Raw genomic sequence first — 42972 nt, forward strand, 5'->3', positions numbered from 1 at the left:
CTCCTGATAGATCATTTAATCGTGCTTGCAAGAGCGTCTCGACATCCGTCATCCGTGCGACACGTTCGACGATCTCCTGCATTTCCGGTCGCCCAGTCTGTTTATTTTCGAGCGCAAAGGCGATGTCTTCGCCAACCGATAAACCAACGAACTGCGCATCTGGATCCTGTAACACCGTTCCAATATGCAGCGAACGATCAAATAACGATAACTCCCGGGCATCCTGCCCTTTGATCAGGACCTGTCCTTCCCACGTTCCAGGGTATGAGAACGGAATCAACCCATTGATGCACTGGGCGAGCGTACTTTTTCCTGAACCCGACGGTCCAACGATTAAGATGCGTTCGCCTGCTTGAATCGTTAATTGAATCTGCCGGAGTGTCGGTTCTGACTGACTCCGATATGTAAATGAAAAATCCTGAAATTCGATTACGTTTGTCATATCCTTCTCCCCCCAAGCTAAATGAGCTATGATCCTGCCGTCTCTTCGCACAGGATCATAGCTCATTCGGTCAAGCTTCGCGTTTCAAGCTGCCTGCTTTACTTCTTGTTTTCGCATAGGTGACGAGCAACAACGTTCCAATGACACCGACTGTCAAGATGTTCGATGTCGCAGCGACAGCCCCTTGGACGAAGACTTTGTTCGCTGGCTCCGAGTAAATTAAGATATCGAGTACCGGGGCGATGAGGATCCAACCGATCGCTTGCACGATGGCTTGTGTCGCATTGAATAAGACGATTTTACGTGTCGTCAATCCACCTTCTTCTAAGCGAATCCGGTTAGCGATCAATCCGATGCCAAAACCGACGAACCCGGATACGATGACCCAACTCCACCACGGGGAACCATATAAAATCGCATCTTTTAATCCATGACCGATTAAACCAATCAAACCGGCTGTGACTGGTCCGAACAAAACTGCCATGAATGCGAGAAATGCATAGGATGTCTCGATTGACGTGTTCGGTACGCCTGTCGGAATCACAGCGAATCGACTTAAAATGATGAATACTGCTGCTCCAATCCCGGTTGCGACGATCTGTTTTGTCGTAAATCCTTTCATGTTCGATCTCCTCCTTTAATATGTTGTACGTTAACACTCCAATCATTTCCGATTCCAACCTCAAATGCATGCGCAAACGAACCTTGATTCAAGGCAAGAGCAATCTGATCCAGCGAGTTGATGTAGACGACGCCTGAACCAACCGGCACATCGGCGAACGAATGACCAAAGAGCAGTGTTTGTTCGTAAACAATCCGTTCTCGGTACGAAATCGTTACCTTGACGTGGCTACCGATGTCGAGACCCGCCTGACGGACGAGAGCGACCGGAATATTCGTCCAGACATTTCCGAAGCGAACATCGAGAATCTCGACGATACCGGTAACACCGGTATCCGACGACAAGGCAAGTGTCCGGTCGAGCAAGACGATGTCCGAAGCAGGTAAAACGGGTCCTACTTCCTCGAAGGTGATGACATGGCTCGATAACCGAGCACCCGTGAAGGCAAAGATATCTCGTCCGTGAAACGTATACGATTCACCCATTCGAGGTAAGCGATGCCGTCGATCATCGAGTTGCCTCACTTCAGCAATGTATCCGGCTTGCCAAAGATGCGTCAACGTTCCGTTATCTGGTGTGATGATGTATTGATTCGCATGCGTCCGCGCGACGACACTCTTTCGACTCGATCCGACACCTGGATCAACGACAGAAACGAACACCGTTTGCTCCGTCCAGTACGGTACCGTCTGCAGTAACCGATAGGACGCTTCCCAAATGTGGAAGGGCGGAATGTCGTGCGTCAAATCAAAAATCCGAATCTCTGGATTGATGCTATGCGCAACCCCATACATCGCACTCACTGCCCCGTCACTCACGCCAAAGTCTGATTGCAATACCAATGCTTCTGCCATCTCGTCATCCTCCTCCTGCGGGAACGTCTCCACAAAAAAGACACCACGCCCTTATCTCTCAGGACGTGATGTCTGATCACGTGGTACCACCTTCGTTCATGGCTCAACTCACGTTCAGCCACCTCTAGGAGTACGAGACTCCCTGGAATGCTAACGGTATCCGTCCTACCGGTCGGTTCTACTGATGAACACGGTTCACGTTCTTCCGACTGCTCCGGGACCATCTTCAAATGACGAAATCGTCTCATTTCCAGCAACAGAGACTCTCTATCGATTTCTGATCACTTTACTCTTCCCGTCTACGCATGCAGATTTAGTTGTCTGAAAATTTAAATTAATAGTACAACCGTTTCATTCCTGACGCAAGGTTTTTTACTCAGAAATTTTTAAATTCGTCGTCCGGATCGTTCCCCATGGTGACACATCCGCACGGACTTCCAGTGCTTTTGCTTTTTCATATTGTTTTCCGCTTCCCTGTTCGACATAATACTGCGTCAATTGTGGAATCGACACGTACTGGTCATAATAGTCGCCGGCGACACTTCCAAAGAATCGTTCATTCGAAATCCGGTCGATTTGAGCATAACCAGAAGCATCTGTCTTGAAGCTGACATAAACACGCCCATTTTGAATCGTCGGACCTGGTTTTAAATCCGGATACTGAAGCATCACATATTCACCGTAAACGGGATCAAACGGATCAAACGGTTCTGCCCGAAAACGGTACGATGTTCCGAACCAGGAGGTTGCAAAAAAGCTGACAATCAACAGACCGACGACGCACGTCTGCAATACGGGCATGAGATAGCGTTTCATGACGCCACACCTCCTCTACGGCGTAACCACCATAAGATACCGGATAATAGGAAGATGAGTAGCGCACCGATGAGGAAAAATAAGGACATGTTCAACCGATCCCACGCATAGATGACGTATATCGCGATTTGAACGAGAATGAAATAGAGAAAGGCTGGCCAGACGATTGCATGACGGCGTTCTTGATACAACAAATAGACTAGCGCCGATATTTCAAAAAGGATGGCGAGTAGAATGGCCTGTTCATCGAGCCACAGGACTCCGACGAATCCAAGCGGAACGATAAACAATAAGGAGCGACGTTTTTGATAGAGGAAAATTCCTAATCCGATGGATACGAAAGCTAGCAGAATCGCTTCTGTCATAGATGGTAATGCGGCATTTGATTCCGCACGTACAGACAGATAGACGATCGAACTGATGGCAGCAACGACCAGATAGACCATTTCGACGATCCGACGATTGGACTTCTCACGAACAAGCCAGAGAACTGGAACGAGTAAAAATAGCGTCCAGACCGGCCACAGGAATCCGTCATATGATACAAGGAGAAACAAGGAGAGACCACTGAAGAAGAGAAACAGCCAGCTAAACAAAAGCGATGGCAGACGTTGGCTGAAGTAAAACCAACTGAACGACAGCACGACCATCAGACCGAACGATATCCAGTCGAGATAACTCGCCTGTTCTTGACCAAAACCACCGAGACTCGTGAAGATCGTCCATCCGGAAAGGAAGGCGACGACACCGTATGTTTCATGACGCCAAAGCACATAATGCGCTAACGCGGCGACAAACACACACCATCCGAGTAATGATCCTTCCATCGGCAAGTGGAAACTTTGAACAACGACGAGAATCGAGGCGCCAAACGCTAGGATTCCACCGATTCGGAAGACAATCGGATGCAACATACTCCGACGTTCCGAAAGATCCGCCATGACGTAACAGCTCCACATGAGTGCTACGACAAGTCCGATTTTCCATCCGACCGGCATGACTTGCCAGTTAGCGGCTAAAAAGCTGAACACAGCCAATACGACGAACGTACCCCCTACAATCAACAAGAGCGGTAGACGTTGCTTTTCCTTACGATTGTTCTCATAATCGACGATTCGTTTGACGGTTGCTTCGTCCAAAAGCCCCGCTTCACTCCACTCTCTCATCTTGCGTAACTGCTTCATCGCACCCACCTCCTTCGAAGTGTTTAGATATTTATTAAATTCCCGATTTAGTACCATCTCAAGCCCGGATTCACAAGGATTCCAAGCTATTTGTTCAGTTCGTCACAGAATGGTGACAGACGAAAAAAGCAAGGAAGACTAGCTTCCTTGCTTTGTATAATCGATGGCTTAAACACGGAAACGGGCAACGAGCACCTGTAATTCTTCCGCCATATCGGATAATGCTTTGGCTGATTGCGAAATCTCTTCCATCGCACTCAACTGTTCTTCTGTCGTCGCTGCGACTTGTTTCGACGCCGATGAATTCTCTTGCGCGATATGTGCGATTTCGGTTGCAGAGGCAGAAACCTCTTGAACGTTCGCTGCGATTTCCTCGACAGTTGCCGTCACATCTTCAATCCGCGGTGTCATCTCTTGCGTCCGTTCGAGAATCTTCTGGAATCGTTCTGCTGATGCTTCTGTCGTCGATAAACCGGCTTTCGTCTGTCCCGATACTTCTTTCATCATCGTGACTGACTGATCTGTCTCCTGCTTGATGTTTTGAATCAGTTGCGCAATCTGCTTCGTTGAATCCTGTGACTGCTCTGCTAGTTTACGCACTTCACTTGCGACGACGGCGAACCCTTTTCCGTTTTCGCCTGCCCGTGCTGCTTCAATCGCCGCGTTCAGTGCTAACAAGTTCGTTTGTTCGGCAATGCCATTGATGACATCGACGATTTTTCCGATCTCATTTGAACGATGTGCGAGTGAACTGATGACACCACCAAAGTTTTGAACAGAGGCATCGATTTCTTTCATCTGCTGGACGTTCTGCAGTACAGCAACTGTTCCGTTCTCAGCTTCTGTAGCCGTTGAACGTGATAGCTCTGAGACGTCCGTTGAGCTCTCAGCAATTCGCATGATGCCCGCTGTAATCGACTGGAGCGAAACGGCATTCGCATCGAGTTGACGTTTCGATTGATCCGCCCCTGCTGCGACCTGTTGAATCGATCCCGCGATCTGTTCCGATGCGGATGTCGTCTGAGCTGAGTTCGCCATTAATTCCTGCGACGAACCGGCCACTTGTGTGATTGACTGATCGAGATTAATGATGATCGAGCGGAGTGAGTCGACCATGACGTTAAAGCTTTGTGCGACCTGTCCAACCTCATCGTTTGATTCAACGATGACGGGTTCCGTCAAATCACCAGATTGAATCCGTTCTGCTCCACGTGTCAAATGACCGAGTGGGCGAAGAATCGAGCGAAGGATGAAGTAGATGAAGACGGCTGCGACGAGTAACATTCCGCCGATGACTGCGAGCGTTGTCCACAGAATACTCGACGTCGCATCGGTGATTTCATGATCGTACAGGGTTCCGGCAACCTTCCACTTCGTTAAATCGTTCGTCATGAAGTCCATCTGTTTACCTTCATTTTCGAATTCATACGAAAATTGTCCGGCTGGGTCATCGTAGAGTGGCGCAACCCAGTTCCCTGTTGCCTTTTCACCTGGTTTTAGCGTCGGGTGCGTAACGAACTTCTTATTCGAATCGAGAATCGTCACATAACCCTCTTTACCAATTTTAATCTTTTTCGCGATTTCCGCGATGCGGTCGACATCGACATCAATCGCCACGACACCTCTTCCGTTTCCGGTCGTTTGTGACAATGTCACCATCATCTTGTTCGAGGCAGCATCGACGTATGGATCGGTGATGACGACTTTTCCACCGGCTGCTTCAGCCGATTGGTACCACGAGCGCTCACGTGGGTCATAATCCTCGGGCATGACTTGTTCCGGGAAAATGTTCATATCCCCTTCTGTCGTCGCGAAATAGATGTTCGCCGCTTGCGGATGCATGTCGAGATATTCCGTCATTTTTTCCTTCAACGCTGCATTTTGTTTTCCTTTTTGATAGAGCGTCCCGTCAATTCGGTCCGCAAAAAAGGCGACATCGCGTCGCATCGGATCAATGATATTCTGAATCTCATCGTTCATTCGATCGACTCCACCATGTGCCGATTGTAGAATTTGCTCCGTCATGGATTGTTTCGCCTGATTGTAGGCAACAAATCCGATCACGAGCGCTGGGATTACTAATAGGAGAATCGATGTCAAAATTAATTTTTGTTTGATACTCATCGTTCGTTTGATCTTTTGTTCCATGTGTCACTCCATTCTCGAGTGCAAGGACTCGCTATTCTACCTTCTTTATCGGAAGAATAACGAAAAATGTTCATAGAGAAATCGATAATCGTTCATTGATTCACATGAAAAAAAGACGACTCTCATGGAGTCGTCTTCCTTGGTAACGCTTCCTCTTATGCTTCTTGATCGCCCTTCCAGTTAATCATGCCGCCTTCGACGTTGACGATGTCGTATCCATATTGCTCGAGGAAACGACCGACGTTTTCGCTTCGCGCGCCCGCTTTACAGATTAAGTAGTAGGTTTCACCTTCTTGCAGCTCCGTATAGCGTTCACCGATTTCAGACATCGGAAGGAAGCGGACGTTCGGAATATGTCCTGCATCGTATTCATCCTGCTCCCGGACGTCAACGACGTGTAACGCCTCGCCTGCCTCTAATCGCTCTTGTAACTCGTCTACATGAATCGTTTTCATTTCGTATGACCTCCTGTATGGTTCTGCCGTAAGTGTAGCAAATTCATCATCAAAACAAAACGAAACCGTTTGATACGAAGTGATGAAAAAGCGGACCCGTTTGCGGATCCGCCCATCTCATTATTCTCCTGATGCTCGACGCGTCGATTGACGTGTCTCCTTATGCATTCCCCGTGCATAATAGACAGCAATCAAAATCGCGTACCACAGTGGTCCAACGACCAGAGCGATGCGTGTACTTGCGTCAAATGCCATCAAGACGATGACACCAGCAAGTGCCGCAAGGGCGATATAGTTGGCAACCGGGAAGAACGGAACAGCAAATTCTGCTGAACCATGTACCTTCCGCGCCCGCATTTGTGCGATCAGAATCATTGCCCACGTCCAGACGGCACCGAACGTTGCGATACTCGTAACGATTGCAAAAACATCTTCCGGTAAGAAGTAGTTCAAAGCGACACCGACGAGCAACGCGACACCTGAAAGAATCGTCGCCAGTGCTGGAACACCGTTTTTCGAGATTTTCGAGAAACGACGTGGTGCTTCACTGTTCTCGGATAAGTTCATCATCATCCGGGCTGTTGAGAAGATACCCGAGTTACATGACGAAAGTGCTGCCGTTAAGACAACGAAGTTGATGATGCCGGCTGCTGCCGGAATACCAAGTGAATCAAATAATAATACGAACGGACTACTATTGTTCGCACCGACTTGATCCCACGGATAAATCGATAAAATGACGAAGAGCGCTCCGATATAGAATACCAAGATCCGAAGGAAGACGTTATTGACGGCTTTTCGAATCGTTTTCTTCGGATTCTTCGCTTCCCCTGCTGTGACCCCAATCACTTCAATTCCTAAGAACGCAAACATGACCATCTGCATGGCAAGGAGTACTCCACCGAATCCGTTCGGTAAGAATCCACCATGTGACCACAGGTTCGAAATCCCAACCGGTGTGCCGCCGTTTCCAAGACCAATGACAATCGTCAAGGTCCCTAAGATGATCATGGCGACGATCGCGACGATTTTAATCAACGCAAACCAAAATTCGAATTCACCATAAAATTTAACAGCAATGAAGTTGATGCTCGTCATCAAGACAAGTGCTGCTAGTGCCCATACCCACCCCTGAGAATCCGGGAACCATACTTTCATGTAAATACCGACTGCTGTGATTTCCGCCATACACGTAAAAATCCAGAGTAACCAATAATTCCAACCTGTTAAAAAGCCAGCTAATGGACTGACATACTTCCGGGCATACTCCGCAAAACTACCAGCCACCGGCTCCCGCACTGCAAGCTCCCCAAGTGCTCGCATGATAATGAAAATGATGACACCACCAATCAGATAACCAAGTAAGATCCCTGGTCCTGCTAATTGGATCGCTTTTGCTGACCCTAGGAAGAGTCCGACACCGATTGCCGCCCCCAGCGACATCAGTGTAATATGACGTTCTTCCAGTCCCCGATTCAACTCTGTCTGTTGTTTCATTTTTACGACGTCCTTCCCGTCTCTGTTTGTTTCTTAGCAGTTCCCCGTACCGCTACGTTGTCAGTATAAAGAAGATGTGTCGATTTTGTAAACGTTTTCAATGTATATTTCTTACCAAATCCACATACTCGGAATATTCTGATTACGTTAGCAGTATAAAAAAAGGAACCTCCTGCTACTAAGTAGTATACAGGACAGCTCCTTTCGGAAAGTTACAATTGTTATTCAACTTTAGCAAGTGGTACATCCGGTGACTCCGACTTACTCGTCAATCGGAAGATTCCATTTAGCAATAATGCCGTTAGTGACCCTGCGACGATCGGGCTATCCGTCAAGACACGGATTTGTGACGGGAGACCGGCTACGATCTCAGGATTCATACTGATTCCTAGACCAATTCCGAGGGCAAGTGCCACCGTGATGACGTGTTCATTCTTCGAGAAATCGACCCGCGACAGAATACGAATCCCGCTCGCTGCGACCGTTCCGAACATGATCAACATCGCCCCACCTAGGACAGGTTTTGGAATCAACGTCGTGAACGTCGCCACTTTTGGTAAGAAGCCGAGCAAGATTAAAAATCCGCCCGCAAACAGAATGACTTTACGTGTCTTCACGCCAGTCAACTGAACGAGACCGACGTTTTGGCTATAGGTCGTATACGGGAAACTATTAAAGATACCGCCAACGATCGTCGCGACACCCTCTGCCCGGTAGCCACGTGCTAGGTCTTTATCCGTCAAACGGCGATCCGTGATCTCACCAAGTGTCAAGAACACACCTGTCGATTCGACCATCGAGACGAGACCAACGAGCGTCATCGTCAAGATCGCCGTCGCATTGAATGTCGGAACACCGAAGTAGAATGGCGTCACCATTTGGAACCATGACGCTTCCGCCACCGGACTGAAGTCGATCATCCCCATGCCAAACGCAACCAGTGTACTGATCATCACAGCAATCAAGACGGCTGCTGCTTTTGAAAAGACCGTGCCGTAGCGATTCAAGATTAAAATCAAGACGATCGTTAGTCCGGCGAGTCCAAGATAACGTGCGTCACCAAAGTCCTTCACCCCTTGTCCGCCCCCGATATCGTTGATTGCAGCCGGAATCAAGGAAATTCCAATGATCGTCACGACAGAACCAAGGACGACTGGCGGGAACAGGACTGCAATCTTACTAAACCAGCCTGAGATGACGAGAATGATCAAACCACTCGCAATTAAAGCACCATAAATCGCCGTAATCCCTTGAAGACTACCAATCGCGATCATCGGACCGACTGCGGTGAAGGTACAACCAAGGACGACAGGAAGACCGACGCCTGTATATTTCGTGACGAGCACTTGTAGTAAGGTCGCTACGCCACACATGAAGAGATCAATCGCCACTAAATAAGCAAGTTCTTCTCCCGACAATCCGATCGCACTACCAACGATCAGCGGAACTACAGCTGCTCCTGTGTACATCGCGAGCACATGCTGAAGTCCGAGACTAGCGGCTTTGAAGTTCGATAGTCTCATACGGTCACCGAGTCAACGAACGTCGCTTTTCCATCCTTCAACGACTTCACGCGAGCGAGTGACTCGACGCGGAACCCGGCTTCGATTAACTTTTGACGTCCCGGTTGGAACGACTTTTCAATGACGATTCCAAAACCAGCAACTTCCGCACCTGCCTGCTCAACAAGGCGAGCGAGACCAAATGCTGCTTCCCCGTTCGCGAGGAAATCGTCGATGATCAGAACTCGTTCACCCGGTTGTAGGTATTTTTCCGCAACCGTAATCGTACTCGTTTGTTGTTTCGTAAACGAGAAGACTTCAGCTGAAATCGTTCCTTCATTCAAGGTGACGGATTTCGTCTTACGGGCATAGACCATTGGTACCCCTAAACGGAGCGCCGTCATCATTGCCGGGGCAATACCACCTGCTTCGATCGTCAAAATCCGCGTGATACCGGCATCTTGGAAGCGATCCATGAACTCATAGGCGATTTCCCACATCAAGGTCGGATCGACCTGATGGTTTAAAAAGGCATCCACTTTCAATACTTGATCCGATAATACGATTCCCTCTTGATTAATCATGTCGTGTAGACGTTTCATACATGCATTCTCCTCTTTAAAAACGAAAAAACGTACAGCCGCTACCCGGGGGCAGCCACTGTACGCCAAAAAAGAGAGCAGTAACTCACCACCCGTAGTCGGACCGTTACGGCGATCCGGTAGAGACTCGTGGGCCAATTCCCACTATTATACGAGCGTTGCTATACGTTTACGTTTCGTGATTTTCGTGATGTGTACCATTGTACGGGGTTTGGCGAAAAAGTAAAGACTTTTTCACACCGTGCTTAGGCTTGGCGTTCTTCGACCGCTTGTGCTGCCGTGATGATCGCGAGTTTGTAGACATCCTCTTCGTTACAACCGCGTGAAAGATCGTTGACCGGTTTGTTCAACCCTTGAAGGATTGGACCGATTGCTTCGAATCCACCAAGACGTTGTGCGATTTTGTAGCCAATGTTTCCAGCTTCAAGACTTGGGAAGATGAAGACGTTCGCTTGACCTGCGACATCTGATTCTGGTGCTTTTGATTTCGCGACGCTTGGAACGAATGCAGCATCGAATTGAAGTTCCCCGTCGATCGCAAGCTCTGGTGCACGTTCTTTAGCAATGCGTGTTGCTTCAACGACACGCTCTGTCTCTGGTGATTTTGCTGAACCTTTTGTCGAGAAGCTGAGCAATGCTACTTTCGGATCGATACCGAATGTTTTTGCTGTTTTCGCAGATGCGATTGCGTTCTCTGCTAGGTCGTTCGCATCTGGTGCGATGTTGATCGCGCAGTCTGCGAAGACGTATTGCTCATCGTCACGTACCATGATGAAGACGCCTGATGTTTTTTTATAGCCTTCTTGCATTTTGATGATTTGAAGTGCTGGACGAACCGTATCACCTGTTGCGTGCATGGCACCCGATACAAGACCTTCTGCTTGTCCTGTATGAACGAGCATCGTACCGAACGTGTTCACGTCTTTTAAGATGACAGCACGTGCTTGCTCTTCTGTTGCTTTCCCTTTACGACGCTCAACGAACGATGCGACGAGCTCATCAATTCCAGCGTAAGAAGCAGGGTCAATCGTATCAAGTCCCGTGACATCGATTCCGTTTGCTGCTGCTGTTTCTTCGATTTGTACACGTGGTCCGATGACGACCGGTGTGACGAGACCGTCTTTCTTCAAACGGACAGCTGCGCCAAGAACACGCGCGTCAATTCCTTCTGGGAAGACGATTTTCGGTTGGTGCGCTTTAATCTTTTGTTCTAACATATCGAATAATTGCATGAGTTTCTCTCCTTTTTAGGTAAACACGACGTCGTCGATTTGATCCATTTTCTTTTCCATCGTTTATTATACACAGTTCTCAATCGTTGTTAAAACAATTTGCAAAAAAGTTATCTAACAAAAGCACTGAAGCCATATTCACCGACTATTACAGTCATTTTCAAGAATGGTACAGAGACTATTTCCAAGCAACGTAATCTCCACTCCCCCTTTTACCCACTCTCTGCTTTTTTCATGTGTTACGATCTCATGGACAAAGACCTTTTCGGGCGAAGCGTTTCAACAGAATGTGATAAGATAGGATATGGAAAAAGACAATTTATTTCAGACTCAGGAGGTCATCCCATGCAACATCAAACATCTGAACCGACTGCTACGCAACAAGCCGCTGAAACACTCGACGGCTGGTATACATTACATGATTTCCGCCGGATCGATTGGTCACGCTTGAAACAAGTCGACGCGACAGAACGCGCGCGCATGATTGAAGAGTTCCAAGCCTTCCTCTCAGAGCTTTCTGGTGTCGAAGCGACAAAAGACGGAAGCCATGCACTTTACACGATCATCGGTCAAAAAGCCGATCTCGTCTTGATGGTTCTTCGTCCAACGATGGAACAAATCCAAGACGTCGAAGTCAAAATGCAAAAACTCGATCTCTATGATTACTTGATCCCGACGTATTCTTACGTTTCTGTCGTCGAACTCGGTACGTACCGTGGTTCAGGCGAAGGAAACCCATACGAGAACTCTTACGTGCGTGATCGTCTCTATCCAATCTTGCCGCAAGCGAAGCACATCTGCTTCTACCCGATGAGCAAGTCGCGTCGCGATGGCGACAACTGGTACACGCTCTCAATGGAGAAACGTAAAGAGCTCATGTATCGTCACGGTATGATCGGTCGGAGTTATGCTGGGAAAATTCAGCAAATCATCGGTGGATCAACTGGATTTGACGATTGGGAATGGGGCGTCACGCTCTTCTCAGACGACATTCTCCAGTTCAAGAAAATCGTCTATGAAATGCGTTTTGACGAAGTCAGCGCGAAGTACGGTGAGTTTGGTGAGTTCTTCATCGGGAACCGTCTCGAAAGTGAACAATTAAGTACTCATTTTGCACTTTAATGTGTTGAATGACGTTTGATTGAAATATCTCATGGGAATATACTCCTTGCGGCTACAAAACAGGCTATAAAATAGTAGGTTGATTACGTAAGGAGGAATTACCATGGGGAATGCTATGAACCGATCGACACGATCGCGTGAATTGCAATTCGCTGTGCTTTCAAAAGAGCTGAAACCGGTTGCAGATCGTGTACTGGATCGCTATGAGCAAGCATTATCGAAGCTAAACAAAACACAAACGACAAAACGATGAACTCGTTTTGATACTTACGCCTACTCCATCGCGAGTAGGCGTTTTTCATACAAAAAAAGACCGTTCTTCTCCATGACGGAAGAAAAACGGTCAATCCTCATAGTCCTTTGTAGGCACCAATTGCGACAAAGATCCATGCTGCGATGAACAAGACGCCACCGATTGGTGTGATGGCACCCAGTTTCGTTACATTCGTCAATGCCATGACGTACAGACTACCCGAGAAGAAGACGATTCCAGCAAGCATCAGCCATGCAGCTAATGACCATTGCGGGATCGATGCTTTTAATAAGAGTCCCCCGAGTGCTAGGATACCGAGCGAGTGTACCATCTGGTAAAGTACGCCTGTCTGCCAGTTCGCGAGCATCCGTTCCGTCAACATATCTTTTAAGGCATGTGCACCGAATGCACCTAGTGCGACCGATAACATCATCGAGATCGCGCCAATCATAATGAAAACTTTCATGCTTATTCTCCCCCTAACCGTCGTGCTGGTAAATTCCATTCATAATAATACGATAGCATACGTAAAACAGTGATGAGTCCGAGCAATGTGAACAAATGTAGAGGATTCGTCAATTGGAAACGATCAATCACAAGTGCTGCCATGACGGCCCACATCGCATAAATCTCTTTATGCAAGACGAGTGGTTTCCGACCAGCGAGTAAATCGCGAATCACTCCACCACCAACACCAGTCAGTACAGCAGCTGAAATCGTCGCTGACAACGGCAGTCCTTTTGCTGTCGCCATCAAGGCACCTTGAATCGCAAACGCAGACAACCCGAGCGCATCCGCAAGGACGCCCCAACGTGTCCAGTGCGGCAAGAACAACTGGGGTAACATGAAGATCAACAACGCAACGAGAATCGCGACTAAAAAGAGACCACCTTGTGACCAGAGAGCAGATACCGGTACACCAATCAGTAAATTACGAATGGCACCACCGCCGAATGCTGTGATCAAAGCAAGTAACCAGACACCGAATAAATCATATTTTTCTTCCATCGCGACGATTGCTCCACTCATCGCAAAAGCGACCGTGCCGATGATATTCAATAAGTCCCAGGACATTCGCACATTTCACCTTTCTACAAAGAAATTCCAATACTTACTATACTCTCTTTTTAGTTTCCGTAAAGCATTAATTTTCTGTCACCGTTTCGACCGTTTGCGAGTGACGTTTTTAGGTAAAGTAACCTATACTGAAACAAACTGTACAGGAAGCTAGGTGACCGTATGAAACGTTGGGCGCTTTATCGCATCGTCGTCATCGTGACGATGTTCGCACGTTACATCTTTACGATCTATCGATTCACCCGGAAAAACCGGCCAGGTACGAACAACGAAGAGTTTGAGCGCATCATGATCCGGATTGCGCGTGACTATAAGAAAAAAGCATTACGGTTAGAAGGATTATTGATCAAGCTCGGTCAGTTCTTATCGATTCGAGCCGATCTGTTTCCGCCATCCGTTTTGATGGAACTGACCGAACTGGTCGATAAAGTTCCTTCAAGTAAACTTGGAGAGTCACGTAAGATCATCGAAGAGGATTGGGGTATGCCGATTGAAGAGATCATCTCGGACATCAGTCCCCGTCCTGTCGCTTCTGCCTCGATTGGTGAGGTGTACAGCGGAACCTTAAAATCAAACGGTAAAAAAGTTGCGATCAAAGTTCAGCGACCGAACATCGAACAAATCATCAAAACCGATTTCCGTGCCATGCGCATCGTCATTGCCATGTTACGCCGGACTTCATTAAACAAATCGACTGATTTACAAAGTCTGTATCGCCAAATGGTCTTCGTCATCGGTGATGAATTGAATTACCGAACTGAATTAAAAAACGGTCTCTACTTTAAAAAAATGTATGAGACGAATCCTGTCATCTATATTCCGAGTTATTATGAAGAACATTGTACGAATCGTGTGCTCGTCATGGAATGGATTGACGGGACACGTATCACCGATCTCGATTATTTAGCGGAACATCAGATTGATCGTGACGAACTAGCGCGTAATCTCTTCTTGAACGCTGGTGAGCAATTACTGTTCGGCGGGAAATTTCACGCCGACCCACACCCGGGCAACGTCCTCGTCCAGTCCGACGGCAAAATCGTCTTGCTTGATTTTGGGATGATTGGAGCGACGACGCCTGATGACATGCGAGCGATTCAACGAATCCTCCAATCCTTCGTCACATTAGATTATGATGCGATCGTCGATGGTCTCGAAGATTTACGATTCCTGTTGCCGAATGCGAATAAGCAAAATATCCGACAAGCAATTGAAAAAGCGGTCACGTTCTATCTCGAGAGTGATATGGAAAACGTCGACACGAAACTGATTGAGAAAGTCTTGTCCGATATCGAATTGCTCGTCCGAAACGAACCGATCCAGCTCCCTGCCGAGTTTGCGTTCTTCGGTCGTGCTGCCTCGACGATTCTTGGGATTCTTCAGATTCTTTCACCGCAAATCAACCTGCTCGAGTTAGCCAAACCAATGGTTCGGCGTTGGCTCGATGATGAAGGAAAAAACCAAAATCGTTATCTTCAAATCGCTGGATCGTACGGTGCGCGATTGCTCGCCTTCCCGCGTCTTGTCAACGACGCTCTCAGCGAACCGACGCGTTGGCGGATCATGGAGCAACAAAAGTTCTCTCGTGTCGCGAACATCGAGTCACTCAAAATCCGACAGTGGACGAGTTCACTCGTCGGAATCATCAGTCTTCCCTTTAGCTATCTCGGCTATTATTTTACGCAGTACGACGTCATGGGCATTTCCTTGACGATCGCCGTCATCGCTTTATGGAATGGTCGACGGATCGGACGACAAATTGTCCGGATCGCCGATGAACCGTTCCGTTAAATAGAACGACAATATGCGTCCACTTCGGTGGACGTTTTTTTATTTCAGAATAATTCCTCTTCGCGCTTCGAGGTTTTTCCTCGCGTCTCGCGGGGTACAGCTTCAAGTAGAGAGATAACAGTAAGGAGAGGTGAAACACTTGATTGATATTTTAATTGCCATCGTTCCTGCATTAATGTGGGGATCGTTGCCGCTCGTCGTCTCGAAAATCGGAGGTTCAACGGCGCAACAAATTATCGGTACGACTCTGGGTGCGTTGCTTTTCGCGATCGTCACTTTCTTTTTTGTCAGCCCAGAGATGTCGACGACTGCTTGGGTTGCGGGATTCTTTTCTGGTGCCTTCTGGGCGCTCGGTCAAAAAAATCAATTTGCCGCATTCCGTCAAATGGGTGTATCAAAGACGATGCCAATCTCAACAGGGATGCAACTCGTCGGAACATCGTTATTTGGTGTTCTCGCTTTTGGAGAGTGGTCAACGACAACTGCGTTGATTCTCGGAATCAGTGCCCTTGTATTGATCATTGCCGGAGCAGCTTTCACATCTTACAAGGAAGATAAGAGTAAACAAGATGAGAATATCGGAAAAGGACTGACTCTCCTCCTCATCTCTACTGTCGGATATGTTGGCTACGTCGTCATTGCCCGTTGGTTCGATATCAACGGTTGGGAAGCTGTCTTACCACAAGCTGTCGGGATGGTCGTGAGTGCCATTCTTCTTTCTTTACGAGAAGGAGATCTCTTCACGAAAAAAACAGCCGGCAATACTATCGGTGGACTCATGTGGGCTGTCGGGAACGTCGCTTTACTGTTTGCCACAGCAAAAGTCGGGGTCGCAACGAGCTTCTCCTTATCTCAAACAGGGGTCGTCATCTCAACGATTGGTGGCGTACTCTTACTAAAAGAAACGAAGACAAAGAAAGAAATGACATTCGTCATCATCGGTTGTATTTTAGTCGTTGCTGGCGGGATCATGATTGGATTTACGAAACAATAATGAAGGAGTGAAGCATCATGTATGAAAGTTTAAAGGGAAAAGTAGCCATCGTAACAGGTGGATCAATGGGAATCGGTGAAGCCATCGTTCGCCGTTATGCAGAGGAAGGTATGCGTGTCGTCATCAACTATCGCAGTCATCCGGAAGAAGCGAAGAAAATCGCTGAATCGATTAAAAAACATGGTGGCGAAGCCATCACGATTCAAGGAGATGTCTCGAAAGAAGACGATATGATCAACCTTGTCAAAGAGACTGTCGCTCACTTTGGTCAGTTGGATGTTTTCGTCAACAACGCAGGGATTGAAATGCCGTCAGCCTCCCATGAGATGTCACTCGAAGACTGGCAAAAAGTCATTGACGTCAACTTAACAGGTGCATTCCTCGGTGCGCGTGAAGCTCTGAAGTACTTCGTCGAACACGATGTTAAAGGTAGCATCATCAACATGTCGAGTGTTCATGAAATCATTCCATGGCCAACGTTCGTCCACTACGCTGCAAGTAAAGGTGGCGTTAAATTAATGACACAAACCCTTGCGATGGAATATGCACCAAAAGGAATTCGGGTCAATGCGATTGGACCTGGTGCGATTAATACACCGATCAACGCTGAAAAATTCGAAGATCCGGAACAACGAAAAGAAGTCGAGAGTATGATTCCAATGGGCAATATCGGAAAACCTGAGGAAATTTCAGCCGTTGCCGCATGGCTTGCGTCGGACGAAGCAAGTTATGTCACTGGTATCACACTCTTTGCGGACGGCGGGATGACACTTTACCCGTCTTTCCAGGCAGGACGCGGTTAACCTATTTTGAATAGACAAGGAGAGAACCGCTCATGGCCACTTTTTTCTCATTGATCCGTCGCGGCAATAAGTCAGCACTTGCTGCTGCAATCGTCAACACGATCATTGCTATCATCAAGTTCGTCGCTTATATCTTGACTGGGAACGTTGCAATGTTTGCTGAAATGATGCATACGATCGGTGACGCGGCGAATCAATTTTTCGTCTATATCGGTTCTGCTCTAAGTAAAAAAGCACCAACGAAGCGATTCCCGAACGGATTCGGTCGCCTTGTTAACCTCGTGTTACTTGCTGCAATCATCGTCGTTGCGTTGCTTGCGTATGAGACGATTCGTGAAGGAATCTTGCATATCACACATGGTCCTGGCGAAGAGACGACTGGGCTTTGGATCATTTTGACGGCACTTGGAATTGGTGTTGTCCTCGAAGTCGGCGTCTTTTATAAAGCGATGATCGAGATTGCTCATGAAACCGGGCTTAAGTCTAGAGGGCTGACACTAGTTGGTCAAAGCTTCACCCATCTTGGGCAGGCAAAACCAGCTACACGTCTTGTCTTCATGGAAGATCTTGTTGCGACTCTCGGTGGTATCATCGCGATCATTGCCGTTCTGATTTCGCATTACACGTCGTTTTATCAAGCAGAGGGCATTGCATCGATTTTGATTGGTCTGATGATGTTCTACGTCGTCTATAATGTCTTTATTCAAAATGCTGCCGGTGCGCTCGGTGAGATTGATGAAGTACTGACTGCTAAAATCGGTGAAATCCTATTACGTGATGAAGCGGTTCGTGATATTGAAAAGCTTGAAGTCATTAAGGAAGGGGATCACTTCCATGTCGAGACAGAGATTGAAGTGGATCCTAACTTAACGATTGCCCAAGCGGACGACATCAAGGACCGGCTTGAACTTCAAATCCGAATTCTTAAAGGGATCACCGATGTCACGATTTCCTTTGATGAAGATGATAAAGTACAGCAGTATCAATCCCCCTCACCACCTGTAGAGTAAACAAAAAGCCATCGATTCCGATGGCTTTTTGTGTGCATTCATTAGCGTGCAGCGCGGACAAATCCGGCTTCTTCTGCTTCTTTTTCCGTACAAAACTGTTGCTCTGGCTTCACTTCATCGTAGGACTGACCTCCCGGTACATGGTAGATTTTTTTACCCGACCGATTGATGTTGCCTTTGATTTCGCAGGATTTCGTTTCTGTAATCGCTTGAGCGTCGAAGCCACGATTCGTGACGTAGCCATCGTGCTCCCAAATCTTTTTCTTCGCCTGCTTGGCTCCCTGTTCGATCTGTTCGAACATATCGACATAACGTGTGTCCGGCTCATAGACGAACGCTACACGTGCGAGTCCTTTTCGAAGTAACTCCTGATTCAACATCTTATCGCCGTACCAGACGTATGCGAGTAATCTTCCGTATCGATCGGTCCGGGAATGATCACGCTCCAACCGAATGGCTGTCCCGCTCGGTAAGGTCTCTTTCGTAAACGCTGAAGCTTCCGTTCCATACGGTTGAACCGGTGTATCCGGTTTGACGGTTTCTGGTGTATCGACAAGGAGTAGACGAACGTCCTCCGTTTTCCCATCCGCCAACTTCACTTTTAACGTATCCCCATCGATGACGCGTTCGACCGTCGCCTTCGTGATTTTTTCGTCGTCCGGTTGTTTGATGCCAAGCAAATCGGTTTCTTCTGGTGCACAACCGATGAGAACGAATAAAAAAAGTAGACTCATCATTGCATATCGTCTCACTTCTGTTTCGCTCCTTTCCATGAAAATACGGATTCGGTCAAAGCCCGAACCCGCATACGCTATCTTGTTTATTCGTTAGTCTGCTGAAAGAACCGTTTCAACTTCATTTCGGTTAGTATAAAGTTGATAGAACGCTTCCGCTACATTTTTCGGATCAAGTGCCGTTCCACGCTTCACTTCCCCGGCAATCGTGACAGTTCCGACGTAGACACCGTCTTCCTTCAACGTATCATGTAACATATGCGTCACTTGGCGAACGCCTGCCTTCCCGATTGAAAGCCCTGGTAACGATTTGATCGCTTGCATCGCAGCGCCGCCTCCAGTAATCAGGATAGCGCCGTCTTTCCGTTCCTGCATCGACGGAGCAACGAGTTGTGCGGCATGCAGTGCACCGAGTACGTCGATTTCGAACTCTTTCGTAATCTGTTCTGCCGAAACTTCGAGGACAGACGCTTGATGTAAAATCGAAGCATTGTAGACTAAGACATCGACTTGTCCGTATTGCTCCTCTGTCCATTCGATGAGTGATGCGATATCGGCTTTTCGAGAAGCATCACATTCCACTCCAACCGCTTCCACGCCCGCTTCTTTTAGTTCCGTGATGACGGCTGCGAGTGTTTCTTGCGTCCGCGCCGCACAAACGACTTGAAAGCCTTCTTTTCCGAATCGTTTACTGATTTCATATCCGTTTCCTGGCCCTGCTCCGATGACGATTACTGTTTTCATGACGTATCTCCCCTTCTCATTTCAACTGTGATGGTTATTCCCTGAATCGCGTCTTTTCATTCAAAAATCGAGCAATGAAGTGCCTTTTTCTTCTTTCTCCTGCGAAACACCCATGAAACGCGCTAACATCGGATCGACTGTTGGTATTGCCTGAGGTGTTGACGTAGGTAGCGATATCGTTGAACTTGATGTCGCCTCAGATTCAAGTAATAGTTCACAGTACGTTTTCATTGCTGCAATCTGCTCTTTCTGCGCGGCTCCTGTCGTTTGCTCAATGCGTTGCATCGCTTGACGCATCTTTTCGATGATGTGTTGTTCCGTAATCATCTTGTATTCCTCCTTATGGTAGATTGAGGGTATGAACTTGAAAAGGATGTGTTTTCCATGATTCGTACCGCTTTAGTTGGTTTTGGTATTGCCGGTGAACATTTACATGCTCCTTATTTACACGCACCTGATTATCAGTTAGTCGCTGTTCAGTCGAGTCGTCCGGAAGCAGTCGCTGCTTATGACGCGACGCTACCTGTTTATTCGACACTTGAAGCCCTGCTCGCTAAAGAACAAATCGATTTAGTCGTCATCGCGACAGCAAATGAGCTACATTATCCACTTGCGCGCCTCGCTTTGCTATCGGGCTGTGATGTACTCGTCGAGAAACCGTTCACTGTCACGCTTGAAGAAGCCGAAACGTTGACGGAACTAGCACGTGTACACGATCGGTTACTGACAGTTTATCATAATCGTCGGTATACGAAGGACTTTCGAACGCTGATGACCTTACTCGAATCCGGACGTCTCGGCACGCTCCAAACGTTCGAAGCGCATTATGATCGCTATCGTCCAGACGTTGAGGATCGTTGGCGCGAACAGGACGTACCCGGTGCTGGTCTCTTGTACGATCTTGGATCACACTTGATCGATCAAGCACTCGTCGCCTTCAATGCAGTACCAGATCGCGTCTTTTGTGATCAAACGATCCAACGGCAAGGTGGGATCGTTGATGACTATACACATTTGATTTTAGCATTCGGCACGCGACGCGCTATTTTGCACATCGGTTCCATCGTTCCGGCTGTTGGTCCTTCGCTAATGGTACACGGGACAAAGGCTAGCTATTTCGTCGATGAAGTCGATACGAAACGAGCGACGTATCAATTGGCTGAAGCAAACGGTCCCCTTGAAGACTTTCCTTTTGTCTCCGGGCAATTTGGGGATTATTATACAGATCTCGCCCCAGCCATTCGACAGCGAACAACACCACCTGTTTCTCCGAAACAGGCTGAACTCGTCATGAAAATCATTGATCGTGCTCAAAAGAGTGCAAAATCGGGTACATGGATAGAAGTAGACTAACTATCCATTCAGACGAACAGGGGGAAGACAAGATGTTTTCAAGTACGGAACGGACAGCTTGGTTAGAAGAGATGGGACAAGAACTTTTAGACGTGCTCGTCATCGGGGGCGGTATCACGGGAGCCGGTATTTTGCTTGACGCACAAAGTCGAGGCATGCGGACAGGATTGATCGAGATGCAGGACTTCGCCGAAGGGACATCGAGCCGATCGACGAAACTCGTCCATGGTGGATTGCGTTATCTGAAGCAGTTCGAAATCAAACTTGTTGCCGAAGTCGGAAAAGAACGTGCCATCGTGTATGAGAACGCCCCACACGTGACGACGCCGGAGTGGATGATGCTTCCACTCGTCGAAGGCGGGACGTTCGGCAGCTTCTCGACATCGATTGGCTTACGCGTCTATGACCAGCTCGCAGGCGTCAAACGCAATGAACGCCGGACGATGCTCAGCAAAGAAGAAACATTACGTTACGAGCCACTATTACGTTCGGAACACTTAGTCGGTGGTGGTCGTTATGTCGAATATAAAACGGATGATGCCCGATTGACAGTCGAAGTCTTAAAGGCAGCCGTTGGTTACGGTGGACGTGCCGTCAACTATACGAAGGCTGAATCGCTCGTCTACCACAATGGAAAAGTTGTTGGTGTCGAAGTCCGTGACGTCTTAAGTGACAAAACGTATACGATTCGGGCAAAGAAAATCATCAATGCAACTGGTCCGTGGGTCGACGAACTACGAGAAAAAGATGGTTCGAAAGCTGGGAAATCACTCCACCTGACGAAAGGCATTCATCTCGTCATCGATCAAGCGCATTTCCCACTACAACAGGCCGTTTATTTCGACGTTCCAGATGGTCGGATGATCTTTGCGATTCCACGCGAAGGGAAAACGTATGTCGGAACGACTGACACGAACTATAAAGGAGATATTCTTGAGCCGGGTGTCACTGTGGAGGATCAGGACTATATCCTAGAGGCTACGAATCAAATGTTCAACGTCGAGTTACGACCTGAACACGTCGAATCGACATGGTCCGGACTGCGCCCACTCATTCATGAAGATGGAAAGGACCCGAGTGAACTGTCCCGAAAAGATGAAATCTTCGTCTCGAAATCTGGGCTGATGTCAATCGCTGGTGGGAAGTTGACCGGGTACCGGAAGATGGCAGAACGAATCATCGATATGGTCGCAGACCAATTCAAGACAGAAGAAAACCGGATTTACCTCGCTTCCCGTACGCACGATATCTTGCTTGGTGGTGGTCATCCACAAGGAAGTAAAGGATTTGCCCGCTACTTGAAGGAACAACAACCAAAAGGAGAAGCACTCGGATTGTCACCGAATGAGGCGACATGGCTCATCCAACGTTACGGTACGAATGTCGAACGTGTCTACGAGTTGATTCGGACACGTGGCGACGAGGCAGCTCGTTATCAATTACCGTTACACTGGTTCGGCGCCCTTCTATATGGATTAGAAGCTGAACTCGTCATGCAACCCGGCGACTTCTTGAATCGTCGTGCCTCGGCCGTCTTCTTTGATTTCCCTCACGCTGAACAGTACGCAGATGGTGTTCTCGCCTTGATGCGTAGCGAACTCGGCTGGTCGGCAGAAGATGAAGCCAAAGCCAATGAAAGTATTCGTCGTGAATTTGATGCGGTCCGCGTCAAAGGACCTGTTCCACTTTCATAACATCAGAAGACCCGATCGCCTTCAGGCGACCGGGTCTTTTTGTGTGTTACTGTTCTTCTTTTGAAGCAGCGAGTTCAGCCGCTGGCATATTTCCGGGATGCAGGTTCGAACTCTTACGCGCAAAGGCGAAGTAGAGTACTAAACCGATTGCGAGCCAGATCACGAACGCGATCCATGTTTCGAGTTTCAAGTTGAACATCAAGAAGAGACAAGAAGCAATCGCTGCGATTGGCACATATGGCATACCAGGACATTTGAACGCACGCGGGAGATCCGGCTGTGTCTTGCGAAGAACCAAGACAGCGACGGAAATCAAGACGAATGCTGCCAGTGTACCCATGTTGACGAGATTCGCAATGACATCGAGCGGAACGAATCCAGCAACGAGTGAACTACCTAATCCAATCATCCACGTCGCCTTGAATGGTGTTTGGTACTTCGGATGCACTTCAGAGAACACTTTCGGGAACATTCCGTCACGCGAGATGGCGAATGCAAGGCGCACCATTCCGTAAGTCATGACGAGAATGACCGTTGTGATCCCGAGAATTGCACCAAGATCGATGAATCCGGCAACCCAGTTTTGCCCCGCCATTTGGATGGCGAGTGAGACCGGATGATCGACACCAGCAAATTGTTGGTAAGGTACGATCCCTGTCATGATGGCTGCAACGATGACGTATAAAATCGTACAGACAGCAAGTGAACCGATGATCCCGCGTGGTAAGTTCTTTTGTGGGTCGCGGACTTCTTCTGCTGCTGATGTAACAGCATCAAAACCGATGTACGCGAAGAAGACGATCGCGGCACCCGAGAAGACGCCTCCCCAACCGAATGGCGTAAATGGTGCCCAGTTCGTAGGTTCAACGTAGCCAACACCTACGACGATGAAGAGAACAACAACTGCTAATTTGATGACGACCATGATGTTGTTGACACGTTTTGTTTCCTTGATCCCCATCGACAACAATGCCGTAATGGCAAAGAGGATCAAGAACGCTGGAAGGTTGAAGAATGTCTTCGCTCCTTCGATTGCTCCAGGAGCCGCTGAGAGCGCCGTCGGTATATGAATATTGAAGCCTGCGAGCAAGGACTGGAAGTATCCAGACCATCCGGCTGCAACAGCACTCGAGGCGAGTCCATATTCGAGGATCAAGTTCCAACCGATGATCCAAGCGAAGATCTCTCCCATCGTTGCATACGTGTACGTATAGACGGATCCACTGACCGGAATCGTTGATGCGAATTCAGCGTAAGCAAGAGCAGCTAGACCACAGGCGATGGCAGATAGAATGAATGATACGATAAGTCCTGGTCCTGCAGTCAATGCTCCTGTTCCCGTCAAAACGAAGATTCCGGTTCCGATGATGGCGCCAATTCCTAAAAACGTTAAATCCATCGCGCCAAGATTTCGAGCAAGTCCACTGTTTCGTTTACTTGCAGCAATCATAGCGGAAACATCTTTTTTCCGCGTCAAGCTCATGATGTACTTCCCCCTATGTCTCTTTTGATTTGTCCTACGGAGCGAGTCGTCCGTAAGAACTTAATCAAAAATTTACGAAGTTTTCTGATAAATTGATATAGGTCATTATACCTATTTCTATTTTGTTGAACGCTTTCATTCGTTAAACAAAAAAATCTGTACAAAAAAGATGGATATGTAACACATGTTACACATCCATCTAACAAGCCTCAGTTTATTAGGTTTTTAAATTGTTTTTCGGGTCTTCATCCACTCTAAAAACACTTGGTAATCCAGCTTTGTTCGTGTCACGTAGGCTTCTGACCAACGCTCGATTTGCTCTAAAAAAGCGGTGTCCGAAACACCAATAGCTTGGATGATTTCAACATCCGCATGATGTGTCAAAATTTTTTCTTTAATCCCGGCGTCCTGATCTGCCCGCGCATGGATTTTCGCGGTAATTTGACCTTGAATACACAACACGTTCTCAAGGTCTTCCTGACTTTTGATATGCTTTGCTTTTAGTTTTTTCTTATATGGTGAGCGCTCACGTACATAATATTCCTTTTTCCCAATCGTCAGGTAGCCAAGATATGGATCCTCATATGCCTGCATCGCTTTTTGGGACGTGATGACCCGTCGTCCTTGATGAACTGTTTCTGCTTCCGGGCGATAAACGGGCAGGAATAACGAAGGGACGGACGTTTGCGCTTGTTTCATCTCAAGAATCAAATCTTCTTCTCCGCCTTCGCCCTCAATCAGAATGTAATAGCGCTCAAGACCAATCGATGCCGTTCCACTGTCTAGCTTCCGCACGATATCCTTAATCGTATAGAACGATTCGTCACGACGATCCTCGGCATCAATCGTCTCGATATAGGAGGACCAAGCAGACTCGATTGCTGATCGTGTCGCGTCATCTACCGCTGCCATATCCGGTAATGTACAAAAACGTCTCACGCCATCCACCAGTTCCGTCCGCTCCCCCATTAATTCCTCACGTTTCTTTTCTGCTTTTTTGATCAACTTCTTGATTGGTCCTTTCGTATTATCCCGCGTAAAACAGACATCACTCGGATCTTTTCCGAGAGCGTACTTTTTTAAATCGTGTAAGTATTCCAGGACATAATTTCGAATCGCAGGAGTCGGATCGTATCCTGCCTCTTCAGCGAACAACCGGACGGAGACCGCCATGCGAATCAAATCGTATAGATAAGATCCTAAGTACCCTTCATCAAAGTCATTGACGTCGTAGATGATATCTCCCTTCGCATTGCCATGGACACCGAAATTCTCAAAATGAAGATCTCCCTGAATCCACGTCGGTTTATCAAGAGGTGTATCAAAACCAAGGGGGATTCGCGTCACGTCATAATAAAACAGATGCGAACTCCCACGGAAAAAGCGAAACGGACTCAAGCTCATCTTGTCGTACTTTTCCTGACGTGCTTGCTCATCGAGCTGACGGATTTCGTGATCGTAGAAATCAAGCACCTTCGCAATCGTCATTTGTCGAATCTCTTCATATACAGGTCGAAACATTCGATTCTCTCCCTTCCATTTGAAAAAAAGAGCAGTCAAAACGAAATCGTTTGACTGCTCCTTACATGTTACTCGAAATGTTTTTTATATTCCCCATATCCTGCCGAATCAAGCTCTTCAAGCGGAATAAATCGTAATGCTGCTGAGTTGATACAATAGCGAAGACCACCAAGTTCTGTCGGACCATCATCGAAGATATGACCGAGGTGACTATCCGCATTCGCAGAACGCACTTCCGTCCGCGTCATCCCGTGACTCGTATCGAGTTCGACTTCCATCTTGTCTTCTGAGATGGGTTTAGCGAAGCTCGGCCAACCACAGTTTGACTGGAACTTATCTTTTGATGTGAAGAGTGGTGTACCATCGACGATATCGACGTACAGTCCTGGACGTTCTTCATCCCAGTATTCGTTACGGAAAGCGGGTTCTGTCCCGTTCTCTTGTGTGACTTTATACTGAATTGGTGTCAGACGCTCTTTCAATTCTTTTTCCTTACCGTGGTCCTTCCACGCTTCTTTGATGAATTTCGCGCGACCTGAGCCGACACTATACATCTGATAACGGAACGGATTCTTTTTATAATAATCTTGGTGATATTCTTCGGCTGGCCAAAACGGCTTTTCTGGACGAATCTCTACCGCGACCGGACGCGAGAAGCGTCCTGATGCGTCAAGCGCTGCTTTCGAACGTTCAGCTGCTTCACGCTGTGCTTCATCGACATAAAAGATAGCCGGTTGGTACGATTCACCACGGTCATTGAATTGACCTCCACCATCTGTCGGGTCGATTTGACGCCAGAAGATCTCGAGTAATTCTTCGTACGTAATGACGGACGGATCGTACGTGACTTCAACCGCCTCCAAGTGACCTGTCGTTTCCGAACAGACCTCTTTATAAGTCGGGTTCTCTGTATGACCACCGGTATATCCTGAAATGACCTGCTCTACCCCATCATATTTATGGAATGGCTTGACCATGCACCAGAAACAACCACCTGCAAATATTGCTTTTGCCATCTATCTTCCCCTCCTCTGTATGTGTCTATTTTACCGCGTTCGGAGAATGGACTCGACTTTCCTGCTCATTCAATCCTCTGGGTTCGCTTTTAGACGACGCATGACGAAGTAAATCGCTGCAAAGACAAGAAGAAGTCCTCCAAGCGAATACCAGATGTTATTCAAACGATAGATCATTTGGTACAAGGCAAGCGTCACAAGCAATAATGCGATCGGTAAGAAGGCACGCTTAAAGTGGTACCAGTAATTCACGAAGATCGCCTCCTGTTTTTCTTTCATCTTACTTGAAGCGACATCTAAAAAGCCACCTTCATTTGAAGGTGGCTCAATGATTAAGATTGACGTGGATGTTCTGGGAAGTCCATCTCGTCATAACGAACGATTGACGTCCGGTTTTTGAATTTATGTCCTAACCAGAAGGCAAGGAATAATGGAATACCAACATACGTTGCGGCAATTCCGACCCAATCAATTTGATCAGCGAGGAATGCGGCATAGTTTTGACCGACGATGACGAGGAAACAAAGACCGAATGCGAACAGCGGACCGAACGGGAACGCTGGTGCAACATATGGTAAGTCTTTCAACGAGTGACCTTGTGCAACGAATCCTTTACGGAAGCGATAGTGACTGATCGCAATCCCGAGCCATGCGATGAATCCTGTCATCCCGGAAGCATTGAGTAACCACAGGTAGACTTGTCCACCAAACATCGACGTCAAGAAACAGAGCGCACCGACTGCACCTGTTGCAAGCAAGGCGTTACGAGGTACACCGTTTTTCGAGACTTTTGCGAACAACTTCGGTGCATCCCCTTGACGCGCCAGTGTGTACAGCATCCGTGTCGAAGCATACATACCTGAGTTTCCGGCAGATAAAACAGACGTCAAGATGACGGCGTTCATGAGTGCTGCTGAGAACGCAAGACCTGCTTTTTCAAAGACGAGCGTAAACGGACTGACGGCTACGTCCGTAATGTCATTCGAAACCAAGTTCGGACTTGTATACGGAATGAGCATTCCGATGACGAAAATCGCGAAGACGTAGAAAAGCAAGATGCGCCAGAAGACTTGTTTGACTGCTTTTGGAACATTCTTTTTCGGATCTTCCGATTCACCCGCGGCAATCCCGACCAGTTCTGTACCTTGGAAACTGAATCCGGCAACGAGAATGATACCGATGACGGCAGGAATCCCACCGACGAACGGCGCATCGCCAAGAGCAAAGTTTTTAAAGCCAACCGGTGGCTCCGATGTAAAGACACCGAAAATCATCGCAACACCGACGACTAAGAAGACGATAACGGTAACGACTTTAATCATGGCGAACCAATACTCCGCTTCTCCGAATCCTTTAACGGAGAAGTAGTTCAAGCCAATCATGAGTAAGAGGAACAAAGCACTGAAATAAAATCCAGGAACGTCCGGGAACCAATACGTCATAACAATTTGTGCTGCGACGAGTTCGACTGCGATCGTGACTGCCCAGTTGTACCAGTAGTTCCAGCCAAGTGCAAAGCCGAATGATGGATCGACGAATTTCGTTCCATATGTCGAGAAGGATCCAGCGACAGGCATGTACGCCGCCATTTCACCAAGACTTGTCATGAGGAAGTAGACCATCAGACCAACGATTGCATACGATAGGAGCGCCCCACCTGGTCCTGCTGCTGCGACGGAAGCACCGGACGCAATGAAGAGTCCTGTTCCGATTGCCCCACCGATGGCGATCATCGACATATGACGGGCTTGTAATCCACGTTTTAATCCTTCTGCTGTCGAATCTGTTGTTTGTTTTACATCTAGATTGTTCATTTCGTTCGCTTCTCTCTGTTTAGATTTTTTGAGAGGACACTTTTTGAATGAAAAAAACAAAAAGCGTCCTCATCTTCCAGATGGAAGATGAGAACGCAACATAATAAAATGGATGCGCCTCATTCTACCGTCGTGAAAGATAGCTCTCCACAAGTAAGTGATACCCGACTTGTGACAGTATTAGACCTATTCGATCTAATCCCAATCGATCATCTTCAAAGCGATGATTGATTTCGGCAATTCTTCCTTTCAGGTCACTTCATCTGTCGCTTGACGACATCCGTAACCGTACTCTTAAGAACTGCAACCTCCATCCCACTGGTTGAGTGAGAACTGAATTAAGTTAGTTATTACTACGCCATATTACACAAAACGCCACGAAATTGTCAATTGCCTTTTTCGAATCTGGGGTAGTCGATGGTAAAAATCCGATATGTTTAGTACACTAAATGGTAGAAGTCCACTGAGAGAAAGGATGCTGCTTGCATGCCACAGGAACGTGATTTGCTAACTTATCGACTCGAGGAACAAATGCGTGTCATTCTTCGTACCCTGCGACGTGAACTTAACCGGCTATTTGAAGGAACGGCGACCCGGAGTGAATTTTTCATCTTACGAAGCCTTTCAGAAAATGGTCCTCAGCGCCCGACGCTTCTCGCGGAACAATTTGAGCTCGCGACGAGTCAAGTCACTGCTTTAACGGATAAGCTGTATAAACAAGGATACGTCACACGGACACGTTCGACGGAAGATCGTCGTTCGATCGTCCTCGCTTTGACGGAGGACGGGGAACGTGCATTTCGAGATCTCGAAATCGTTCGGAAAAACTATTTACAAGATCGCTTCGGTACATTGACGGAAGAAGAGCTCGAAACGATGATTCGTGTCTTTGATAAAATTTTACAGACGATGGATGAGGATACTCTTACTTCATCTTCTTAAAAACGGTAGATTTTCTACCGTTTTTTCTATTTTGTCTAAAGATTTCTCTATGTCTAACCGTTATCTACTTGAGTATACTGGAAGTATATATATGGAAATCTGTTAGCTGGGGGAGTTGGGAGGATTTGTTGGCCATCATGAATCAATTCATCATTAACTTTTGTCTACTGTTCACAACGATTACTCTCTTGTTCTTACCGTTTCGGAATCAACCGCGTATTTCATTGAACTCCAAATGGAGCATTCGACTTATACTCGGAGCAGTCTCTGGTCTGATTGCGGTTTTATTGATGTTTAACGGGATTCAAATCGACGTCGCCCGTGTTGATTTACGTATCGTTCCTGTCGCAATCGCCATGCTGATCGGTGGTTTCCCAAGCGCCATCGTTGCTGGTGCAATGATCATCGGGACACGTTACTTTTTAACACCAGTTGATCAAATGGAAGGATTTTATTTATCGACGTTGATCATCGTCTTGTTCATCACGACGATTGGGATCATTCGTCGATTCATCCATGTCTCGATGCGTCATTTTCAGCTTATGGTGTTGGTCGGTATTCTCTATTCGTTACCCGCCATCTACATCCTGACGAACAGCTGGTCGACATTCTTTAAAATCTCGATTGCGTACGTCTTCTTTAATTTATTAGCTGGCTTTGTCGCTTATCGATTACTGACGGAATTACGCCGTCACTTCGAAAACATCCAGTATCAGCAGAAACTCGCCATGACGGATGCTTTGACAGGGCTCGCCAATCGTCGTCGTCTGGATGACTCGCTTTCGCTTGTCGGTTCGACCGACCAAGGCTATTCGCTTGTACTCATCGATATCGATTTCTTCAAGCATGTCAATGATACATATGGTCATGATGCGGGCGATGATGTGTTACGCCAACTCGGCATGACTCTCGCTTCCTTAACGCGTCCAGACGACCTCGTCGGACGGTACGGTGGTGAAGAATTTTTAATCATCTTACCAAGTACTTCAGCGAAAGAAGCGCAAAAAATAGCAGAACTAGCTCGGCTGACGGTCGCACGTAACCTGTTCCCGACAGCAGATGTACCTGATCTGCAAATCACGATCTCACTTGGGATTTCCCATTCCAGTGGTTCGCATACGTCACTTGAAGCATTACAACAGGCAGATAAAGCGTTGTATTACTCAAAAGAAAGCGGACGGAATCGTAGTACGATCTATACGAAAGAACTTGCATTCCGACAGGCTTAAACTGATTGGACACTTCCGTAGGGGAGTGTCTTTTCTTTTACGTCTTCATTCCGTCTCTTTAGGAAAACCGATGCTTTCAACCGTTCCAAAGACAATCATCCGACTTAATTGTTCTGCCATGTATTCTGATGAATACGGTCGACCGTTTCGTAACCACGAAATCAACAATCCCAACTGTCCACCAATGACATAGTTTAATAATAAGTCCCGATCGACGAACGTAGCTTCTTCTGTGATTTGCGGTCGAAACACAATTCGATAATTCTCTTTCAATGTATCGAGAAAACGAGAGATGAACGTTTTGATCGGTCCTTGAACGAGCATCGTCTGATAGAATAATTCATTTTCTTCGATATGAATGAACAAACGAGCAAAATAGCGACTCACCTGCTCGACTGTCGGAAAGACAGTTCCTGTACCCGTGATCCGAATCGCTTGTTCAAGTGCCTTCATTTGCTCCTCAACGATTTGGTCGAGCAAATCATACTTATCCGTATAGTGTGCGTAGAAGGTTGAACGATTCACACCGGCTCCATCCGTCAGCATTTTGACAGTAATACTTGAAAAGCTGTGCGTCTTCAGTAAACGAAATAATTCCATTGTAATACGGTCACGTGACCGTTTTGGTCGGGGATCACGGCTCTCATTCATCCATATTTCACTCCTTTTTCATCATCTTTTCATTAATGAATCCGTTATCATCTATTTTTCCAACATTTTGTCGGAAATTGTCGGTTGTTTGTTAGCTAACGATCCATATAATTAACTATATTAATTACTCCTCCCCCCAGAGGAGTACTTTTTTTGAATCGATTGTACACAAGAAAGGATGCTAACACACCCATGAGTATGAAAAAATTATTGATCATCAATATCGTGACACTCATCGTTTTAATCGGTGGTGGTGTTGTCGGATACTACTATTACGATCAAGCAACGAGCTATGTCAAAACAGACAATGCGAAAATCGACGGTAAGATGATAACGGTTGCGAGCCCAAGCGCTGGTAAATTAACAGACTGGTCTGCGAAAACAGGCGAATCACTCGCCAGTGGGGCAACAGTCGGACACGTCATGACGGCACAAGCCGGCCAAAAACCGACGGACCTCTCGGTTTCAATGCCCTCAAAAGCAACGATCGTTCAGTCGATGGCGACAAAGAACGGCTTCGTCGCAGCAGGTACACCTCTCGCCTATGGTTTTGACTTAAACGACCTTTGGGTCACAGCGAACATCGAAGAAACAGAAATCGATGAAATCAAAGTCGGACAAACAGTGGATGTCTATGTCGACAGCTATCCGGACACGACACTTTCTGGTGAAGTCGAGCAAATCGGTATGACGACGGCTTCGACGTTCTCCATGATGCCTTCTTCAAACGGAAACGCGAACTACACGAAAGTCGCACAAGTCATTCCAGTTAAAGTATCACTCTCGCAAGAAAAATCACTCGACATTCGACCTGGTATGAATGTGACCGTCCGCATTCATAAGGATTAAGGAGGGACGTTCATGTCTACTACCTTCTTGTTCGGATACAGTGCGTTCACGATTCTGATCATCATCGGTGTCAACTGGGTTGCCCGTCGAAGTCGCCCATCCGACATGGCACTGGCGACGGACGGACCAACGCTTGAGGAATCCCTCGAGGCGGAACCGACGATGTCCGTGACACCTCCGATCGCAACACCTCAAAAACAAGTTTCAACTGAAAACGTTAGTATTCCGAAAGTATTGACGGTTTTACTGATTGGTATGTTTATTGCTATTTTGAACCAAACGTTGATTAATGTCGCGTTGCCGGTTCTGATCAATGACTTCAACGTTTCAACATCTACTGCTCAGTGGTTGACGACGGGCTTCATGCTCGTCAACGGAATCTTAATTCCGATCAGTGCCTTTTTGATGCGCAGTTATACGTTCCGCCAATTGTTCCTCGCTTCGATGACACTCTTTTTCTTCGGATCAATCATTTGTTCGATGGCGATGAACTTCCCGGTCATGATGATTGGGCGTGTCGTTCAGGCAGCAGGTGCTGGGATCTTGATGCCGCTTGGATCAAACGTCTTCATGACGTTGTTCCCACCTCATAAGCGTGGAGCCGCCATGGGGATGCTCGGGATCGCGATGATTCTCGCTCCAGCTGTCGGACCAACAATCACGGGATATGTCATCCAAAACTATGACTGGCACGTCATGTTTTATGCGATGTCGTTCTTTGGATTAGTGACGTTGTTACTCGGTGCAGCCTGGTTCCGTCTGACGCAGCCACTCTCAAAACCATCTTTTGATGCACTTGGTGTCTTATTCAGTACGATCGGATTCGGGAGTCTCCTTTATGGTTTCAGTGAAGCTGGGAATGATGGCTGGGATAGCCCGATCGTCATCAGCACGATCGTCATCGGTTTAATCGGGATTGCGGCTTTTGCAATGCGTGAACTTTCGATGGAAGATCCAATGCTGAACATTCGTGTGTTGAAGGTTCCGGAATTTTCTTTCACGCTCTTCATCAACGTCATCGTCACGATGGCCTTGTTCGGCGGGATGTTACTTCTACCGATTTACCTTCAAAGTATCCGCGGATTTTCACCGGTTGACTCCGGTCTTCTCCTTTTACCAGGTTCATTGATCATGGGGATCACTGGTCCGATTGCCGGTCGTTTATTTGACCGCTTCGGGATCCGCCCACTCGCCATCTTCGGTTTGACGTTGATGACGTACGGGACATGGGAATTGACGCAATTGAACATGGATACGTCGTATTATTCCATCATGGGTATCTATATGCTTCGATCATTCGGTATGGCATTCATCATGATGCCGATCATGACTGCCGGTATGAACGCTTTACCGATGAAGATGATCCCGCACGGAAACGCGACCCAAAACACACTTCGTCAAGTCGCCGGCTCCATCGGAACGGCAATTCTCGTCACTGTCATGACCCGTCAAACGACGGCTCACTTGGCAGACGATGCGAATCAGTTCACGACGCTCGACCCGACGCTTTCGCAACATTTAAACGATCTTGGTCAACAGCTTGGTAGCTCACAAGCTGCTTCGACGAGTTGGTTTACGATGCTGACGAAACAAGCGACGATCCAAGGGATCACCGATGCGTTCTGGATTGCGACCGTCTTATCTGCGCTTGCACTGATTCTGTCCTTCTTCTTGCACGGAAAAAAAGAACCGAATCTGGATTGATTGACGACAGACCAGTTGATGTCCTATCAGCTGGTCTTTTCTTATACTTTACGAAAAGTTCTTCTTTGCACTTCAGCCTTAAAATCGATACACTAGGGACAATGAGTTTCATATCTAAAGGAGATGCTTTATGGTTGCCTTTCTGCAATTTTATGCGTTCATCTTTGCTTGTTGTTTTGCTTGGCAAGTTGGTCGACCATCCCCTTGGTCACAAAAGATCGTTCGTGCCTTTTTAACAAGTGTCAACGGGCTCTTCGTATTCGCACGTGCCTCGATTTCAATCTTTTTATTAGTTGGACCACTATTACTCGTCACTTATCTTGTCTTCCCACGGTTAATCGCTTTTGAAAATGGTTTAGCGATGGTGATCAGCGTGCTCGTCATCGGACTGGTTGATCGTCTCGTCAGTCTCGTCGTCCTGCCACTCATGCGTTCCTTTTTCTTAAAACGTCAACGCGTCATGCCACAATCGGTGGAAATGGTGCTTTATACGATGGCAATGGCTGTCTTACTCTTCATTCAGCTTCATGCTGTTCCTGGCGTTCAAATTCATGTAGCGTTAACGATTTTCCTTGGTTTTACGATTTATTTCGCTCATTATCTATTTGCCCTATATCGGATTCGCCTCATGAAAAAGAAGCTAACGACCGTTGCTCAAGATCAAGACGAGGAACGAAAAGCCTCTTAAATACGAAAACGAAAGATGATTTCCTCTCGGGAATCGTCTTTTTGTTTTCTGATAAATAACGTTGACAATGATAATCGTTATCATTTATAGTGAAAAAGTACTCAGTGAGGAGATGAAACGGATGCATGCCCAACAAGTGATTGAAACACGCCGGTCGATCCGGTCCTATACGGAACAACCGGTTCCGGTCGAATTGGTAGAAGTATTACTCGACACGGCGATTTATGCCCCGAATCATAAATTACGAGAGCCTTGGCGCTTTGTTCTTGCAATTGAAGACGGACAAACACGGTATGTCGATGCCTTAATGGAGTTACTGACGGCGCGTGGTCAATTCGAGACGAAAACGTCTGAACAACGTCAACAGGCTGAACAAAAATTACGGGAAGTCCCAGTTTATTTAACGGTACTTTGTCAGGTACAAGGGACACCGGATCAACAGCTAGAGGATACTCTCGCAACGGCTGCGATGATTCAAAATCTGCAGTTGGTAGCAACAGAACGAGGTCTTGGGTGTTGCTGGAAGAGCGGAAAACACTGGTTCACACCAGAGTATGCCTCACTCGTTGAGGCTTCTGAAAACGAACGCGTTCTCGGCGTCATTCAAATCGGCTGGCCTGCCATCGTTCCACCTGTCAAACCTAGAACGTCCGCAAAGGACAAGTTGACGCACTTTTAAGAGGTGCGCATTCTGCGAGCTACCCCTGCTCGCGCCAATCAAGCCCCAATTCAAAAATAAAAACGTTCCGATGACGTCTCTCTCCCCAAACGGAGACGCAATCGGAACGTTTTTCTGTTAGAGAAACCCTTCATGATTGACAGGTGATTTAGCTTGAATCTAAGATTATGAAGGTGAAACAAATAACCGCTTACAGAAAGCGGGTCGAAAGAAGGGGTCCCCTTGCACGCGGATCAACGAAAAAAATTAACGGTCCTCATGATCAACATGTTCATTGCGGTCGGGAGCTTCGGGATCATCATTCCGATTCTACCCGCTTACTTAGCATCGATTGGACAGGGTGGAACGGCGGCTGGATTAATGATCGCCATCTTTGCCGGAGCACAACTCGTCATGTCACCGATTGCCGGAAAATGGGCGGACCAATACGGTCGTCGCAAAATGATCATCTATGGATTGATCGGCTTGACGCTCTCGATGTTCGTCTTCTACTTCTCCAATTCCGTCACGGTCCTCTACATCTCGCGCGCAATCGGTGGTGCCGGTGCTGCACTTCTGATTCCAGCAATTTTTGCTTACGTCGCGGACATCACGACGATGGATCAGCGCGCAAAAGGAAACAGTTACGTCTCAGCTGCGATGTCACTCGGAATCGTCATCGGTCCTGGAATTGGTGGATTCCTTGCCGAATACGACTTAAAATTGCCACTACTCGTCTCAGCGATCGTCTCAGGGGCAGCCGTCTTGTTCAGCGTCCTGTTACTTCAAGAAAGCGAAAAACACGATGCGACAGCGATGGCACCAGACGAAGGGTCGATGCTTCGAAAACTCGGTACGTCGTTTAAGAAACCGTACTTCGTACCGCTCGTCATTACACTGGTCATGAGTTTCGGTCTCATGGCATACGAATCAGTACTCGGTCTATTCGTCGATGACCAATTCGGTGCTTCACCGAAAGACATCGCGATCATGGTGACGTCGACCGGTATCATCAGCGTCATTGCTCAAATCTTCATCGTCGATAAGTTGTCACGTAGTCTCGGAGAAGGAAAGGTCTTGAACCTATTCCTGTTCATCGCGGCGCTCGGCTTCCTGTTGTCATTATTGACATCAAGTTACGGTGGATTCTTTGCGATCACCCTCGTCATCTTCCTCGCGACGTCAATTTTACGTCCCGTCTTGAATACGATGATTTCAAAGCTCGCTGGTAATGAGCAAGGCTTTGCTATGGGAATGAACAACGCCTACATGAGCATCGGGAACGTGCTCGGACCGACGCTTGCGGGTGTCCTATATGACGTCAATATTCTCTATCCGTTTGCACTCGGTCTGATTTTCCTCGTCGTGACGTTCATCGGATCGTTCATCTGGCAGAAACGTCAATCGCGTTTAATTAAAAAAGTCGAACAAACTTCTTAACGTCAAAAAAGCAATGCGTTTCCGATTTTTTATTCGGAAGCGCATTGCTTTTTCATTCATTCATTCATTGCTTTTAAGTCACCTGTTCCAAAGTCAGCATCAAAGGCACGACACCAAATGACGACACGGCTATGTTTCGTCAAATCGATGTCTTTTGGAATCATATAGTTCTGATTTCCTTGATTCCCTTTTAAGGCACCGAGACGAATTCCATCTGCTGTATCTTCACCGGGTTCGACCAAATACACAAATAGATCCGGACCGTTCGTCGTTTGAAAATCTTCAAAACGTAGATACAATGCACCGTCTACAGTTAGCGTCTTGATGTTCCCTGATGTTTTGTAATTTTTTTCACCGTTCATGAATGTACCTGATAATTCAGCTTTTGTTTCTTCAGGAGAAGGTGATGACGCTTCGGGTGTGTTTTCCTTCTCTTTTTGTTCTACTGTCGAAGAACCTGATGGCAGTCCTTCATCGACTGATTCATTCAAAAAAAGAGGTGATGCGAGCCACCAAACTAAAGCCAGTACGCAAACAATGACGATTCCGACGATAATTTTCGATCCTGTTCGCACCGTCTCCACTCCATTCCTCCATTGAGAGAAAGCATGACTTTCGTTTAACCGTATTGTTTTTGATGTTCCCGTTTTAATGCCAAATACTCTTCATCCGCCCGGATCAAATCCCATTTTTCTTGGAAGATGGCCGCAGATTTTGCTTTTTCTTCGTCGATCTCGCGCGTGTGTAATTCTTTGGTCTCTTTATCTTTATATTTACGCCCACCCTTATAGTTCGCGTAACGTCGTGCGCGCGTATGTCCCATCTGAATGAACTTCCGCGCCATATCCATGCCGACGAAGTCTCCGTCTTCTTTATAAGCTAAATACATCTCATAAATTTTCTCAGACGATTCCTTCGCGATGTCCGGCGTCTTAAAACGCCAATGCGGCAAAATCTCACTTTTATAAGGTTCGACGAGTAAGACCCCTTGCTCCCCACGTCCAACCCGGTACTTTTCCGGCTCCTTACGAAAATCCGTCGTCTTGAAATCGAGATCGTAATCAAACGCCATCCCGGTCACGCTCCCTTCTACTTCGAAACGTTCCCTTCCCGTCCGTTCATCAATCCTCGATCCGGTAGAGTCCTTGCGTATAAATCGTCGCTAGGACATGCGCAATCTCTTCGATCGTCGCTGTCGCCTCTTCACGGACGACTTCGAATAAGTACATCTCATTCGCAAAGAACCAACCACGGGCGACGAGTTTCGAGTCGACATCCTGCCGCGCAAGTCCTGTCTCCTGCGCATACTGGATATCCTGACTGATCCGATCAATGAAGCGTTCCCGAATCGCTTTCCATTTCGCACGGACGATGTAAGAAACACCGATTGCTTGTTCGACGATGCGTAGTATCGCTCGTTCCTCTTCTGCGAGACGTAAGAAATCCGTCGCTTGCGTCACGATACGTTCCTTTGCCTCTAGCGGCGTCGTCGGTTCGAATGTTCGTTCCGCAATCGTGTGGAAACGGCTCATGACATCTTCCATCAGGACGACGAGCAACTCATCTTTCCCTTCAAAATGGACATAAGCGGTTCCGTAACCGACGCCAGCTTGTTTAATGATTTGTGAAATCGTTGCCGTTTGAAACCCTTGCTCTAAGAAGACGTCACGTGCCGCACTCAACAGTTTTTCGCGTGTTCGCACCGTACGCAGATGACGTTTATCGATTTTTTCTGGTTGAGAAGATGACATGTCCTTCACTCCTTTTGTTTTCTCTATTCGATAATATTGACACAATGTCAATTTGTTTGCTACGCTTTTGTCAAAATTGATTGAGCATTCATTTGAGGAGGATGACGTATGACACTGCAAGCAAAACGGAGCGATGCTGTTGCTCGGGATGAGCAAGATACACTCGCCGCCTATCGTGATGAGTTTTATCTGCAACCGGGTAGTATCTATATGGACGGAAACTCGCTCGGTTTATTATCGAAGCGTGCCGAGAAGACGTTGCTCGAGTCGCTATCAGACTGGAAAGAACTCGGAATCGACGGCTGGATGAAGGGACGTCATCCTTGGTTCGAATTATCGGAACGTCTCGCTGCTCTCAACGCTCCGCTCGTCGGCGCACAAGCGGAAGAAGTCATGGTCACTGGTTCGACTACCGTCAATCTCCATCAACTCGTCGCGACATTCTTCCAACCAACAGAAGGACGAGATAAGATTTTAGCGGATGCGCTGACGTTCCCGTCGGATATCTATGCCCTCCAAAGCCAACTTCGCTTACGTGGCCTGGATCCGGAGACACACCTCATCCAAGTACCGAGTCGGGATGGTCGCTTTTTAGAAGAAGATGATATCATCGCCGCGATGACGGATGATATCGCGTTGATCGTCTTGCCGGCGGTGCTTTATCGAAGTGGACAAATTCTCGATATGGAGCGTTTGACGAAGGCGGCACACGACCGTGGCATCCTGATTGGTTTTGATGGTTGTCATTCCGTCGGAGCCGTTCCCCACGCATTCCATGACTGGGGTGTCGACTTTGCCTACTGGTGTAATTACAAACACTTGAACGGTGGTCCTGGAACCGTCGGTGGATTATTCGTCCACGAACGTCATTTTGGAACGTTGCCTGGTCTGACGGGCTGGTTCGGTTCGCGGAAGGATAAGCAGTTCGATATGGATCATACGATGACACCGGCGGCGCATGCCGGGGCCTTCCAGATCGGAACACCACATGTCTTAAGTCTCGCTCCACAAATCGGTGCATTAGAGATGTTCGATGAGATTGGTATCGAAGCCGTCCGGACGAAGTCACTCGCGCTGACACAGTACATGATGGAACTCGTCGATCAGGAACTCACGCCGTACGGTTTCGTCATCGGAAATCCGGTCGACGATAAACGACGTGGAGCGCATCTCAGTCTCGAGCACCCGGAAGCGGCACGGATCTGTAAAGCACTCAAGGAAAATCGAATCATCCCCGATTTCCGGGCACCGAACATCGTTCGTCTAGCACCCGTCGCGCTCTACAATACGTTTACCGATGTCTATGACGTCGTCGCGACACTCAAACGAATCATGAAAGATAAAGAATACGAACGTTTCGCGAATGAACGCGAAGTCGTTGCTTAAGGAGTACACTATGGAACAACCTACTGAACTACGGCGTGAACTCAAGACACGCCAACTCACGATGATTGCGATGGGCTGTGCGATCGGTACCGGTCTTTTCCTCGGAAGTGGGCTTGCAATCGGGCTTGCTGGTCCGAGCGTTCTGATCAGTTATGCGGTCGGCGCCTTCATCGTCCTACTTTTAATGGGCTGTCTGGCTGAAATGACAGTCGCCCATCCGACATCCGGCTCGTTCGGGACGATTGCAGAGCGTTATATTAGTCCCTACGCTGGTTTCCTCGTCCGCTATTCGTACTGGATTGCAAACGTCCTAGCGATTGGTGTTGAAGTCAGTGCGATTGCGATCTATATGAAATACTGGTTCCCGGACGTTCCCGGATTCGTCTGGATTCTCGTATTCGCTGCCGCGTTGATTTACATCAACGCAACGACAGTCAACACGTTCGCGACCTTCGAATACTGGTTCTCGGTCATTAAGATCAGTGCCATCTTGCTATTCATCCTGCTTGGTGCCTACTTGGTCATCGGTAGTCCAAGTCCTGAGATTGGTCCACAAAACTTCACGAATGATGGTGGTTTCATGCCATTCGGTTTCTCGGGTCTCTGGATTGCGATCTTCATCTCTCTGTTCAGCTTCCTCGGAACGGAATTGATTGCCGTAACCGCTGGTGAAGCGAAGGACCCGGACGTTGCCGTACCGAAAGCATTAAAAGCAACGGTCTTCCGTCTTTCGACGTTTTATGTCATCACGATTGCTTTGATGTTGATGATCGTCCCGTGGCAACAAGCAGGCGGTGTCGATCAAAGTCCCTTCGTTAAAGTAATGGAGATGCTATCGATTCCGTATGCAGGCGGCATCATGAACTTCATCATCCTGACGGCAGCACTGTCTGCGATGAACAGTCAACTGTATGCTTCGACACGGATGATGTATTCGTTATCGAAGGCAACATATGCGCCGAAAGTGTTTGGTCGTTTAAACCATAGAGGCGTGCCACTCTTCGCACTCGCCGTATCAACGATCGGGATTTTCCTTGCTGCGATCATCAGCAGTCAGTCGAGCGTCTCTTATCCGTTTATGATGGGGATTTCGATGTTCGGGGCAATTTTCACGTGGTTCATGATTTTCATCTCCCACCTCTACTTCCGTAAAGCGTGGGAACGCGAAGGCGGACGGACGTTACCGGTCCGGATGATGGGCTATCCGTATCTGACAGCTCTCGGTGCGTTGCTATTATTCGCACTCGTCCTGACGACGTGGTTCACGGATTTCCAAATCGTCTTGAAGTTTGGTGTACCGTGGTTAGTGTTCTTATCTATCGCCTATTTCTTCTGGAAACGGGCGCATCCGGAACAACCACAGACCGCTGAAAAACGAAAACTGAATTAACTCGATAAAGGGGATGAATGGGAATGACAAAGACAGATCCTACGTCTATTGAAGCATCGATTCAAACGGATTTTAAGAAAGATATGTCCTACGGGAATTATTTGCAACTAGATCCATTGCTTACGAGTCAACATCGCTTATCTGGGCATCATGACGAGATGCTGTTCATCATCATTCATCAAACGAGCGAACTCTGGATGAAGCTGATCCTGCATGAGATGCGTGCGGCGACTCAAGCGGTCGCAAACGATGATCTCGAATCATCCTTTAAGATGCTCGCACGCATCTCAAAGATTCAGCACCAATTGATTCAGTCGTGGAATGTTTTGTCGACCTTGACTCCTGCCGAGTATTTAGAATTCCGCGATTCACTCGGTCACTCATCTGGGTTCCAGTCCTATCAAAACCGACAAATCGAATTTGCGCTCGGCTTCAAGAACGAGCAGATGCTAAAAGTTTATGCGCATGACGAAACACTCTATCCGATGATGCTCGAAGACCTGAAGACACCAAGCATCTACGACGAAACGGTCCGAGCGATGGCGCGACATGGTCTACCAATCGACGAGTCTGTCCTCGAACGTGATGTCACGCAAGACTGGACGCCGAATGCAAGTGTCGAAGCAGCTTGGGCGACCGTCTATCGTGATGTTGAACAATACTGGGATTTGTATGAACTCGGTGAAAAACTACTCGATATCGGGAGCCAGCAGCAGATGTGGCGCTTTAACCATATGAGTACCGTCGAACGGATCATCGGACAAAAGCCAGGAACGGGCGGTTCTTCTGGCGTCAGTTATCTACGACGTGTGCTCGACCACCGATTCTTCCCGGAACTGTGGTCAGTCCGCACGACATTATGAGGAGGATGAAGCGATGACACGATGGATTGATGTTTCACAACCACTTGATCGCCACGTCACGACGTGGCCGGGAGATACACCGTTTGACGCGATATTGACATGGAATAAGGCAGACACCGGTTCCGTCAACGTCGGAAAGGTAACGATGAGTCTGCATACTGGCACTCATGTCGACGCGCCGTTTCATTTTGACGATGCCGGACAAAAAATCATCGACCTTGATCCGGATCTCTACATCGGACATGCGCGCGTCATTTACTTACCAGGTCGTACAGAAATAACAGCCGCTGATTTAGATGGCTTTGAGCTAAATGACGTCCAGCGCTTGATCATCAAAACGGATGGTTGGATCGACAAATCAACGTTCCCAGAAACGATTCCCGTCTTGACGCCAAGTCTTGCTGAACGTCTCGGGGAACTCGGGATTTCGCTGATTGGTCTCGACTTACCAAGCGTCGATGCGATCGATAGCAAGGAAATGCCGGCCCATCACGCACTGGCGCAGCATGGAGTCCATATCCTCGAAGGACTCGTCCTGGATGCGATCACGCCTGGTGATTACCACCTCAACGCCGTCCCACTTCCGCTCGTCGACGGCGACGGTAGTCCTGTTCGTGCCTTACTTCGTCCATACTAAAAAATCCGTACAGCAGAGCAT

44 protein-coding genes and 2 riboswitches (1 of these 46 running past the window's edge) are annotated in these 42972 nt (G+C 47.6%); of the genes, 19 read left to right on the forward strand and 25 right to left on the reverse strand.

The annotated features are described in order from the left end of the window. From EXG77_RS14960 to pta, 11 genes are all read right to left on the reverse strand, one after another. Nucleotides 1–442 carry the start of a DUF3744 domain-containing protein gene (locus tag EXG77_RS14960; protein WP_035399188.1) on the reverse strand. The gene continues 1262 nt to the left of window position 1, outside the view, so 442 of the gene's 1704 nt are visible here — the first part of the coding sequence; its start codon is at nucleotides 440–442; the stop codon falls past the left edge of the window. Nucleotides 443–512: 70 nt separating this feature from the next. After that, the gene (locus EXG77_RS14965; protein ID WP_035399190.1) at nucleotides 513–1064 is read right to left on the reverse strand and encodes an ECF-type riboflavin transporter substrate-binding protein; all 552 of its coding nucleotides are present in this window, start codon (nucleotides 1062–1064) and stop codon (nucleotides 513–515) included. Next, the gene (locus EXG77_RS14970) at nucleotides 1061–1918 is read right to left on the reverse strand and encodes an S-adenosyl-l-methionine hydroxide adenosyltransferase family protein (RefSeq protein WP_035399191.1); all 858 of its coding nucleotides are present in this window, start codon (nucleotides 1916–1918) and stop codon (nucleotides 1061–1063) included. The genes EXG77_RS14965 and EXG77_RS14970 overlap by 4 nt, the downstream gene beginning before the upstream one ends. Before the next feature lie 372 nt (nucleotides 1919–2290). Next, on the reverse strand, nucleotides 2291–2734 hold the full coding sequence (locus tag EXG77_RS14975; RefSeq protein ID WP_023466766.1) for a GDYXXLXY domain-containing protein: 444 nt from the start codon (nucleotides 2732–2734) through the stop codon (nucleotides 2291–2293). Further along, nucleotides 2731–3918 (reverse strand): DUF2157 domain-containing protein, encoded by a 1188-nt coding sequence (locus tag EXG77_RS14980; protein ID WP_035399192.1) that lies wholly within the window; start codon nucleotides 3916–3918, stop codon nucleotides 2731–2733. Before EXG77_RS14980 ends, EXG77_RS14975 begins: the two co-directional genes overlap by 4 nt. Before the next feature lie 168 nt (nucleotides 3919–4086). Further along, the gene (locus EXG77_RS14985) at nucleotides 4087–6042 is read right to left on the reverse strand and encodes a methyl-accepting chemotaxis protein (RefSeq protein WP_238987961.1); all 1956 of its coding nucleotides are present in this window, start codon (nucleotides 6040–6042) and stop codon (nucleotides 4087–4089) included. Between the two features lie 179 nt (nucleotides 6043–6221). Continuing rightward, nucleotides 6222–6521 (reverse strand): rhodanese-like domain-containing protein, encoded by a 300-nt coding sequence (locus EXG77_RS14990; RefSeq protein WP_035399194.1) that lies wholly within the window; start codon nucleotides 6519–6521, stop codon nucleotides 6222–6224. 120 nt (nucleotides 6522–6641) lie between these two features. After that, the gene (locus EXG77_RS14995) at nucleotides 6642–8018 is read right to left on the reverse strand and encodes an amino acid permease (RefSeq protein WP_035399195.1); all 1377 of its coding nucleotides are present in this window, start codon (nucleotides 8016–8018) and stop codon (nucleotides 6642–6644) included. 221 nt (nucleotides 8019–8239) lie between these two features. After that, on the reverse strand, nucleotides 8240–9541 hold the full coding sequence (locus EXG77_RS15000; protein ID WP_035399197.1) for a nucleobase:cation symporter-2 family protein: 1302 nt from the start codon (nucleotides 9539–9541) through the stop codon (nucleotides 8240–8242). Continuing rightward, on the reverse strand, nucleotides 9538–10122 hold the full coding sequence (locus EXG77_RS15005) for a xanthine phosphoribosyltransferase (RefSeq protein ID WP_035399199.1): 585 nt from the start codon (nucleotides 10120–10122) through the stop codon (nucleotides 9538–9540). Before EXG77_RS15005 ends, EXG77_RS15000 begins: the two co-directional genes overlap by 4 nt. Before the next feature lie 75 nt (nucleotides 10123–10197). Next, a riboswitch (purine riboswitch) is annotated at nucleotides 10198–10297 on the reverse strand. Between the two features lie 70 nt (nucleotides 10298–10367). Beyond that, the gene (pta, locus tag EXG77_RS15010; protein ID WP_035399200.1) at nucleotides 10368–11354 is read right to left on the reverse strand and encodes a phosphate acetyltransferase; all 987 of its coding nucleotides are present in this window, start codon (nucleotides 11352–11354) and stop codon (nucleotides 10368–10370) included. 345 nt (nucleotides 11355–11699) lie between these two features. Here pta and hemQ point away from each other — a divergent pair, with 345 nt between their 5' ends. Next, nucleotides 11700–12476 carry a hydrogen peroxide-dependent heme synthase gene (hemQ, locus tag EXG77_RS15015; RefSeq protein WP_035399202.1) on the forward strand — a complete coding sequence of 259 codons (777 nt, stop codon included), beginning with the start codon at nucleotides 11700–11702 and terminating at the stop codon, nucleotides 12474–12476. A 103-nt stretch (nucleotides 12477–12579) separates the two neighbouring features. Then, complete coding sequence (locus EXG77_RS16490) at nucleotides 12580–12729, forward strand: hypothetical protein (RefSeq protein ID WP_023466754.1); 150 nt, start codon at nucleotides 12580–12582, stop codon at nucleotides 12727–12729. A 97-nt stretch (nucleotides 12730–12826) separates the two neighbouring features. Here EXG77_RS16490 and EXG77_RS15020 read toward each other — a convergent pair whose 3' ends face one another. Both EXG77_RS15020 and EXG77_RS15025 read right to left on the reverse strand, forming a co-directional pair. Continuing rightward, entirely contained in the window at nucleotides 12827–13195 is a 369-nt protein-coding gene (locus tag EXG77_RS15020) for a DUF423 domain-containing protein (protein ID WP_023466753.1), read from the reverse strand. A gap of 2 nt (nucleotides 13196–13197) precedes the next feature. After that, nucleotides 13198–13803: a trimeric intracellular cation channel family protein gene (locus tag EXG77_RS15025; protein ID WP_023466752.1), complete on the reverse strand. Its 606-nt coding sequence runs from the start codon at nucleotides 13801–13803 to the stop codon at nucleotides 13198–13200. Nucleotides 13804–13968: 165 nt separating this feature from the next. Between EXG77_RS15025 and EXG77_RS15030 the strand changes: the two genes are divergently transcribed. The 4 genes from EXG77_RS15030 to EXG77_RS15045 all read left to right on the forward strand — a co-directional run bounded on the left by EXG77_RS15030 (nucleotide 13969) and on the right by EXG77_RS15045 (nucleotide 18404). Further along, nucleotides 13969–15597, forward strand: a complete 1629-nt coding sequence (locus EXG77_RS15030; protein WP_023466751.1) for an AarF/ABC1/UbiB kinase family protein — start codon at nucleotides 13969–13971, stop codon at nucleotides 15595–15597. 142 nt (nucleotides 15598–15739) lie between these two features. After that, the gene (locus EXG77_RS15035; protein WP_200934669.1) at nucleotides 15740–16591 is read left to right on the forward strand and encodes a GRP family sugar transporter; all 852 of its coding nucleotides are present in this window, start codon (nucleotides 15740–15742) and stop codon (nucleotides 16589–16591) included. A 17-nt stretch (nucleotides 16592–16608) separates the two neighbouring features. After that, the gene (locus EXG77_RS15040) at nucleotides 16609–17394 is read left to right on the forward strand and encodes an SDR family oxidoreductase (RefSeq protein WP_035399206.1); all 786 of its coding nucleotides are present in this window, start codon (nucleotides 16609–16611) and stop codon (nucleotides 17392–17394) included. Nucleotides 17395–17426: 32 nt separating this feature from the next. Further along, entirely contained in the window at nucleotides 17427–18404 is a 978-nt protein-coding gene (locus EXG77_RS15045; protein ID WP_023466748.1) for a cation diffusion facilitator family transporter, read from the forward strand. Between the two features lie 41 nt (nucleotides 18405–18445). Here EXG77_RS15045 and EXG77_RS15050 read toward each other — a convergent pair whose 3' ends face one another. From EXG77_RS15050 to EXG77_RS15060, 3 genes are all read right to left on the reverse strand, one after another. After that, nucleotides 18446–19156, reverse strand: a complete 711-nt coding sequence (locus EXG77_RS15050) for a thermonuclease family protein (protein ID WP_235515960.1) — start codon at nucleotides 19154–19156, stop codon at nucleotides 18446–18448. 75 nt (nucleotides 19157–19231) lie between these two features. Beyond that, complete coding sequence (locus EXG77_RS15055) at nucleotides 19232–19882, reverse strand: SDR family oxidoreductase (protein WP_035399210.1); 651 nt, start codon at nucleotides 19880–19882, stop codon at nucleotides 19232–19234. 60 nt (nucleotides 19883–19942) lie between these two features. Then, nucleotides 19943–20209 (reverse strand): DUF5327 family protein, encoded by a 267-nt coding sequence (locus tag EXG77_RS15060; RefSeq protein ID WP_035399212.1) that lies wholly within the window; start codon nucleotides 20207–20209, stop codon nucleotides 19943–19945. Between the two features lie 57 nt (nucleotides 20210–20266). Between EXG77_RS15060 and EXG77_RS15065 the strand changes: the two genes are divergently transcribed. Both EXG77_RS15065 and EXG77_RS15070 read left to right on the forward strand, forming a co-directional pair. Further along, on the forward strand, nucleotides 20267–21235 hold the full coding sequence (locus EXG77_RS15065; protein WP_035399213.1) for a Gfo/Idh/MocA family oxidoreductase: 969 nt from the start codon (nucleotides 20267–20269) through the stop codon (nucleotides 21233–21235). Nucleotides 21236–21267: 32 nt separating this feature from the next. Then, entirely contained in the window at nucleotides 21268–22929 is a 1662-nt protein-coding gene (locus EXG77_RS15070; RefSeq protein ID WP_035399214.1) for a glycerol-3-phosphate dehydrogenase/oxidase, read from the forward strand. A 46-nt stretch (nucleotides 22930–22975) separates the two neighbouring features. Here EXG77_RS15070 and EXG77_RS15075 read toward each other — a convergent pair whose 3' ends face one another. The 5 genes from EXG77_RS15075 to EXG77_RS15095 all read right to left on the reverse strand — a co-directional run bounded on the left by EXG77_RS15075 (nucleotide 22976) and on the right by EXG77_RS15095 (nucleotide 28763). Next, nucleotides 22976–24412 (reverse strand): amino acid permease, encoded by a 1437-nt coding sequence (locus EXG77_RS15075; protein ID WP_035399215.1) that lies wholly within the window; start codon nucleotides 24410–24412, stop codon nucleotides 22976–22978. Nucleotides 24413–24637: 225 nt separating this feature from the next. Further along, entirely contained in the window at nucleotides 24638–25933 is a 1296-nt protein-coding gene (locus EXG77_RS15080) for a DUF2252 domain-containing protein (protein ID WP_035399217.1), read from the reverse strand. Nucleotides 25934–26001: 68 nt separating this feature from the next. Then, nucleotides 26002–26949, reverse strand: a complete 948-nt coding sequence (msrA, locus tag EXG77_RS15085) for a peptide-methionine (S)-S-oxide reductase MsrA (RefSeq protein ID WP_035399219.1) — start codon at nucleotides 26947–26949, stop codon at nucleotides 26002–26004. Nucleotides 26950–27018: 69 nt separating this feature from the next. Next, the gene (locus tag EXG77_RS15090; RefSeq protein WP_035399267.1) at nucleotides 27019–27201 is read right to left on the reverse strand and encodes a hypothetical protein; all 183 of its coding nucleotides are present in this window, start codon (nucleotides 27199–27201) and stop codon (nucleotides 27019–27021) included. An 80-nt stretch (nucleotides 27202–27281) separates the two neighbouring features. After that, on the reverse strand, nucleotides 27282–28763 hold the full coding sequence (locus tag EXG77_RS15095; protein WP_029343164.1) for an amino acid permease: 1482 nt from the start codon (nucleotides 28761–28763) through the stop codon (nucleotides 27282–27284). A 132-nt stretch (nucleotides 28764–28895) separates the two neighbouring features. Next, nucleotides 28896–29084, reverse strand: a riboswitch (Lysine riboswitch). Nucleotides 29085–29249: 165 nt separating this feature from the next. On the opposite strand from EXG77_RS15095, the gene EXG77_RS15100 reads away from it, so the two are divergent. Then, on the forward strand, nucleotides 29250–29705 hold the full coding sequence (locus EXG77_RS15100; protein ID WP_023466733.1) for a MarR family winged helix-turn-helix transcriptional regulator: 456 nt from the start codon (nucleotides 29250–29252) through the stop codon (nucleotides 29703–29705). 137 nt (nucleotides 29706–29842) lie between these two features. Further along, nucleotides 29843–30934 (forward strand): diguanylate cyclase, encoded by a 1092-nt coding sequence (locus EXG77_RS15105; protein ID WP_235147612.1) that lies wholly within the window; start codon nucleotides 29843–29845, stop codon nucleotides 30932–30934. Between the two features lie 45 nt (nucleotides 30935–30979). On the opposite strand, the gene EXG77_RS15110 is transcribed toward EXG77_RS15105, so the two are convergent. Next, on the reverse strand, nucleotides 30980–31585 hold the full coding sequence (locus EXG77_RS15110) for a TetR/AcrR family transcriptional regulator (RefSeq protein ID WP_023466731.1): 606 nt from the start codon (nucleotides 31583–31585) through the stop codon (nucleotides 30980–30982). Nucleotides 31586–31777: 192 nt separating this feature from the next. On the opposite strand from EXG77_RS15110, the gene EXG77_RS15115 reads away from it, so the two are divergent. From EXG77_RS15115 to EXG77_RS15135, 5 genes are all read left to right on the forward strand, one after another. After that, entirely contained in the window at nucleotides 31778–32434 is a 657-nt protein-coding gene (locus EXG77_RS15115; protein WP_035399222.1) for an HlyD family secretion protein, read from the forward strand. Between the two features lie 12 nt (nucleotides 32435–32446). Further along, nucleotides 32447–34138 carry a DHA2 family efflux MFS transporter permease subunit gene (locus EXG77_RS15120; RefSeq protein WP_035399224.1) on the forward strand — a complete coding sequence of 564 codons (1692 nt, stop codon included), beginning with the start codon at nucleotides 32447–32449 and terminating at the stop codon, nucleotides 34136–34138. Between the two features lie 130 nt (nucleotides 34139–34268). Next, a complete protein-coding gene (locus tag EXG77_RS15125) occupies nucleotides 34269–34826 on the forward strand; it encodes a hypothetical protein (protein ID WP_023466728.1) in 558 nt (185 codons plus the stop codon). 121 nt (nucleotides 34827–34947) lie between these two features. After that, on the forward strand, nucleotides 34948–35505 hold the full coding sequence (locus EXG77_RS15130) for a nitroreductase (RefSeq protein ID WP_035399227.1): 558 nt from the start codon (nucleotides 34948–34950) through the stop codon (nucleotides 35503–35505). Between the two features lie 222 nt (nucleotides 35506–35727). Further along, complete coding sequence (locus tag EXG77_RS15135) at nucleotides 35728–36924, forward strand: tetracycline resistance MFS efflux pump (RefSeq protein WP_023466726.1); 1197 nt, start codon at nucleotides 35728–35730, stop codon at nucleotides 36922–36924. A 56-nt stretch (nucleotides 36925–36980) separates the two neighbouring features. Here EXG77_RS15135 and EXG77_RS15140 read toward each other — a convergent pair whose 3' ends face one another. Genes EXG77_RS15140 through EXG77_RS15150 form a run of 3 tightly spaced genes read right to left on the reverse strand, consistent with a single transcriptional unit; the run spans nucleotide 36981 to nucleotide 38675 of the window. Beyond that, nucleotides 36981–37499: a DM13 domain-containing protein gene (locus EXG77_RS15140; protein WP_238987962.1), complete on the reverse strand. Its 519-nt coding sequence runs from the start codon at nucleotides 37497–37499 to the stop codon at nucleotides 36981–36983. 44 nt (nucleotides 37500–37543) lie between these two features. Next, nucleotides 37544–37996: a DUF4385 domain-containing protein gene (locus EXG77_RS15145; RefSeq protein WP_035399231.1), complete on the reverse strand. Its 453-nt coding sequence runs from the start codon at nucleotides 37994–37996 to the stop codon at nucleotides 37544–37546. A gap of 49 nt (nucleotides 37997–38045) precedes the next feature. Continuing rightward, entirely contained in the window at nucleotides 38046–38675 is a 630-nt protein-coding gene (locus EXG77_RS15150; RefSeq protein WP_035399233.1) for a TetR/AcrR family transcriptional regulator, read from the reverse strand. 108 nt (nucleotides 38676–38783) lie between these two features. Between EXG77_RS15150 and kynU the strand changes: the two genes are divergently transcribed. The 4 genes from kynU to kynB are packed head-to-tail and all read left to right on the forward strand — an operon-like array spanning nucleotide 38784 to nucleotide 42951. Beyond that, the gene (kynU, locus tag EXG77_RS15155) at nucleotides 38784–40061 is read left to right on the forward strand and encodes a kynureninase (protein ID WP_052017225.1); all 1278 of its coding nucleotides are present in this window, start codon (nucleotides 38784–38786) and stop codon (nucleotides 40059–40061) included. Between the two features lie 10 nt (nucleotides 40062–40071). Then, nucleotides 40072–41451: an amino acid permease gene (locus tag EXG77_RS15160; RefSeq protein ID WP_035399235.1), complete on the forward strand. Its 1380-nt coding sequence runs from the start codon at nucleotides 40072–40074 to the stop codon at nucleotides 41449–41451. Nucleotides 41452–41474: 23 nt separating this feature from the next. Continuing rightward, a complete protein-coding gene (gene kynA, locus EXG77_RS15165) occupies nucleotides 41475–42314 on the forward strand; it encodes a tryptophan 2,3-dioxygenase (protein ID WP_035399238.1) in 840 nt (279 codons plus the stop codon). Nucleotides 42315–42327: 13 nt separating this feature from the next. Then, nucleotides 42328–42951: an arylformamidase gene (gene kynB, locus EXG77_RS15170; RefSeq protein WP_035399239.1), complete on the forward strand. Its 624-nt coding sequence runs from the start codon at nucleotides 42328–42330 to the stop codon at nucleotides 42949–42951. Nucleotides 42952–42972: the final 21 nt, after the last annotated feature.

This window comes from Exiguobacterium sp. OS-77 (genome assembly GCF_000414195.2).
GTDB classification, from domain to species: domain Bacteria; phylum Bacillota; class Bacilli; order Exiguobacteriales; family Exiguobacteriaceae; genus Exiguobacterium_A; species Exiguobacterium_A indicum.

Coding starts and splice junctions, on each gene's coding strand:
- EXG77_RS14965 (WP_035399190.1), bottom strand. CDS start 1,064: ATGAAAGGATTTACGACAAAACAGATCGTCGCAACCGGGATTGGAGCA.
- EXG77_RS14970 (WP_035399191.1), bottom strand. CDS start 1,918: ATGGCAGAAGCATTGGTATTGCAATCAGACTTTGGCGTGAGTGACGGG.
- EXG77_RS14975 (WP_023466766.1), bottom strand. CDS start 2,734: ATGAAACGCTATCTCATGCCCGTATTGCAGACGTGCGTCGTCGGTCTG.
- EXG77_RS14980 (WP_035399192.1), bottom strand. CDS start 3,918: ATGAAGCAGTTACGCAAGATGAGAGAGTGGAGTGAAGCGGGGCTTTTG.
- EXG77_RS14985 (WP_238987961.1), bottom strand. CDS start 6,042: ATGAGTATCAAACAAAAATTAATTTTGACATCGATTCTCCTATTAGTA.
- EXG77_RS14990 (WP_035399194.1), bottom strand. CDS start 6,521: ATGAAAACGATTCATGTAGACGAGTTACAAGAGCGATTAGAGGCAGGC.
- EXG77_RS14995 (WP_035399195.1), bottom strand. CDS start 8,018: ATGAAACAACAGACAGAGTTGAATCGGGGACTGGAAGAACGTCATATT.
- EXG77_RS15000 (WP_035399197.1), bottom strand. CDS start 9,541: ATGAGACTATCGAACTTCAAAGCCGCTAGTCTCGGACTTCAGCATGTG.
- EXG77_RS15005 (WP_035399199.1), bottom strand. CDS start 10,122: ATGAAACGTCTACACGACATGATTAATCAAGAGGGAATCGTATTATCG.
- pta (WP_035399200.1), bottom strand. CDS start 11,354: ATGCAATTATTCGATATGTTAGAACAAAAGATTAAAGCGCACCAACCG.
- hemQ (WP_035399202.1), top strand. CDS start 11,700: ATGCAACATCAAACATCTGAACCGACTGCTACGCAACAAGCCGCTGAA.
- EXG77_RS16490 (WP_023466754.1), top strand. CDS start 12,580: ATGGGGAATGCTATGAACCGATCGACACGATCGCGTGAATTGCAATTC.
- EXG77_RS15020 (WP_023466753.1), bottom strand. CDS start 13,195: ATGAAAGTTTTCATTATGATTGGCGCGATCTCGATGATGTTATCGGTC.
- EXG77_RS15025 (WP_023466752.1), bottom strand. CDS start 13,803: ATGTCCTGGGACTTATTGAATATCATCGGCACGGTCGCTTTTGCGATG.
- EXG77_RS15030 (WP_023466751.1), top strand. CDS start 13,969: ATGAAACGTTGGGCGCTTTATCGCATCGTCGTCATCGTGACGATGTTC.
- EXG77_RS15040 (WP_035399206.1), top strand. CDS start 16,609: ATGTATGAAAGTTTAAAGGGAAAAGTAGCCATCGTAACAGGTGGATCA.
- EXG77_RS15045 (WP_023466748.1), top strand. CDS start 17,427: ATGGCCACTTTTTTCTCATTGATCCGTCGCGGCAATAAGTCAGCACTT.
- EXG77_RS15055 (WP_035399210.1), bottom strand. CDS start 19,882: ATGAAAACAGTAATCGTCATCGGAGCAGGGCCAGGAAACGGATATGAA.
- EXG77_RS15060 (WP_035399212.1), bottom strand. CDS start 20,209: ATGATTACGGAACAACACATCATCGAAAAGATGCGTCAAGCGATGCAA.
- EXG77_RS15065 (WP_035399213.1), top strand. CDS start 20,267: ATGATTCGTACCGCTTTAGTTGGTTTTGGTATTGCCGGTGAACATTTA.
- EXG77_RS15070 (WP_035399214.1), top strand. CDS start 21,268: ATGTTTTCAAGTACGGAACGGACAGCTTGGTTAGAAGAGATGGGACAA.
- EXG77_RS15075 (WP_035399215.1), bottom strand. CDS start 24,412: ATGAGCTTGACGCGGAAAAAAGATGTTTCCGCTATGATTGCTGCAAGT.
- EXG77_RS15080 (WP_035399217.1), bottom strand. CDS start 25,933: ATGTTTCGACCTGTATATGAAGAGATTCGACAAATGACGATTGCGAAG.
- msrA (WP_035399219.1), bottom strand. CDS start 26,949: ATGGCAAAAGCAATATTTGCAGGTGGTTGTTTCTGGTGCATGGTCAAG.
- EXG77_RS15095 (WP_029343164.1), bottom strand. CDS start 28,763: ATGAACAATCTAGATGTAAAACAAACAACAGATTCGACAGCAGAAGGA.
- EXG77_RS15100 (WP_023466733.1), top strand. CDS start 29,250: ATGCCACAGGAACGTGATTTGCTAACTTATCGACTCGAGGAACAAATG.
- EXG77_RS15105 (WP_235147612.1), top strand. CDS start 29,843: ATGAATCAATTCATCATTAACTTTTGTCTACTGTTCACAACGATTACT.
- EXG77_RS15110 (WP_023466731.1), bottom strand. CDS start 31,585: ATGAATGAGAGCCGTGATCCCCGACCAAAACGGTCACGTGACCGTATT.
- EXG77_RS15115 (WP_035399222.1), top strand. CDS start 31,778: ATGAGTATGAAAAAATTATTGATCATCAATATCGTGACACTCATCGTT.
- EXG77_RS15120 (WP_035399224.1), top strand. CDS start 32,447: ATGTCTACTACCTTCTTGTTCGGATACAGTGCGTTCACGATTCTGATC.
- EXG77_RS15125 (WP_023466728.1), top strand. CDS start 34,269: ATGGTTGCCTTTCTGCAATTTTATGCGTTCATCTTTGCTTGTTGTTTT.
- EXG77_RS15130 (WP_035399227.1), top strand. CDS start 34,948: ATGCATGCCCAACAAGTGATTGAAACACGCCGGTCGATCCGGTCCTAT.
- EXG77_RS15145 (WP_035399231.1), bottom strand. CDS start 37,996: ATGGCGTTTGATTACGATCTCGATTTCAAGACGACGGATTTTCGTAAG.
- EXG77_RS15150 (WP_035399233.1), bottom strand. CDS start 38,675: ATGTCATCTTCTCAACCAGAAAAAATCGATAAACGTCATCTGCGTACG.
- kynU (WP_052017225.1), top strand. CDS start 38,784: ATGACACTGCAAGCAAAACGGAGCGATGCTGTTGCTCGGGATGAGCAA.
- EXG77_RS15160 (WP_035399235.1), top strand. CDS start 40,072: ATGGAACAACCTACTGAACTACGGCGTGAACTCAAGACACGCCAACTC.
- kynA (WP_035399238.1), top strand. CDS start 41,475: ATGACAAAGACAGATCCTACGTCTATTGAAGCATCGATTCAAACGGAT.
- kynB (WP_035399239.1), top strand. CDS start 42,328: ATGACACGATGGATTGATGTTTCACAACCACTTGATCGCCACGTCACG.